The sequence below is a fragment of the Aneurinibacillus thermoaerophilus genome, from assembly GCF_019603355.1.
In the GTDB taxonomy this organism is placed as follows: Bacteria; Bacillota; Bacilli; order Aneurinibacillales; family Aneurinibacillaceae; genus Aneurinibacillus; species Aneurinibacillus thermoaerophilus.
The window spans coordinates 15,001-70,310 of sequence record NZ_CP080764.1; the positions used below are offsets into that span (position 1 = coordinate 15,001).

At 44.5% G+C, this 55,310-nt stretch carries 58 protein-coding genes, 2 tRNA genes, 1 other RNA gene, 5 pseudogenes, 1 riboswitch and 1 other annotated feature (1 of these 68 running past the window's edge); of the genes and pseudogenes, 43 read left to right on the forward strand and 23 right to left on the reverse strand.

Annotated elements, in window-relative coordinates:
- A protein-coding gene (locus K3F53_RS00055; protein WP_220559240.1) for a YaaC family protein crosses the window boundary here: on the reverse strand, positions 1-1,013 show its 5' portion. The gene continues 46 nt to the left of window position 1, outside the view; 1,013 of the gene's 1,059 nt are visible here — the first part of the coding sequence; it begins with the start codon at positions 1,011-1,013; the stop codon falls past the left edge of the window.
- 193 nt (positions 1,014-1,206) lie between these two features.
- On the opposite strand from K3F53_RS00055, the gene guaB reads away from it, so the two are divergent.
- From guaB to K3F53_RS00080, 5 genes are all read left to right on the forward strand, one after another.
- Complete coding sequence (guaB, locus tag K3F53_RS00060) at positions 1,207-2,670, forward strand: IMP dehydrogenase (RefSeq protein WP_057897214.1); 1,464 nt, start codon at positions 1,207-1,209, stop codon at positions 2,668-2,670.
- Between the two features lie 114 nt (positions 2,671-2,784).
- The gene (locus K3F53_RS00065) at positions 2,785-4,104 is read left to right on the forward strand and encodes a D-alanyl-D-alanine carboxypeptidase family protein (RefSeq protein ID WP_246615703.1); all 1,320 of its coding nucleotides are present in this window, start codon (positions 2,785-2,787) and stop codon (positions 4,102-4,104) included.
- Between the two features lie 102 nt (positions 4,105-4,206).
- Positions 4,207-4,424, forward strand: a binding site (T-box leader).
- 50 nt (positions 4,425-4,474) lie between these two features.
- Positions 4,475-5,761 carry a serine--tRNA ligase gene (serS, locus tag K3F53_RS00070; RefSeq protein WP_057897212.1) on the forward strand — a complete coding sequence of 429 codons (1,287 nt, stop codon included), beginning with the start codon at positions 4,475-4,477 and terminating at the stop codon, positions 5,759-5,761.
- Between the two features lie 177 nt (positions 5,762-5,938).
- The gene (gene ucpA / locus K3F53_RS00075) at positions 5,939-6,736 is read left to right on the forward strand and encodes an SDR family oxidoreductase UcpA (protein WP_057897211.1); all 798 of its coding nucleotides are present in this window, start codon (positions 5,939-5,941) and stop codon (positions 6,734-6,736) included.
- 224 nt (positions 6,737-6,960) lie between these two features.
- Positions 6,961-7,037 (forward strand) — tRNA-Arg (locus K3F53_RS00080).
- Positions 7,038-7,137: 100 nt separating this feature from the next.
- Here the strand turns inward: K3F53_RS00080 and K3F53_RS19740 are convergent.
- From K3F53_RS19740 to K3F53_RS00105, 5 genes and pseudogenes are all read right to left on the reverse strand, one after another.
- The gene (locus K3F53_RS19740; RefSeq protein WP_236781934.1) at positions 7,138-7,434 is read right to left on the reverse strand and encodes a tyrosine-type recombinase/integrase; all 297 of its coding nucleotides are present in this window, start codon (positions 7,432-7,434) and stop codon (positions 7,138-7,140) included.
- Positions 7,435-7,488: 54 nt separating this feature from the next.
- Positions 7,489-7,701, reverse strand: a pseudogene (locus tag K3F53_RS19835) (tyrosine-type recombinase/integrase); the annotation flags it as partial.
- A 24-nt stretch (positions 7,702-7,725) separates the two neighbouring features.
- Complete coding sequence (locus K3F53_RS00095; protein WP_156423975.1) at positions 7,726-7,893, reverse strand: hypothetical protein; 168 nt, start codon at positions 7,891-7,893, stop codon at positions 7,726-7,728.
- 9 nt (positions 7,894-7,902) lie between these two features.
- Positions 7,903-8,076 (reverse strand): tyrosine-type recombinase/integrase, encoded by a 174-nt coding sequence (locus tag K3F53_RS19840; RefSeq protein WP_082705820.1) that lies wholly within the window; start codon positions 8,074-8,076, stop codon positions 7,903-7,905.
- A 246-nt stretch (positions 8,077-8,322) separates the two neighbouring features.
- Positions 8,323-9,828, reverse strand: a complete 1,506-nt coding sequence (locus tag K3F53_RS00105) for a malate:quinone oxidoreductase (RefSeq protein ID WP_057897210.1) — start codon at positions 9,826-9,828, stop codon at positions 8,323-8,325.
- Between the two features lie 473 nt (positions 9,829-10,301).
- Here K3F53_RS00105 and K3F53_RS19845 point away from each other — a divergent pair, with 473 nt between their 5' ends.
- Positions 10,302-10,619 (forward strand): transposase, encoded by a 318-nt coding sequence (locus tag K3F53_RS19845; RefSeq protein ID WP_057897209.1) that lies wholly within the window; start codon positions 10,302-10,304, stop codon positions 10,617-10,619.
- An 849-nt stretch (positions 10,620-11,468) separates the two neighbouring features.
- Here the strand turns inward: K3F53_RS19845 and K3F53_RS00115 are convergent.
- Positions 11,469-11,756: a hypothetical protein gene (locus K3F53_RS00115; protein ID WP_057897208.1), complete on the reverse strand. Its 288-nt coding sequence runs from the start codon at positions 11,754-11,756 to the stop codon at positions 11,469-11,471.
- Complete coding sequence (locus K3F53_RS00120; protein WP_057897207.1) at positions 11,753-11,962, reverse strand: helix-turn-helix transcriptional regulator; 210 nt, start codon at positions 11,960-11,962, stop codon at positions 11,753-11,755. Before K3F53_RS00120 ends, K3F53_RS00115 begins: the two co-directional genes overlap by 4 nt.
- A gap of 384 nt (positions 11,963-12,346) precedes the next feature.
- Between K3F53_RS00120 and K3F53_RS00125 the strand changes: the two are divergent.
- Positions 12,347-12,731, forward strand: a pseudogene (locus tag K3F53_RS00125) (ArpU family phage packaging/lysis transcriptional regulator).
- A 7-nt stretch (positions 12,732-12,738) separates the two neighbouring features.
- Here the strand turns inward: K3F53_RS00125 and K3F53_RS00130 are convergent.
- Positions 12,739-13,107, reverse strand: coding sequence for an MmcQ/YjbR family DNA-binding protein (locus K3F53_RS00130; protein WP_057897206.1), 369 nt, complete (start codon positions 13,105-13,107; stop codon positions 12,739-12,741).
- 453 nt (positions 13,108-13,560) lie between these two features.
- Here K3F53_RS00130 and K3F53_RS00135 point away from each other — a divergent pair, with 453 nt between their 5' ends.
- Both K3F53_RS00135 and K3F53_RS19570 read left to right on the forward strand, forming a co-directional pair.
- Positions 13,561-14,370: a stalk domain-containing protein gene (locus tag K3F53_RS00135; protein ID WP_220559241.1), complete on the forward strand. Its 810-nt coding sequence runs from the start codon at positions 13,561-13,563 to the stop codon at positions 14,368-14,370.
- 159 nt (positions 14,371-14,529) lie between these two features.
- A complete protein-coding gene (locus K3F53_RS19570; RefSeq protein ID WP_257721582.1) occupies positions 14,530-14,664 on the forward strand; it encodes a hypothetical protein in 135 nt (44 codons plus the stop codon).
- Between the two features lie 246 nt (positions 14,665-14,910).
- Here the strand turns inward: K3F53_RS19570 and K3F53_RS00140 are convergent, their stop codons facing one another.
- Positions 14,911-15,642, reverse strand: coding sequence for a CsxC family protein (locus K3F53_RS00140; protein WP_057897203.1), 732 nt, complete (start codon positions 15,640-15,642; stop codon positions 14,911-14,913).
- Positions 15,643-15,854: 212 nt separating this feature from the next.
- On the opposite strand from K3F53_RS00140, the gene K3F53_RS00145 reads away from it, so the two are divergent.
- On the forward strand, positions 15,855-16,052 hold the full coding sequence (locus K3F53_RS00145; protein ID WP_057897202.1) for a hypothetical protein: 198 nt from the start codon (positions 15,855-15,857) through the stop codon (positions 16,050-16,052).
- Between the two features lie 180 nt (positions 16,053-16,232).
- Here K3F53_RS00145 and K3F53_RS00150 read toward each other — a convergent pair.
- Positions 16,233-16,439, reverse strand: a pseudogene (locus tag K3F53_RS00150) (tyrosine-type recombinase/integrase); the annotation flags it as partial.
- 318 nt (positions 16,440-16,757) lie between these two features.
- Between K3F53_RS00150 and K3F53_RS00155 the strand changes: the two are divergent.
- Together K3F53_RS00155 and K3F53_RS00160 are read left to right on the forward strand one after the other, a co-directional pair.
- Positions 16,758-16,970, forward strand: a pseudogene (locus K3F53_RS00155) (helix-turn-helix domain-containing protein); the annotation flags it as partial.
- Between the two features lie 90 nt (positions 16,971-17,060).
- Positions 17,061-17,168 (forward strand): annotated as a pseudogene (locus K3F53_RS00160) (ATP-binding protein); the annotation flags it as partial.
- 96 nt (positions 17,169-17,264) lie between these two features.
- Here K3F53_RS00160 and K3F53_RS00165 read toward each other — a convergent pair.
- The 4 genes from K3F53_RS00165 to K3F53_RS00180 all read right to left on the reverse strand — a co-directional run bounded on the left by K3F53_RS00165 (position 17,265) and on the right by K3F53_RS00180 (position 20,046).
- Complete coding sequence (locus K3F53_RS00165; protein ID WP_057897200.1) at positions 17,265-17,471, reverse strand: hypothetical protein; 207 nt, start codon at positions 17,469-17,471, stop codon at positions 17,265-17,267.
- Between the two features lie 1,064 nt (positions 17,472-18,535).
- Entirely contained in the window at positions 18,536-18,850 is a 315-nt protein-coding gene (locus K3F53_RS00170) for a hypothetical protein (protein WP_082705818.1), read from the reverse strand.
- A gap of 504 nt (positions 18,851-19,354) precedes the next feature.
- Positions 19,355-19,555, reverse strand: coding sequence for a helix-turn-helix domain-containing protein (locus K3F53_RS00175; RefSeq protein WP_057897199.1), 201 nt, complete (start codon positions 19,553-19,555; stop codon positions 19,355-19,357).
- A gap of 281 nt (positions 19,556-19,836) precedes the next feature.
- A complete protein-coding gene (locus K3F53_RS00180; protein ID WP_057897198.1) occupies positions 19,837-20,046 on the reverse strand; it encodes a hypothetical protein in 210 nt (69 codons plus the stop codon).
- Positions 20,047-20,357: 311 nt separating this feature from the next.
- On the opposite strand from K3F53_RS00180, the gene K3F53_RS00185 reads away from it, so the two are divergent.
- From K3F53_RS00185 to cobA, 16 genes are all read left to right on the forward strand, one after another.
- Positions 20,358-20,561 carry a CDGSH iron-sulfur domain-containing protein gene (locus K3F53_RS00185; RefSeq protein ID WP_091260646.1) on the forward strand — a complete coding sequence of 68 codons (204 nt, stop codon included), beginning with the start codon at positions 20,358-20,360 and terminating at the stop codon, positions 20,559-20,561.
- Positions 20,562-20,818: 257 nt separating this feature from the next.
- Positions 20,819-21,031: riboswitch (cobalamin riboswitch) on the forward strand.
- 199 nt (positions 21,032-21,230) lie between these two features.
- Positions 21,231-21,989 (forward strand): energy-coupling factor ABC transporter permease, encoded by a 759-nt coding sequence (locus K3F53_RS00190; protein WP_057897196.1) that lies wholly within the window; start codon positions 21,231-21,233, stop codon positions 21,987-21,989.
- A gap of 6 nt (positions 21,990-21,995) precedes the next feature.
- A complete protein-coding gene (locus tag K3F53_RS00195) occupies positions 21,996-22,307 on the forward strand; it encodes an energy-coupling factor ABC transporter substrate-binding protein (protein ID WP_220559242.1) in 312 nt (103 codons plus the stop codon).
- Positions 22,291-23,082 carry a cobalt ECF transporter T component CbiQ gene (gene cbiQ / locus K3F53_RS00200; RefSeq protein WP_220559243.1) on the forward strand — a complete coding sequence of 264 codons (792 nt, stop codon included), beginning with the start codon at positions 22,291-22,293 and terminating at the stop codon, positions 23,080-23,082. The genes K3F53_RS00195 and cbiQ overlap by 17 nt, the downstream gene beginning before the upstream one ends.
- A gap of 5 nt (positions 23,083-23,087) precedes the next feature.
- On the forward strand, positions 23,088-23,933 hold the full coding sequence (locus tag K3F53_RS00205) for an energy-coupling factor ABC transporter ATP-binding protein (protein WP_091260642.1): 846 nt from the start codon (positions 23,088-23,090) through the stop codon (positions 23,931-23,933).
- Positions 23,934-23,957: 24 nt separating this feature from the next.
- Positions 23,958-25,574: a precorrin-3B C(17)-methyltransferase gene (cobJ, locus tag K3F53_RS00210; RefSeq protein WP_220559244.1), complete on the forward strand. Its 1,617-nt coding sequence runs from the start codon at positions 23,958-23,960 to the stop codon at positions 25,572-25,574.
- Positions 25,575-25,594: 20 nt separating this feature from the next.
- The gene (locus tag K3F53_RS00215; RefSeq protein ID WP_091260639.1) at positions 25,595-26,515 is read left to right on the forward strand and encodes a sirohydrochlorin chelatase; all 921 of its coding nucleotides are present in this window, start codon (positions 25,595-25,597) and stop codon (positions 26,513-26,515) included.
- A gap of 1 nt (position 26,516) precedes the next feature.
- Positions 26,517-27,317: a precorrin-6A reductase gene (gene cobK, locus K3F53_RS00220; RefSeq protein WP_057897190.1), complete on the forward strand. Its 801-nt coding sequence runs from the start codon at positions 26,517-26,519 to the stop codon at positions 27,315-27,317.
- A complete protein-coding gene (locus tag K3F53_RS00225; RefSeq protein WP_057897189.1) occupies positions 27,295-27,945 on the forward strand; it encodes a precorrin-8X methylmutase in 651 nt (216 codons plus the stop codon). Before cobK ends, K3F53_RS00225 begins: the two co-directional genes overlap by 23 nt.
- A gap of 2 nt (positions 27,946-27,947) precedes the next feature.
- Positions 27,948-29,054 carry a cobalt-precorrin-5B (C(1))-methyltransferase gene (locus K3F53_RS00230; RefSeq protein ID WP_220559245.1) on the forward strand — a complete coding sequence of 369 codons (1,107 nt, stop codon included), beginning with the start codon at positions 27,948-27,950 and terminating at the stop codon, positions 29,052-29,054.
- Positions 29,033-30,241: a bifunctional cobalt-precorrin-7 (C(5))-methyltransferase/cobalt-precorrin-6B (C(15))-methyltransferase gene (locus K3F53_RS00235; protein ID WP_057897187.1), complete on the forward strand. Its 1,209-nt coding sequence runs from the start codon at positions 29,033-29,035 to the stop codon at positions 30,239-30,241. Before K3F53_RS00230 ends, K3F53_RS00235 begins: the two co-directional genes overlap by 22 nt.
- Positions 30,238-30,948: a precorrin-2 C(20)-methyltransferase gene (cobI, locus tag K3F53_RS00240; protein WP_057897186.1), complete on the forward strand. Its 711-nt coding sequence runs from the start codon at positions 30,238-30,240 to the stop codon at positions 30,946-30,948. Before K3F53_RS00235 ends, cobI begins: the two co-directional genes overlap by 4 nt.
- Positions 30,945-31,721: a precorrin-4 C(11)-methyltransferase gene (gene cobM / locus K3F53_RS00245; protein ID WP_057897185.1), complete on the forward strand. Its 777-nt coding sequence runs from the start codon at positions 30,945-30,947 to the stop codon at positions 31,719-31,721. Before cobI ends, cobM begins: the two co-directional genes overlap by 4 nt.
- On the forward strand, positions 31,718-32,863 hold the full coding sequence (locus K3F53_RS00250) for a cobalt-precorrin 5A hydrolase (protein WP_220559246.1): 1,146 nt from the start codon (positions 31,718-31,720) through the stop codon (positions 32,861-32,863). Before cobM ends, K3F53_RS00250 begins: the two co-directional genes overlap by 4 nt.
- 17 nt (positions 32,864-32,880) lie before the next feature.
- Entirely contained in the window at positions 32,881-34,293 is a 1,413-nt protein-coding gene (locus K3F53_RS00255; protein WP_057897184.1) for a cobyrinic acid a,c-diamide synthase CobB, read from the forward strand.
- On the forward strand, positions 34,290-35,765 hold the full coding sequence (gene cobA, locus K3F53_RS00260) for a uroporphyrinogen-III C-methyltransferase (protein ID WP_220559247.1): 1,476 nt from the start codon (positions 34,290-34,292) through the stop codon (positions 35,763-35,765). Before K3F53_RS00255 ends, cobA begins: the two co-directional genes overlap by 4 nt.
- Before the next feature lie 61 nt (positions 35,766-35,826).
- Here cobA and K3F53_RS00265 read toward each other — a convergent pair whose 3' ends face one another.
- Positions 35,827-36,048 carry a hypothetical protein gene (locus K3F53_RS00265; protein WP_057897182.1) on the reverse strand — a complete coding sequence of 74 codons (222 nt, stop codon included), beginning with the start codon at positions 36,046-36,048 and terminating at the stop codon, positions 35,827-35,829.
- Between the two features lie 37 nt (positions 36,049-36,085).
- On the opposite strand from K3F53_RS00265, the gene K3F53_RS19575 reads away from it, so the two are divergent.
- Complete coding sequence (locus tag K3F53_RS19575; protein WP_257721581.1) at positions 36,086-36,211, forward strand: hypothetical protein; 126 nt, start codon at positions 36,086-36,088, stop codon at positions 36,209-36,211.
- 159 nt (positions 36,212-36,370) lie between these two features.
- Positions 36,371-36,649, forward strand: coding sequence for an HU family DNA-binding protein (locus tag K3F53_RS00270; RefSeq protein WP_057897181.1), 279 nt, complete (start codon positions 36,371-36,373; stop codon positions 36,647-36,649).
- A 74-nt stretch (positions 36,650-36,723) separates the two neighbouring features.
- Here the strand turns inward: K3F53_RS00270 and K3F53_RS00275 are convergent, their stop codons facing one another.
- On the reverse strand, positions 36,724-37,386 hold the full coding sequence (locus tag K3F53_RS00275; protein WP_220559248.1) for a PspA/IM30 family protein: 663 nt from the start codon (positions 37,384-37,386) through the stop codon (positions 36,724-36,726).
- Positions 37,383-37,664 carry a hypothetical protein gene (locus tag K3F53_RS00280; RefSeq protein ID WP_057897179.1) on the reverse strand — a complete coding sequence of 94 codons (282 nt, stop codon included), beginning with the start codon at positions 37,662-37,664 and terminating at the stop codon, positions 37,383-37,385. The genes K3F53_RS00275 and K3F53_RS00280 overlap by 4 nt, the downstream gene beginning before the upstream one ends.
- A gap of 479 nt (positions 37,665-38,143) precedes the next feature.
- On the opposite strand from K3F53_RS00280, the gene K3F53_RS00285 reads away from it, so the two are divergent.
- The 9 genes from K3F53_RS00285 to tadA all read left to right on the forward strand — a co-directional run bounded on the left by K3F53_RS00285 (position 38,144) and on the right by tadA (position 47,439).
- Positions 38,144-38,857, forward strand: a complete 714-nt coding sequence (locus K3F53_RS00285; protein WP_057897178.1) for a serine/threonine-protein kinase — start codon at positions 38,144-38,146, stop codon at positions 38,855-38,857.
- A 397-nt stretch (positions 38,858-39,254) separates the two neighbouring features.
- Positions 39,255-40,631 (forward strand): sigma-54 interaction domain-containing protein, encoded by a 1,377-nt coding sequence (locus K3F53_RS00290; RefSeq protein ID WP_246615667.1) that lies wholly within the window; start codon positions 39,255-39,257, stop codon positions 40,629-40,631.
- 208 nt (positions 40,632-40,839) lie between these two features.
- A complete protein-coding gene (locus K3F53_RS00295) occupies positions 40,840-41,601 on the forward strand; it encodes an enoyl-CoA hydratase/isomerase family protein (protein ID WP_057897176.1) in 762 nt (253 codons plus the stop codon).
- A gap of 22 nt (positions 41,602-41,623) precedes the next feature.
- Positions 41,624-42,484 (forward strand): 3-hydroxybutyryl-CoA dehydrogenase, encoded by an 861-nt coding sequence (locus tag K3F53_RS00300; protein ID WP_057897175.1) that lies wholly within the window; start codon positions 41,624-41,626, stop codon positions 42,482-42,484.
- Positions 42,485-42,488: 4 nt separating this feature from the next.
- Positions 42,489-43,625, forward strand: coding sequence for an acyl-CoA dehydrogenase (locus tag K3F53_RS00305; RefSeq protein ID WP_057900184.1), 1,137 nt, complete (start codon positions 42,489-42,491; stop codon positions 43,623-43,625).
- A gap of 9 nt (positions 43,626-43,634) precedes the next feature.
- Positions 43,635-44,342 carry an alpha/beta fold hydrolase gene (locus tag K3F53_RS00310; protein WP_057897174.1) on the forward strand — a complete coding sequence of 236 codons (708 nt, stop codon included), beginning with the start codon at positions 43,635-43,637 and terminating at the stop codon, positions 44,340-44,342.
- Positions 44,343-44,607: 265 nt separating this feature from the next.
- Positions 44,608-46,161, forward strand: a complete 1,554-nt coding sequence (gene zwf / locus K3F53_RS00315) for a glucose-6-phosphate dehydrogenase (RefSeq protein ID WP_220559249.1) — start codon at positions 44,608-44,610, stop codon at positions 46,159-46,161.
- A 5-nt stretch (positions 46,162-46,166) separates the two neighbouring features.
- Complete coding sequence (locus K3F53_RS00320; protein WP_220559250.1) at positions 46,167-46,805, forward strand: cyclase family protein; 639 nt, start codon at positions 46,167-46,169, stop codon at positions 46,803-46,805.
- Positions 46,806-46,968: 163 nt separating this feature from the next.
- Positions 46,969-47,439 carry a tRNA adenosine(34) deaminase TadA gene (gene tadA, locus K3F53_RS00325; RefSeq protein ID WP_057897172.1) on the forward strand — a complete coding sequence of 157 codons (471 nt, stop codon included), beginning with the start codon at positions 46,969-46,971 and terminating at the stop codon, positions 47,437-47,439.
- A gap of 75 nt (positions 47,440-47,514) precedes the next feature.
- Here tadA and K3F53_RS00330 read toward each other — a convergent pair whose 3' ends face one another.
- Genes K3F53_RS00330 through K3F53_RS00340 form a run of 3 tightly spaced genes read right to left on the reverse strand, consistent with a single transcriptional unit; the run spans position 47,515 to position 50,705 of the window.
- On the reverse strand, positions 47,515-48,720 hold the full coding sequence (locus K3F53_RS00330) for an ABC transporter permease (RefSeq protein ID WP_057897171.1): 1,206 nt from the start codon (positions 48,718-48,720) through the stop codon (positions 47,515-47,517).
- A 2-nt stretch (positions 48,721-48,722) separates the two neighbouring features.
- Positions 48,723-50,081, reverse strand: coding sequence for an HlyD family secretion protein (locus tag K3F53_RS00335; protein ID WP_091260629.1), 1,359 nt, complete (start codon positions 50,079-50,081; stop codon positions 48,723-48,725).
- Positions 50,082-50,114: 33 nt separating this feature from the next.
- Complete coding sequence (locus tag K3F53_RS00340) at positions 50,115-50,705, reverse strand: TetR/AcrR family transcriptional regulator (protein ID WP_057897169.1); 591 nt, start codon at positions 50,703-50,705, stop codon at positions 50,115-50,117.
- A gap of 414 nt (positions 50,706-51,119) precedes the next feature.
- Between K3F53_RS00340 and K3F53_RS00345 the strand changes: the two genes are divergently transcribed.
- Positions 51,120-51,212 (forward strand) — tRNA-Ser (locus K3F53_RS00345).
- Between the two features lie 409 nt (positions 51,213-51,621).
- Entirely contained in the window at positions 51,622-52,104 is a 483-nt protein-coding gene (locus K3F53_RS00350) for a hypothetical protein (protein WP_057897168.1), read from the forward strand.
- A gap of 45 nt (positions 52,105-52,149) precedes the next feature.
- Here K3F53_RS00350 and K3F53_RS00355 read toward each other — a convergent pair whose 3' ends face one another.
- Positions 52,150-52,998, reverse strand: coding sequence for a family 1 encapsulin nanocompartment shell protein (locus K3F53_RS00355; RefSeq protein WP_220559251.1), 849 nt, complete (start codon positions 52,996-52,998; stop codon positions 52,150-52,152).
- 25 nt (positions 52,999-53,023) lie between these two features.
- Entirely contained in the window at positions 53,024-53,650 is a 627-nt protein-coding gene (locus K3F53_RS00360; protein ID WP_246615705.1) for an IMEF encapsulin system ferritin-like cargo protein, read from the reverse strand.
- A gap of 443 nt (positions 53,651-54,093) precedes the next feature.
- On the opposite strand from K3F53_RS00360, the gene K3F53_RS00365 reads away from it, so the two are divergent.
- Positions 54,094-54,816, forward strand: a complete 723-nt coding sequence (locus K3F53_RS00365; RefSeq protein WP_057897165.1) for a hypothetical protein — start codon at positions 54,094-54,096, stop codon at positions 54,814-54,816.
- A 131-nt stretch (positions 54,817-54,947) separates the two neighbouring features.
- Positions 54,948-55,211, forward strand: an RNA gene (gene ffs / locus K3F53_RS00370) — signal recognition particle sRNA large type.
- The last annotated feature ends 99 nt before the right edge of the window (positions 55,212-55,310 follow it).

A 55,310-nucleotide genomic window follows, 5' to 3' on the forward strand; every position in this document is an offset into this window, starting at 1 on the left:
ACTAGATTCGGAAATTTTCTCGCTGATAATGTTAAAAACTCCTGAATCATGTACATATCCTCTGACATGAATGAAAATACGATTTCACCCCAGCGTTCGGTCTCATATCGGCATAGCATCCCCAAAACGTACATGATCATGTAATGGTTTACGATTTCAGAAATATTGTAGTCTGTTTCCATTTTTATTTTGTAGAAAAAATTTCCTTTATAATCGTGTAAAAATAGTTTGTTTGCAAAACCGTCTCCGCTTTCGGTCACATGAATTTGATTGGGATGATGCCATTCCAAGCGGATAATCCCCTTCGGCACTTCTAACGAGGACGGTAAAAACACGCCCTGGCCTTCGTTGTAACGGTTTAAATAATGAATAAATCCGTTATACGTTAAATGAACTTTATCGAGCACAGATTCAGGGAGATAAAAAATCGTGCAGAGTTTTTCGTAATTCCGGTGAGAAGAGAGCGAAACTGGAATCAGAGAGGTTTGTTTGTATAATTTTTGGTAGGCGGGCTGTAATTCTGGTATTACCGCTAATAAACTTTGGATTCGGTACTTTTCCTTTAGGTTTTCTTTGCTTAGAAATGAATGAAGATAAGGAAGCAGACCTTCTTTTTGTACTTTTACTTCATCTTCAGCAAGCGAGTAGTAATTTTTTTTGATTTTGCGGCTAGTAACGCCGTGTTGAAGTACGCGTGTATTAGAAGGATAATCGGGGTCACGTGTCAGAATATAAGCTTTTAGTAGGCTTACCATCCCATAATATAGCAAAAGTGGTTGTACCAACAGATCACTATTGACTGCAGAAACGTAATATTGACGCGCTTGTTTGATATAATAAATAAACTTGGAAGCATTTTGAAAGGCGTATACATTCGCTTTGGGAATGTTTAGTTTTTCGTACGTTTGCTGTAGAAACGCTTTAGTTGTGGGCTCGCTTTCAAAATAAAGATAACTGTCCCACATTTTTTTTGTGGGATTTTCACACATTATAGTATGGACAACTTGGTACATTCCTTTCACCTTTTCTGTCTAATTATTCGTAAAAATGGAATATTAAGTGCTTAAAATTGCTATTTCTCATTTATTATTAACGGAAAAGCCGAACAATATTACAGAATTCTTGACATCAAAATAAGCTGTTTGTTACACTTTCGATAATATATAGAACACGACAAACAAACTGAGGAAAAGGAAGGTATTACTTGTGTGGGAAAATAAATTTGGTAAAGAAGGATTAACATTTGACGATGTTTTGCTTATCCCGGGAAAATCGGAAATTTTGCCGCGTGACGTTGATGTTTCCACACAGTTGAGCGAAAACGTAAAGCTTAATATTCCGCTTATCAGTGCAGGAATGGATACGGTAACGGAATCGGCTTTAGCGATTGCAATTGCCCGTCAGGGTGGTATGGGAATTATTCATAAAAATATGTCTATCGAACAGCAAGCGGAAGAAGTCGATCGCGTGAAACGTTCAGAGAGCGGCGTTATTACCAATCCTTTTTCACTTCAGCCACATCATTCGGTAGTGGAAGCGGAAAAGCTAATGGCAAAGTACCGCATCTCTGGTGTGCCGATTGTCGATGAAAGCAATAAACTGGTCGGCATTATCACTAACCGCGACCTACGCTTTGTACATGACTATTCAGTGAAAATTAGCGAAGTCATGACCAAAGAAGAACTCGTGACCGCTCCGGTTGGCACGACGCTGAAAGAGGCGGAAGAAATCTTGCAGCGCCACAAAATCGAGAAACTGCCACTTGTTGACGAGAACAATGAATTAAAAGGTCTTATTACGATTAAAGATATCGAAAAAGCGATTCAATTCCCACACGCCGCCAAGGATAGACAGGGACGATTGCTTTGTGGTGCCGCTGTCGGTGTATCCAAAGACACATTTGACCGCGCAGAAGCGCTTGTTAAAGCCGGTGTAGATTGTTTAGTTATTGATACAGCTCATGGTCATTCCAAGGGTGTGATTGACACTGTAAAAGAAATGCGGGCCAAGTATCCTGACTTAACAATTGTTGCAGGGAATGTGGCAACAGGTGAAGCAACGCGAGAGCTTATCGAGGCGGGTGCTTCCGCGGTTAAAGTTGGTATCGGACCAGGTTCCATTTGTACGACACGTGTCGTTGCAGGTATTGGGGTACCGCAGATTACAGCCATTTATGATTGCGCAACGGTGGCCAGAGAATATAATATCCCGATTATTGCAGATGGCGGTATCAAATATTCCGGCGACATTACGAAAGCGATTGGCGCCGGCGCGTCTGTTGTCATGATCGGAAGCCTGTTTGCTGGTTGTGAAGAAAGCCCGGGCGAATCTGAAATCTATCAAGGCCGCCGCTTTAAAGTGTACCGCGGTATGGGCTCTCTCGGTGCGATGAAGGACGGAAGTAAAGACCGTTACTTCCAAGAAAAAGAAGATGATAAAAAGCTTGTGCCGGAAGGGATTGAAGGCCGTGTCCCGTACAAAGGACCGCTGGCGGATACAGTGTATCAACTGGTTGGGGGCTTGCGGGCAGGCATGGGCTACTGCGGCACAAGAACGATCGAAGAACTGAAGAACAACTCGCGCTTTATTCGTATTACTAATGCTGGGTTGAGAGAAAGCCATCCGCATGATGTGCAAATTACGAAAGAGGCGCCGAACTATTCGCTGTAAAGGTTGTTGTTAAAAAATAGTTAGCAAGACAGGGCATAAACTCCCTGTCTTTTTTTATGTTGTATGGTAGAATCATATTGTTGTTTAAATAAAGTGGAGGTGCGAAAGTTGTCAATGTATATGAAACAGATAAAGAAACCGCTGGCTTTAGCATTGGCGTTGCTGATGTTCTTTTTGCCTATTTTTATGATAAATCCCGGACAGGCTCAGGCGGTTTCTCCAGCGTTGAATCTGGATGTCAAATCCGCCATTATGGTTGAGGCCACTACAGGGAAAATTCTTTATAAATACAATGAGAACCAAGCGCTTCCTCCGGCCAGTATGACTAAGATGATGACCGAATATTTAGTGTTGGATGCGATTAAAAAGAAAAAAATTACTTGGGACCAGAAAGTAACGGTTGACGATTACGGCGCGTTCTTAGGTAAATCGGGTAGTTCGGGTGTGTATCTTGCCAAGGGAGACGTACATACTGTAAAAGAGCTGTATGAAGCGATGGCGATTTACTCCGCCAATGATGCTACCGTTATGCTGGCCGAAACGGTGGCCGGTTCGGAAAACGAGTTTGTAAAGCTGATGAACCAAAAAGCGAAAGAATTTGGCATGACGCAGACATACTTCGCGAATTCAACCGGATTACCGCTTGCGGATTTGAAGGCATTCGCACCAGAATCCGCTGACAGGGATACTGTAATGTCCGCTCGTGACGCTGCTATTTTGGCAAAAGAGCTTATTACCCAGCATCCAGAAGTGTTGGAGACGACAAAAATTCCGCGGAAAATATTTCGTGAAGGTACGCCACAGGCTTTGAAAATGGATAACTGGAACTGGATGCTTCCGGGACTTGTAAAACAATACAAAGGTGTAGACGGTTTGAAAACGGGTCATACGAATGCGGCCGGTTTCTGCTTTACAGGTACGGCGGAACGGAACGGAGTGCGCCTGATTACAGTTGTTATGGGTACCAAATCATTTGTAAGTCGTTTTACAGAAACGAGCAAGCTGTTGGATTATGGGTTTAGTAACTATAAAATGCAGCCGTTGCTTGCCCAGGGCGCTCAAATTTCAGGTGGAGAGAATGCAAAAGTCAACAAAGGAACGGCAAAAGAAGTGGCCGCTGTGACCAGTAAGCAGGTGTTGTATCCGGTCAAAAAGGGAGAAGAAGGGGCTTATAAACCGAAGGCTGTATTGCAGGAAGTAACGGCGCCGGTAAAACAAGGACAAGCTGTAGGTTACGTAAAAGTTGTTGGGCCGAACGGCAAGTCGGATGAATTCCTGCGTCCGATCGACGAACAAAAGGCTGGCGGCACGTTGGTTGCCAAAGAAGAAGTGGAAGAAGCAGGCTGGCTTCGTCTTGCATTCCGTGCATTTTTCGGTTTCATTGGCGACATTTTTTCAAGCCTTGGGAACATGATTAAAGGCTGGTTCTCCTGATCATTGAACGTTTTTTCTTGATATTTATTTGCGAGATACATTTTGCATCTTGTTTCCGGATATAGTAGAGTATAGTTATATAGTTTTTTTCTAAACAAATAAGGAAAGGCTATGACGGGAACAAGTAAGCGGAAGCTGTGCGTCCAGAGAGTCGGTGGAAGGTGCGAACCGAACGGACAGGCCGCTGAAATCCATCTCTGAGCTAGCGGTGAAGAGCCGGATCATATTACATCCGTTATCATGTGTAAGAGGGCATACAGGCGCCATGCGAGCGCTGTATGCTGAATTAGGGTGGCAACACGGATCATCCCGTCCCTGAGTAGGGAGGGGATTTTTTATTTTCCAAGTAAGGATTCAGGAGGAGATATGCATGTTAGATGTTAAACGCCTTCGCAATGATTTTGCCGCTATTAAAAAAGCGCTGGAAACACGCGGCGAGAAATTGAATGAAATCGATAAATTCGAGGATCTGGATGTAAAGCGTCGCAGGCTGCTGGCGGAGAGCGAACAGTTGAAAAATAAACGTAATGTTGTATCGGATGAAATCGCGCGTTTGAAAAAAGAAAAGCAAAATGCGGATGATTTAATCGTGGAGATGAAAGAAGTATCCGCAAAAATCAAAGAATATGATGAACAGATCCGTGTGCTGGAAGAAGAAATTTCTCAGATTATGCTTGGGATTCCGAACGTGCCGCATGAAAGTGTGCCGGTCGGTTTGACGGAAGATGACAATGTGCCGGTGCGCCATTGGGGCGAGCTTCCGAAATTTACATTCGAGCCGAAGCCGCATTGGGATATTGCAGCTAGCCTTGGCATTCTTGATTTTGAAGCGGCGGCCAAAGTTACCGGAAGCCGTTTCGTGTTCTACAAAGGGCTTGGCGCGCGACTGGAGCGTGCATTGATTAACTTTATGCTCGATTTGCATACAACTGAACACGGCTATGAAGAGATTATGCCACCTTACATTGTGAATCGTGACAGTATGATTGGCACCGGTCAATTGCCAAAATTTGAAGAAGATGCCTTCAAAGTAGCGGATACTGATTATTTCCTCATACCGACAGCGGAAGTTCCGGTGACAAATTATCATCGTGAAGAAATTATTCCAGGAGATACGCTCCCGATCCGCTATGTGGCATACAGTGCTTGTTTCCGTTCTGAGGCTGGGTCTGCGGGGCGCGATACGCGTGGTCTTATTCGTCAACACCAATTCAATAAGGTCGAACTTGTCAAGTTCGTTAAACCAGAAACATCGTATGATGAGCTGGAAAGCCTCGTAAATAATGCGGAGAAGGTGCTACAGATTCTTGGGCTTCCGTATCGTGTAATGAGCATGTGCACAGGTGATTTGGGCTTTACAGCGGCGAAGAAATACGATATCGAGGTATGGTTGCCGAGCTATGATACGTATCGCGAGATTTCGAGCTGCAGTAACTTTGAAGACTTCCAGGCTCGCCGTGCGGGAATCCGTTTCCGGCGTGAAGCTAAATCGAAACCGGAATTCGTGCATACATTGAATGGTTCAGGCCTAGCAATTGGCCGTACGATGGCTGCGATCTTAGAGAATTATCAGCAGGAAGACGGTAGCGTTCTGATTCCAGAACCGCTTCGTCCGTATATGGGCGGTCTGGAAAAGCTTGTACCGAAAGCAAAGTAAGCATAGAGCAGAAAAGACGTACACAATAAGAACTGTGGTACGTCTTTTTGCTTTATATAACTTTTGAAGCACTGGCTAATTGTGAACAATTTGTAGAAAAAATGGTATTATTGTAGATATTTGTTCGTTTAATATTATAATTTAGGATAGATTAATTTCATTGATAGGAGAGAGAGAATGGGAAAGCTCAATAACAAAATTGCGGTTGTTACAGGAGCAGCAATGGGAAATGGGGAAGGTATTGCCAGAACTTTTGCAAAATACGGTGCTCATGTTGTACTGCTTGATATGTCTGAACGGGTATTTGAGGTTAAGCAACAACTCGAATCGCAAGGATATGCGGCTACAGCTTATCAGGTTGATGTGACAAACTTTACAGAAATTAAGCAATGCATCGATCAAGCCATTCAGGATTTTGGGAAAATTGATGTTCTTGTGAACAATGCAGGCGTTATTAGGCTTGCAAGCTTTTTGGATATGAGTGATGATACAAGAGATTTTCAATTTGATGTAAACATTAAGGGTGTATGGAACGTAACAAAAGCTGTTCTGCCAAACATGGTGGAAAATAAATACGGAAAGATTGTAAATATGTCCTCTGTGACCGGAACGATGGTAGCTGATGAAGGGGAAACGGCTTATGCGACGACAAAAGCGGCTATTTTAGGCTTTACTAAGGCATTAGCACGGGAAGTCGCGCGTTATAATATAACAGTGAATGCGATTTGTCCTGGATACATTCTGACACCGATGGCAGAGCAAATTGCGAAGGAATCGAATGCAACGAATCCTAATGCCGTCGTTGATGGAATTGCAAGCGGAGTACCGTTAGGAAGACTGGGACGCATTGAGGAAGTCGGAGAGCTGGCGGCTTTTTTGGCTTCTGATGAGTCAAGCTACATTACTGGAACGCATGTGGTGATTGATGGTGGAAGCACATTGCCGGAAACTGTTTCTGTAGGCGTGACATCGTAAGCAAAGGGGAGTAAGAGAGGGGCTTTTCATAAGAAAGTCCCTTTTTCTTTTTTGCGAAAAATGGTCGTTTAGTTTTGTTGTTTTGGAAGTGTTACCGGGCAATTTCCGGGAAAATCGGCGATATAATGGCGAGTGTGCAGTTGTGATTTGTATTAGATAGTAAGGTGAGAGTTTGAAAAAAGAAAGGCATATGTGTATAATAAATTAGGTATCGATTTTTACAAGGCTCCGTAGCTCAGCTGGATAGAGCGTCGGTTTCCTAAACCGTGCGTCGGAGGTTCGAGTCCTCTCGGGGCCGCCATACATAAAGTCAGGAATGACGCGGGTTTGCGCGATTTTGTGCATCCGCGTCTTTTTGTTTTTTTGGGTAAATTGCAACCCAATTGCAACCCTTTTGTTCGCTAAAGCGATTTTTCGACCTCTTTTTTGCCCCGGAAAAGGGTGTCAGCGAACTGTTTAGCAGCTGCCTCTTGCAGCCCTGGGAGGACGTGCGAATACGTATCCAACGTGATGTTGATATTTGAGTGACCTAACCGTTCGCTTACGATTTTTGGATGCACTCCTTGCTTCAACATAAGAGTAGCGTGTGTATGACGTAAATCTGGAAGCGAATCTTTGGAAGCCCCGATTTTTTCAGCAGGGAGTACCAGGCGCGGTCGAGATTTCGAGCAAGCAGCGGAGTGCCAATCGTGCTGCATACAACAAGGCCGTGGTCTTGGTAAAGTTCACCGGCACGCAGCGCCTCTATAGTTTCATCGGTAAGTGAAACCATGCGGAAGCCACTGCGGGACTTCGGCTCTTGAAGGGAGTAGCCTGTCTCTGCCTAATGCCTGCCGGATAGACAACCGCCCCATGTCTAAATCAATGTCTTCCCAACGTAGTCCAAGGATTCCTCCCTTCCACATACCGGTTGTGAGTACAAGCATAAACACGATGTAGTACCGGGTTTTTTTAGCCAGCTCTAGGAACTTTACTGCGCTTTCTGCATCCTATACTTTGATTTCTGCTTTTGTCGGCTGTGGTGGGTCTACCATATCCGCTACGTTTCGCTGTACCAATCCCCATTTCAAAGCCCTGTCCAAGGCTTCTTTAATGACAAGGTGAGCTTTAAGGACGGAGCGGGAGGATAGCGGTTTGTTCTCTGTTTGCAGGGACATATACATTTTCTATAGCTGTTGTGGCTTTAGATTTGTAATAGGAACATGGCCTAGGTACGGGAGAATGCGGCGGACAAGCCAGCGGTATGATTTCCATGTACTAGGCCGGACCTGTGTTTTTTTATCCTCTAGCCAATTCTCCAGGTAGATACCAAATGTTTCGTTAGACGGTTCTACGAACATACCGGTATTTAGTTCGTTAAAAAACTAAAGGAAGCATAAATTTGCCAAAACGGCAATTTATGCTTCCTTTCACATACGGGTTTTTCGGTTATTTCGGATTTGCCAATTTTACTGGTACGGCATTGCTGATTTGCCTTCCTATGGACATAGTGTTTCCGTAATAAATATAAGCATAAGGAAATGTCTGAACATACAGTAGAACCGTCCCTCTGTGTCCGGCATGGTCGTGACAAATAAGGACCGTCTTTATGCGTATGCGTACTGTTTTTTAACCGCTAAGCCAAGCGTCTGCGCTGTTGAAGTATGAATTTCTTGGAAAAGCTCTGGGTTTTCCGCTAGTGACACGCCATAAGAAGGAATCATTTCTTTTATTTTCGGTTCCCACTCTTTCATATGTTGTGGGAAGCATTTTTCTAATACCTCAAGCATAACGTGAACGGCAGTAGAAGCACCCGGAGAAGCGCCGAGCAATGCAGCTATCGAGCCATCAGCGGCACTAACAACTTCCGTACCAAATTGAAGTGTTCCTTTACCGCCGGCCTCAGTATCTTTGATAACTTGCACACGTTGGCCCGCTACCACTATATCCCAATCCTCGCTTTTGGCGTTCGGAATAAACTCGCGTAATTCTTCCATGCGTTTTTCTTTCGATAACATAACTTGCTGGATCAGGTATTTTGTCAATGGAATGTTTTTTGCGCCTGCTGCCAACATAGTTAAGACATTATTCGGTTTTATGGAACCTAACAAATCAAACATTGAACCGTTTTTTAAAAACTTTGGTGAGAAGCCGGCAAACGGTCCAAAGAGCAACAATTTTTTATTGTCGATAAATCTTGTGTCAAGATGCGGAACAGACATTGGAGGAGCACCAACCTTAGCTTTACCGTATACTTTTGCATGATGCTGCGCTACAACATCTGGATTATTACACACCATAAATAGTCCGCTTACCGGGAATCCTCCAATACGTTTTCCTTCAGGAATACCGGATTTTTGCAGTAAAGGCAGGCTTCCTCCACCGGCGCCGATAAAGACGAATTTTGCAGTATGGCGTTCGACGGTACCGCTATCGACATTCCGCACTTTCAATTCCCACGAGCCGTCGCTAGTACGTTTAATATCATCAACATTATGTTTGAATTTTATATCAACGTTTTTACTCTTTAAGTGGTCAAATAACATGCGTGTTAAAGCGCCAAAGTTGACATCAGTTCCAGAGTCGATTTTTGTTGCCGCTATAGGTTCATTCGATTTACGGTCTTTCATAATAAGCGGAATCCATTCCATCAGTTTTCGAGGATCATCGGAAAATTCCATCCCTTGAAACAGGGGATTTTTAGACAGCGCTTCAAAACGTTTTTTTAAAAACGTTACATTTTTTTCCCCTTGTACTAAACTTAAATGAGGCAATGGCATGATAAAGTCCTTCGGATTACGTATCAGATTGCTGTTTACAAGATAAGACCAAAACTGTCTTGAAAGCTGAAACTGTTCATTAATTTTTATAGCTTTGCTAATATCTATGGATCCGTCCGGTTTTTCGACGGTGTAGTTAAGCTCGCATAGTGCCGAATGCCCCGTTCCCGCATTATTCCATTCGTTAGAACTTTCCTCTCCTGCGTTTGCGAGCCTCTCAAACACTGTAATTTTCCAGTCCGGCACTAATTCTTTCAGCAGTGTTCCCAAAGTCGCACTCATAATTCCGGCACCAATTAAGATAACGTCTGTTCTAGTTTGTCTGTTACTCATTTTTACCGTCCCTTATACCCTAAGATTTGCAGAAAGGATGTAGGCGCTCCTGCTTAGGCGCTATAGCAAGCCAGGCGCGACCTAGTCACACACCTTTTCTGGATCAATTATAATCCTATCCTATCATAGTGTATCACTATTATTTATAGATTAAAAATATTTTTTACTATTATATCATAGAGGGCGTTGCAAACACACTCTATGAATAATTGGCAATAAAAAAACCACCTGTTTGGGAAGAATGGTGAGTACCACACAAACCATTAACCAACGAGATGGATACTCTTATGATGCCCAAATTTTTAACAGATAATGCAAGGACCCTGTTTTACAACATGTTCTGACGTTTATAGACTGCTAGATATTCCTTAAACGAAATATGTAACAGGAAGACTTGGCATTTCAAGAAAAGTTATGTTGACCCTTTAAATAAAAGAAAATGTGGGAGGAGAAAAGATGCATTTGCCCGTGTTATGCTTACTTTCCTAAAGACGACCTTTGGTCGTGCTTTATTCCAGCGTCGTTCAGAAATTGAACGTGTCTTCTCCTTTTTGAAAAATAAACAGGGAATGGAGCAACCACGCTGGCACGGTAAAAATCGCTATCACTTTCATTGTCAGCCGTGTGTTTTTATTCATAATATTGGATTTTTATGCTGGTTTTGCAACATCATCTGTAATAAATATAGAAATTATAGAATGAGAGGTAAATTCTATATTTGCATTATAGATGTTTATTTCGGAGGCGATCCTTTTTTTATGAAATGGAACAAAAAGGAAGTGTACAAATGAACAAACGTTGCCTCTCCCGCATAGACAAAACAGGGGCTATCCTCTTACCCGAAGACCTTCAGAAGCTTGTCCATGCAGGCAAACGGGAAGTCCATACAGAAAACGGCTAGCTTGTCCTAAAGAACTCTAAACCTGATTACGCATTTACATGGATGCCAGAACAAAAATAGCTCGGTGCAAAGTCCGAGATTTTTTATTATGGAAACTGCAAACCAAATTGCAAACGAACTGTTTACAAAAGGGTAAAATCAAATAAAATGCAACGGGATAACAATCCAGAAGAATTGTTTTGTGCATCCGCGTCCTTTTATGTTTTTGGGTAAATTGCAGCCCAATTGCAACCCTTTTTTTCGCTAAAGCGATTTTTTGGCATCTTTTTTGCCCCGGAAAAGGGTGTCAGCGAACTGTTTAGGGCTGCCTCTTGCAGTCTTGGGAGGACGTGCGAATACGTATCCAACGTGATGTTGATATTTGAGCGACCTAACCGTTCGCTTACGATTTTTGGATGCACTCCTTGCTTCAACATAAGAGTAGCATGTGTATAGCGTAGGTAGGTCATGGAATCAAATACGAGGTACATTGGCCTTTTTCATAAGTCGAAACCAAGTGCGATCTAAGTTGCGCGAGAGTACTGTTGTTCCTATAAATGTTGCCACAATCCTGATATAAGCTCCCGGCTTTTAATTTTTCCTTGAGGAAGGAAATATAAAGTACCAATGCGAGAGTTGCAAAAAATAGCAAACGAGTTAACACACCGTTACTAGGGAAAGTAGCTTTTCTTATACTTTCATTCTATACAGTTTTGGCGAACCGAGACTTTCCAAAGTAAAAAAGCATCCCTAAGGATGCCTAGCAAGTCTTGCGTTTCCAAAAGATATATACTGCACCAACGATATTGAGGGAAACGTAGAAAAATAGAAGCAAATTCAGCATCTGCTCTGACGTGAAAACATTCTTGCTAGAAAGAAAGAACGAGATGACAACGGCCCAAGACAGAAACGAATACAAGAAAGACGAGGTTTTGACTTGGATATATTTACCACGCTCGTCATTTCCTTCAGGACTGACCTGAAACTTCATAATAAAGAGTTGGGCTACGATCGCTGTAATTATAAACAAAATGCCAAGAATCTTCATAATTCATTTTCCTCCTGGTAACCAAATATTTCAGTCAAGGATTTTTCAAAAGACAAAGCAATCTTAAATGCAAGAATCAACGAGGGGTTATACTTGTTCTTTTCAATCGACGCAATCGTTTGTCGACTCACGCCTACGCGCTTAGCAAGTTCTTGTTGTGTCCATCCCTTTTCAGCACGGCATACTGCGATGCGATTCCACAGCAATAATGTCACCTCCTGTTTTTATTGTAAAATATATAAGACAAAATGTAAATAATATACGACAAAATGTTAAAAATTAACTTTCGTTTTAGCTACTTACAGTTAACATTACTTGTGAGAAGGAGCGAACGGGATGCAGAAGATAACAATTGTTTTCAGCAGTAGCGCAATTCAAGAATTTGTGGTTGAAAGCTTATCGCTTATCAGGAACGGATTTGGGCATTAGATAACGTGGACGGCATTTTCACAGAAGAACTGCCGAAAGAGCAAGTTTAACACAATATTTTGGAAGTAAAAAACAAAAGTCCCCTCCCGGCCACCAACCGGAGAGGGGTTCCCTGCTCTTACTCGACAAGAATATTTTACCATGAGCAGGGGGAGTCGAAAATGGTTGCTGAGCAATTATCCTCTTTATCAGCAGTTAATTGAGAAAGAAGTACGCAAGGTTGTTGTTAAAGAACTGAAAAAGTACAAGGCTCTCCGGGTAGCTGTGCAGAACCGGAAAGAGCAAGAAGAACAAGGTGTGAGAGGGCTGTTTCCTGCGTTGTACGAATCAGATAAGCAGAAAGAAATGAAAGTGCGTCAGATTGAACGCGCCTTACAATACACATTGGACGAAATAGAACGTCGTATCATCGAAGAAAAGTACTTGGGGACGACGCGAGTAAAGGATATTACGCTTTATCTGGATATGGGACTGACAAAGGAGCAGTACTATATGAAAAAGAAGGAGGCGATCTTCCAAATCGCCACGGCGCTCGGAATCATATGAGCGCTTTTTATTTTATTCTTAACGAGTTGGTAATTAGCTCTCTTTCAGCCTTTTTCAACCCTTTAAAAACTAACTGATAGGAACGGTCAATCATACCGAAAATCTCCTCGATTGGAATACTGCCGTCGGCTTCGATAGTGTTCCAGTGTCGTTTATTTAGATGATAACCAGGCTTAATTGCAGGGTACTGTTCGCGTAAAATCTCACAGATTTCTGGTTCACATTTTAGACTGATGTGTAGGCTCCCATTTCGATTCGAAAGAAGAGCAAACATTTTTCCGCATATCTTGAACACATGTATATCCTTACCAAACGGAAAATCTTCGATGGCTCCTTTTTTCTCCAAGCAATAGGTACGAACAGTATGTAAATCCATAATTCGATTCCTGCCTCTCTCATTAGTTTATTATCCTGATATTTACTATTGAGCATTTCAGATTTCATTGCAACTATATTTTGTCGACAAAACACCGAGCATAAAAGACCGCATCAAGGCTGCTGAACAGCTTGGTAAGCGCTATGGAATGAGGAAAAATATTATTACAACAAATGACGGATTCAAACACCATCGTATTACATTTTAGGGAGGTGACAACAATCCTTGTTGTGGCTGGCAGCAAGGTTGGTGAGCGCATCGCACGGGATGCGAAAAGTAAAGTGATTTATGTACCGTCTGACATGACGTATGAGCAATGGAGAAAAGTAATATCTATAACAAAAATTATAAATAAGTCTAAATACATGTATAATTAGTCCTGGTTAATAACGATATATCAGTAAGAATGTTATAAATGTTTATAATTGAATTATTGACTAGGAGGAAAGTTCTGTGAGCAAGGCGAAAAACATCAAGCTTCTTTCTGCTGGTTTCTTAGCAGGAACAATTTTCTGCTCAGGAGTAGTCTATGCTGCTAGTTCTATCAAGGTAGACTTTTTACCATTAAAGTATTATTTCGATGGAGAACAAAAAACAACATCTAAACCTGGTTTTATTTATAACGGAACCGTATATGTACCTTTACGATTTTTCTCTGAATCACTTAGTAAAGAAGTCGAATGGGATCAAAAGACGCTATCTATTTATGTGGGAAAAAAACCTGCTTTAACCAAAAAAGTGGATGAAGATGGGGATGGACTTAATAGCCAAGATGAGATAGAAAAATATCATACTGATCCTACACTAAAAGATACAGATGGCGATGGGATAGATGATGGTATAGAAATAGAAATGAATTTAAATCCCAACAACAAAGACAGTGATAATAATGGTATAGAGGATGGCGAAGAAATAGGTGTTCATGAGTTAAAATTGAGTAACTCCTCTAATGTTAAAGGGAGTTTTTATATTAAAAATAAATATATAAATCATTCAGTAGTGTTAAGGGAAGATATGCAGTACTTAAATGATGTCAAATCTTTAGGTGCGATATCTAATCCTATAACCGTAGAAATCAGAGGACCTTATGAAAAATTTCAACTAGAATTTAAAGGATATTCAGATGCAAAAGTATATCAATTCGATACGATAAATAAAACGAAAGAATTAGTTCCTAACCAACAATATGATAGTAATGGGGATAAAATCGTGTTTGAGATAGAGAATCCATCGGATAAATATACTTTCTTTCTTGTTAAATAATGAAAAGCCAGCCTTTTTTGGTAAAGGTCCAAAACTGTAGACAATAAGAAAAAACTAGCTGCATTTTAAGGTAGCCTTTTTATTGCCCCATACCATACGGCATAAAACCGGGCGAATATGACTTGTAGGCTCGTACTGCAAGGCAAGGAGGAATGAACAATGAACCTTGAAAAAATCAAAAAGTTTTTAGAAGAAAACAAAGAAAATGCAGATGTACAAGCGTTTCTAAAGGGACTTGTGACGGCTGATGCCAGGTTACTGTCGAGTATCAAGGTTCAATTTCTCAGTTTGTAGCTTACCTATGAGGGATAGAAACAATCGTATAAATTGGCTTGACAAATCATCGCTGCAACCATCTCACTAAAAAAGCTGAAGTTTTGTAACCAGAATTCAAAAAAATGGTAAAAGATACCCCGCTATCCGGTCGTCCGGATGGCGGGGTGTTTTTATTTGTTGCGAACCATGCTGACCAAATCAAAGTCGATATTCCTTTGTGCCAGCGGCTGCTTCTTCATACGTCTTTAAAATATTCTGGAGATATTAAAGGCTGTCAACGCGTACTTGCTGGTTCTGTAAGACTTTGACCGTAATATCGAGCACCATCTTCTCTACAATGTTTCTGAACGTTCCTTCTTCGAATGGACCATTTTTTAACGGCTTGCGATCGGTTGCTTCATCCCATTGCGTAATATCAGCGCGAACCAGTTCGCAGAAGACCTGTTCGTTGAAAAATTCAACGCTTTGTTGATGAAACTGGGATAAATCTGTGGACATGAGGCGGTCTTTGGACGGGAAGCCAACGGGTAGCGGCTGCTCTACCAGAAAATCAAATTCTTCGCGCACATTGAAGAACGGGCCAACCGGCTGCGTGAGGAATTCGGTGATTTCCGCCACACAATCGAACGGGACATCAACCGTTAGCGAATGAATCACAGAGCGTACCTCATTCTCATCACTATGGCATGTAGGTGTTGCATACTGAATATTTTTGCGCACAAAACCGCTCAGGAACAGTTTGGCGCGCGGTTCCTCGCCCGACAGGATACGCGGTTGGAGCAAACGGCATTGCGTTAATTTTACGCGCTTTTTAATTTTCTTGATTTCAAGCACATCTTCTGGAAAAGTAATACGCGCTCTTAGCGGCAGCTGCACCGACACTTCCTGAAGTAGTACTGGAATTTTGATAATAGGGTTGCCTCCTGTTAGGGTAGGTTGGACCGCGCGCGCATCACATTCATTTACATTAGCTGTTTCATCAAAATTAATTGACATTTACAAATTTCCTCCTTCCAAATTTGACATACTACATACTATGAAGGAAAACGGATTGTGTATGGATGTATCACATAGGACAAATGTACATTGTTTGTATTTAAAAATGAAAAGCTGACTTGTGAGCCGTTTTTCAACACTATTTTGGTTGCCCAAAAACATTCCCCATATCTTCTTTTTGTTGTGATATAGAACAAAAAGGAAGTGTGCAAATGAACAAACGCTATTTCTCCCGTGTAGACAAAACAGGGGCTATCCTGTTACTTGAAGACCTTCAGAAGCTTGTCCACGCAGGCAAACGGGAAGTACATACAGAAAACGGCCAGCTTGCACTAAAGAACCCGAAACCTGACTACGCATTTACAGGATGTCAGAACAAAAATAACTCGGCACAAGGCCGGGGTTTTTAATGGTCATAGGTGGTCACCAAAATGGTCACGAAATTATGATAATAAACCACGATAAAGTCAGTAATTACGCGGGTTTGCGCGATTTTATGCACCCGCGTCTTTTTGTGTTTTGAGGCTATTTGCAAACATTTTGCAAACTTTTATTTTGCTAAAGTGCATTTTTACCTTTTTTTTGGCTCCGAAAAGCGATTTTCCAAACTCTTTTGCAGCCGCTTCTTGCAGTCCTGGGAAGACATGCGAATACGTATCTAACGTGATGTTGATATTTGAGTGACCTAACCGTTCGCTTACGATTTTTGGATGTACTCCTTGTTTCAACATAAGAGTAGCGTGTCTATGACGTAAATCGTGGAAGCGAATCTTTGGAAGACCCGATTTTTTCAGCAGGGAGTACTAGGCGCGGTCGAAATTCCGAGCAAGCAGCGGAGTGCCAATCGTGCTGCATACAACAAGGCCGTTCCATCTGGGTTTTTAATTCAATAATCTAGAATTGATTCTAGGGGCAATTCTGTGCCTTTGGTAATGTTTTGGTAGCGGGTAAATGCTAGAAAAGGGAACAAGGAAAGAAGACGATGTCTTTTTCACTGTGATTAGTTGGTAAAGGGAATCTAGTACATTGACATAGGTTAATGACCTTCTAGGAGTAGTTACATATTGATACTATTTTCAATAAGAACCATAGATATCTGAGAGGAGCTATGGTTCATGATTACGAGAGGGGAATTTTTTATGATTAAGGAGTTATACCGGAAAGGAATGTCTATCTTTGACATTGCCCGGCAGTTTGGGATTGATCGAAAAACAGTTCGTAAGTATCTTTGGGAAAACTCCCTGCCTTTGAAAAAGAAACGAACGAGCCGAGGAAGTAAACCAGACCGCTATAAAGACTATTTGCATAAACGTATGATAGAAGCAGGAGCTAACTCAACTCTCAGTTACGAAAAGCAGACCAAGAAGGAAAGTTGGAGAAAAAGCTTCGTACATTCGTAAAGCCAAGTTTACTTATTTAACAAGTCATTTGGTGAATGGGGAAAAGTATTGGGAGAGCCAGTTCTTGCGACAGCGATGTTGGATCGACTTCTGCATCATTCTCGTATCTTTAATATGAAAGATTAAAGTTACAGATTATAGGAAAAGAAGGTTGCATTTCAGCTTGTAGACCTGCCTGGAAGTTAGACTTTGTCTACAAGCTGAAAGATTAGCGTAAATTAGCTAATCTTTTTTGTTAGTAATAAAATATCCCAGTTTAGATAATAAATAAAAAGTAAAAATAAATATTAAGGTTCTGGATATTACATAACCATCAATGGCTAATTCATATCCGTTAGGTATTAAGGCTTTGGGGTTAATTAAAAAATAAATTGATATTGCGAGAGGTAAAAGAATTAGAGTATAAGCTAAAATAGATTTATTTTGCATAAGAATTTCACCTTATATTGTTTATGTAACAAATAGTATCACTTTTTCGGAAAGAAAAAAATAAAATCATCGTAATTAAAAATAGCGAAAGAATTTATATCCATTCCCCAAGTTTTTAAAATTTATTTCACAGAATTTCTAATATAAAGAACTGGTTGACTGAAGCGCAATCAGTTCTTTGTTGATTTAGAAAGAGGGGTACAACCAATATTTCGGAAAAATTGTACGCTAAATCTAAAAATATTGGTATATAAGGATAGTTATGGAAATGAACAGTTAAAATCCATCGTCTACCGCAAGGATTCTCATTATGTATGTTTTCATGTAAAATGAGTTTGTAGCTTACCTATGAGGGATAGAAACAACCTTATAGCTGGCTTGCAAAATCATATTTGCAACTATCTCACTAAAAAAGCTGAAATTTTGCAATAAAAATTTAATGAAATGGTAAAAGATACCCCGTTATCCATATGGATGGCGGGGATTTTTTGCTGTTACTTTAATCTAAGTCAGCCTACTTAATGAACGTTATCAGACGTAAAATCTCAAGAAAGATATTTCTAGTAGGTACATGCCGCTTCAAGGACAACTTTCAGAAAATAGAATAATAAATACCTATACACAACGAATGAGAGATGAAAATAATGAGCAATTTTCACAGATGCATACAGGGTAATGCTGTGATTTCATGTCCCACTGGAGCAACGGGAACCAATACCGTAGGAAGAAAAATACAACGCAGATTAAATGCAAATGATAGACTATCCATTAGGCTCGAATTCACAACTGGAATTAATCCAATTGGAAATAATCTGACATCCTATACACTTCCTTCACTTATGGGAACAAAAATTGCACCATAAAAACGTGATGGAGAATAGTAAGTAAGTTACATTTGTTTGCTTACGTCCGATAATCTCTTTATGCATAACAGATTATGCATAACAGAGCTTATCGGACGTTGAGCATCAAGCTGTAGATTTACAATTCTTTTGTACATTAACGATTTAAGAACCCTAAATGAGGATTTTTCCTATATTAGGTTTTTTAAGGTCTTGGATTGATTAAAATCCACCTTCATAAGGAGTAAAAGGTATTTGCAGCCTATTCTCAACTACACGTAGACGTTGATTTAACCGATTTAGCCTTCTTGTATGACGTTCCACCGTATTTTGCAGCTGATTTACTTGCAAGGTTAGTTCATTTACACGCCTTTCAAGTTGATTAACTCTCCCAAATAGTTGTGGTTGTCTCTCAAGGTCAGGATAAACGTAGTAATCATATTGTTGTATGTCCGGACTATACTGCTGCACATAATTTGGATCATGATACCAGTACATCGAGTATACCTCCTTTATATTTCGAGTGTTAGCGCTCATCATAAATTATGTTTATATATAGGTTTATGACATAGACAAAAACCTATATTCAATGTGAATTCGTCACCTACGCTTCGCTTGGAGATGGGGGCTTCTAAGGTAATCATACCTAACAGTACGAAATTTACTTAGCTATCGAGCCTGTTCCATGCTCTATTTATAGTTATGTTAACAGTCGCAATCCTTCATTTTTGACATTGGTAGCAGCATTCTAGTCCCTGTTTGCCACAAAACCACATTCACAGCGAAAGGTGAGCTCAGACAGAGATAGAGATTCCTTTACTTGGCCGCAACAGGAAACGGCAATATCCCCTTACCCGAAGACCTTCAGAAGCTTATCGATACAGGCAAACGGGAAGTACATACAGAAAACGGTCAGCTTGTCCTAAAGAATTCGAAACCTGACTACGTATTCACATGGATGCCAGAACAAAAATAACTCGGTGTAGACGGGTCTTATTTTTAATCATATGGTCTGTATTTCTTCCTTAACTCTTCAAGCTCTTACTTTTTTTTCTCTACATCGATTTTTAGGAACAGACTATCCCGTTGCAGTTTTTTGATGGGGATAAGTTTGCCGTTCTTAATTAACTGGCTTAGACGTGCACGACTAATCCCTAGGTATTCAATAGCTTCAGCCGAGCTCAAGACTTCCTTTGCGATAAACTGTTTTAACTCTTTTGTACTGTTAAAGGTATAGTTCATTTTTCAATCCTTTCTTTATATAAGTGTAATACGAAATTCCAGATGACAAGAGCTGATAAGATACATGCCAAAGTAATGGATATCTTATCAAGTGTAGAAGGATTTTTGTAATTAATGGTACTTAGCACATAGACCACTAAAGCAATTATCCATACTTGTGATTTCGAAAATTTCTTAAGCATATTTTTAACTTAGATAGGGAAGGGTCAGTTCCCTTTCTTCGTTTGAAAAATTTCAGGTGTTATTTACGTGAGCGGCGCCTTTTTCTAAGGCGTCTCAGACTAGTGACAAATGCCCAGTACTTCTGCAGCTTTTACCGTAGAAAAACCTTCAAGAATCAGTCGAACGGCCGTCACACGCTGCCGGAAAAAAGCATCAGAAATCGCACGCTCTTCCTTTCGTAATGCTTCATTCGTAAGTTTGTAATCAGTGATTTTTTCATAACATAATCCGCTCCTTATCATTGTGATGATAAGAGCCAGTATTGCCAAATAACCGTTTGTTAACCCCTTAATCGGTAGCTATATATTTGCCAAATGAGACGGCTTCGACCATGGAAATTTGAAAAAGAATTCCCTGCTTTAGAATCAAATAATGTGCAAAATTACCAATGTTGTGTTTGCAAAAAGATAAAATCAAATAAGTTCCATGTTCCGCTTCTTCTTGTTTCTACGATTGATTAAATAACGGATGAATATTTCCGTCTCGTATTAGGAAAAAATGGAATTGGTAAATCGACCCTTTTTCTCATCACAATACGAACGTTGAAAGAGCAAAAAAGATGGATATAGGAGGAATGGAGATGGCTATGTATGATAGGAAGCAACCCTATGTAATACAAGAGAAACCCGGAAAAAAAGCTTATTGTGCTTGTGGTTTGACTGGGAACCCTCCGTATTGTGATGGCTCTCACAAAGGGACAGGAAAACAGCCGTTCATTGTGAATATTGAAGAACCGAAAACAGTCGCGATTTGCGGGTGCGGAAAATCCGGGAATTTACCGTAATGTGATGGTACCCATACCAAACTTTAATCGCCTTAAATAGTTGAATTTCGCCCCTGTCTGCCAAAAGGCAGGGTTTCTTATTTCTTTTGATTCGATCTACATGAAAGTAATAGTAAGCCTGAGTCTTATAAATTAGGTTGGCGCTGTTACTAGTATTCTGATTTCTTTCCTGTACTAAAGTCTATAATTTTTCAAAAAATAAGTGTTTACCAGTAGAATTATTTTCAAATTCATGTTATCATGGGCTCACTTACAACTGTATATGTAAACTTTACGGTGTTCAAAGTTCCACCAGATGCTGGAATGGAGAACTTAAAAGGGAAGTTCGGTGCAAATCCGACGCGGTCCCGCCACTGTGAAGGGAAGAACACTGCTGATATTAAACCCACTATTTCTGCCTGTGAAATGGGAAGGGGGCGGTTGTTCGTCAGACCCGAAGCCAGGAGACCTGCCGTGAAGAGAAACACTGCAAAACCACGAGGATGGTGAGGTGTTCAAAGGGGCATATAACACAGGCACGTAGATTGATTTTGCGCTTTTGTTTACCGAAGCATCTTTTCTGTGGGAAAAGATGCTTTTTTATTTTCATTATTAAAGGATGAGAGCGCAACTTGCTAGATTTTCTTATTGCTGATAGAAATTGCATGTATGAAAGGGAGGAAGAAGTGAATGAAAAGAAAACGTATGCTCTCGTTTGCTGCAGTTGTTGCGGGGTTCGCGCTTTATTTTTCGCTTAACGAACCTAACACTGCTTATGCGATGCACATTATGGAAGGCTTTTTGCCAGTAGGTTGGGCCGTTTTTTGGTGGGTGCTGTTTTTACCTTTTTTCCTGATGGGACTTCGTTCTCTTAAGCGATTAACAAAAGAGCAACCGGAGACGAAATTGCTTCTCGGGTTGGCGGGCGCATTTGCATTCGTTTTGTCAGCGCTGAAAATTCCATCCGTGACAGGAAGCAGTTCTCATCCGACCGGGACGGGATTGGGGGCGGTATTGTTTGGCCCGCTGGCGATGACAGTGTTAGGAAGCTTTGTGCTTTTGTTTCAGGCCGTACTCTTGGCACATGGTGGACTAACCACATTGGGTGCAAATGCGTTTTCCATGGCCGTGGTTGGGCCGTTCGTAGCATATAGTGTGTACCGATTGACTGTTCGTTCAACGGGAAAGCAACGTTTGGCCGTTTTTCTGGCGGCGGCATTAGCCGATATGGCGACTTATGTTGTTACTTCTTTACAGTTGGCGCTGGCATTTCCGGCGGCAAGTGGCGGAGTGCTGGCTTCTTTCGCAAAGTTTGCTGGAATTTTCGCGGTTACTCAGATTCCGCTCGCGATTAGCGAAGGGTTGCTGACGGTGCTGGTATGGAACTGGCTTATGGTGTATAACAGACAAGAATTAAACACGCTGCAATCTATTAAACGGGGAGCGTAATTCTTTATGAAAAATTCGGTTTGGAAAATGAATGTGTTGATTATTTTGGTAGTAGCTGCGTTGATGGTGATTCCGCTTGTCATGATTAAAGATTCGGATTTTGGCGGAGCGGACGGCGCGGCTGAACAGGCGGTGACAGAAATGGCACCAGAATACAAACCGTGGTTCAAGCCGCTTTTTGAACCGCCGGGAAGTGAGACGGAAAGCCTTCTATTCGCGCTTCAGGCGGCCTTTGGCGCCGGTATTATAGGGTATGGCATCGGTTATTATAAGGGTCGGGCTACAAAGCGGGAATGTTCGGATGAAGATTCAGCTTGATACGCTTGCTTATACGAATCGCCTGCGCCATGTATCTCCGATTCAGAAACTGGTAATTGGCATTACTATGCTTTGTTTTGTTATGGTGGCGCACGCGCCTACTCACATAGCAGTTTTTGTATGGATGAGTGTCTGGATTGTGGGCTATGCCGGCATTCCTTGGCGTATTTATTTGCGGCTATTGGGGGCAATTTCTTTATTTCTTGCGCTTAGCTTGCCGCCAATTATGCTGGAAATTACGGCGCGGTCAATAGCGGAGATAACAGAGCAGACGGTATTTATTTATTCTTTCGGAGTTTTTCATGTATATATTGGCGTGGCCGGTATGAAGAAAGCGAGCGCGTTATTGCTTCGTTCGCTTTCTTCCGTTTCTTGTTTGTATTTTATTTTGTTGACGGTTCCATTTACGGAAATTTTAGCCGTGCTGCGGCGGATTGGTGTCCCTTGTATGGTGACAGATTTGTTGCTTGTTATGTATCGGTTTGTTTTCGTGTTTTTAGAAACGGTGGAACAGCTTTGGATTGCCTATAAAGCAAGGGGAGCCCGACATGGATTCTCGCGCAAGATGCGGGATGCCGGCGGATTGGTTGCGCGATTATTTGCCCGGACAGTACAGCGTTATCAGCAGCTTTCGATTGGACTTGCGGCGCGCGGATTTGATGGAGACTTGAGGGTAGTAGCTTCTTCACATGCTTTTGTTTCGAGAAGATACGCGGCCGAGGCGGCAGCAGTTTTTTTGCTGTTGGTTGCGCTTGAATGGTGGACGGGAAGGTGAGAAGAATGGACTGGCTTTTGGAAATCGAGGATGTGTGCTACACATACCCGGGAAGTGAAACTCCTGCTTTGAATGGTCTAACAATGCGGGTGCCCAGAGGCAAGCGCTGCGTACTACTCGGACATAACGGCTGCGGAAAATCGACATTGTTTTTGCATATGAACGGAATTTATGCACCAGAACGCGGGGTCGTGAAGTGGAAAGGGGAAGCATTCTCTTATCGGCGTACGTTTCTCAGCCAAATCAGGCAGAAAGTCGGACTGGTCTTTCAAGATCCGGAACAGCAACTTATCGCCAGCACAGTGGCTGAAGATATTTCATACGGCTTATGCAGCGCAGGTCTTTCGGATGATGAAGCGAAGCGGAAGGTGGAACAGGCGCTCGTTCGTTTCGGCCTGGAACATTTCCGCGAGCGTCCGGTGCATCACTTAAGCCTTGGCCAGAAGAAAAGAGTAGCACTGGCCGGAGTAATGGTACTGGAACCGGAGCTTTTACTTCTAGATGAACCAACAGCATATCTCGATCGCCTGCATACGCGTCTTTTGATGAAAGAGTTAGAAAGAATTCACAGAGAAGAAGGGACAACCATTGTGATGGCGACGCACGATATCGATCTAGCTTATGAGTGGGCGGATTGGGTGTTTGTTATCGAAGATGGACGGCTTGCATTGGAAGGTGCACCGAATGAGGTGTTTGCGCGGCGCGATGTGCTGGAAGGGCTACAGTTGGGTGTTCCTCTTTTGTTTGATGTATGGGAAGCACTCGTACCTTCGTTTTTCCCTGAGACAGAAGCGAGGCCACGTAATGTTGCGGATTTGAAAGAACGGTTAGCGAGATGTTTGGTTGATTAATAAAACGGTAACGGGGTGAGATATATGGATGGAAAACGCGGAAAATTACTAATTATCGGATTTGGACCTGGAAGCTTTGAGCACATTACGCAGCGAGCCCGCGAAGCAATTGAAGAATGCGAAGTGATTCTTGGCTATACCACGTATGTGGAACTTGTTCGCGGGTTGTTGCGGGAAGACCAGATCGTGGTTCAGACCGGTATGACGGAGGAAGTAGGACGCGCTCAGGAGGCAGTGCGTCAGGCGGAACAAGGCAAAGTAGTCGGCGTTATTTCGAGTGGTGATGCTGGTGTATATGGCATGGCCGGATTGGTATATGAAGTGCTTATGGAAAAGGGATGGACGGAGAAAGAAGGGTTTGCGGTCGAAGTTATACCTGGAATTTCAGCCATTAATTCGTGTGCTTCCTTGCTTGGTGCTCCGATTATGCACGATGCCTGCACCATTAGCCTGAGCGATCATTTGACTCCGTGGGAACTGATTGCAAAGCGGCTGGAGGCGGCCGGACAGGCTGATTTTGTTATTGCTTTATACAATCCGAAAAGCGGGCGCCGGACGCGCCAAATCGAAGAGGCTCAGCGTATATTGTTGAAATACCGTTCGCCGGACACGCCGGTTGGACTTGTCAAGAGCGCGTATCGGGAGCGACAGTCAATCGTCATTACGGATTTGGCCCATATGCTGGACCATGAAATCGGCATGTTGACCACTGTTATTATTGGAAACAATTCGACTCGGCTTTATGATGGAAAAATGATTACGCCGCGCGGTTATCAGCGCAAATATACGTTAAATGCGGACAAGCAGGCGCTGGCTCCACATCAGCGTTTACGTCCAGAAAACGAACCGTGGGCGCTTCACAGTGTGTTTGCGGGTGAGCAGGAACAACAGGCCGAAAAATCATACACCCGTGCGCTTGCAGAAGAAGCGCTTGGCAAGTTGTATGGTACGGCGCCTGAATCAAATCCCCTGGAGACAGCCGGATTTGTGCAGGAGTCTATCTTTGAATTTGCTGTATCTCCGGGTGTTGCTAACAAAAAAATTACGGCTCAGCAAATGCTGGTGCTGGCGGAGATTGTTGGCGAAAAAGGAACGATGGAATATACGCCACATCACCAGATTCGGGTCAGTGTTCCAACGGTAAAGCCAGAGGAGATTACCGCTAAATTGCGGGCGGCTGGTCTGCTTGTGCAGCCGGTCGGTGATGTAGTGACGCTGAAGGCGTGCGATTTCTGCGACGGGGAGAAAAGGGACGCAATTCCATATGCCGAGCAAATCGATGAATTGTTCGGCGGCATGCAGGTACCGAAGGAGCTTAAGATTGGCTTTAACGGCTGTGGAATGGCCTGCTATGGTGCGGTAACGGAAGATATTGGGCTTGTTTTCAGAAAAGGAAAGTTCGACTTATTCCTTGGTGCAAAGACGACGGGTCGTAACGCTCATGTGGGCCAGCCGGTAGCGGAAGGAATTGAACCGGAAGAGGTTGTCGGCCTGATTGAACGGATTTTGCGCAAGTACAAGGAAGAAGGACATCCAAATGAACGGTTCCACAAGTTCTTTAAGCGCGTAAAAGAGATCGAGGGCTTTAAACATGAAGACGCTCCAGTGCGGGTGCTGGTAGAAGCGGTCTGTGGGGATTAAACGGGGAAAGGAGGAATACCATGCAAGCGGTGTTATTTGTGGGACACGGGAGCCGAGATCCGCAGGGGAATGAAGAAATTCTACGGTTCGTCGATGGGATAAAACAGGAGATTCCCGTTCCAGTAGTGGAGACTTGTTTTCTTGAATTTGCTGAGCCGGATGTTATGCAGGGACTTGATGCGTGCGTGGTGCGGGGAGCGACCTATGTCGCTGTTGTTCCGATGATGTTATTTCCGGCAGGACATTCGAAAATTCATATTCCTGCTGCGCTGGATATAGCGCGTGAAAAATATCCGCATGTCCGGTTTATTTATGGGCGTCCAATTGGTATTCATAACGAAGTGCTGAACGTTTTGCAGTCGCGTCTTACAGAGGCGGGATTTGACGTGGAAGAAGAAGCGGAAGATACGGCAATTTTGATTATTGGGCGCGGCAGCAGCGATCCTGACGCCAATAGCGATGTATTTAAACTTTCGCGGCTTTTATGGGAACGTCTGCATGTGCGTTGGGTAGAAACATGTTTTATCGGCGTTACCCGCCCTTCGGTTGAAGAAGGAATTGACCGCTGTCTTAAACTCGGCGCGAAAAAAGTGGTACTCATTCCATACCTTTTATTTACCGGCATTCTCATGAAGCGGATGGAAGACAAACTGGAGCACTTCCGGTCTCAATATTCTGACCGTGAATTTTTAATGACGGAATACATTGGCTTTCATCCGGGCTTACGCTATATTTTCTGTGAGCGGGCTGAGGAAGCGTTGCAAGATGAGGTTAAGATGAACTGCGATACGTGCCAGTATCGCTTGTTTGCGTTAGAGCATATGGATTTGCATCATGACCACGATCATGATCATGGTAACCATCATCACCACCATCATCATGGGCATGCTCACCATGCTCATCATCATGAAGCTCACGAAAAGGAAAAGGAGAAGGCTTAATATGATTCTTATGCTTGCAGGAACGAGCGACGCGAGGGAGCTGGCGTTTCGCATTCAGGGAGAAGGGTATCCACTGTTGACAACGGTTGTCACGGAGAACGCTGCCAAAAGCATGACAGAAGCCGGACTCCCTGTGCGTGTTGGTAGAATGAACGCGGATGAAATTTGTGAGTTGATTCGTGCAGAAGGAGTTTTCGCGGTCGTTGACGCAAGCCATCCGTTTGCGGAAGAAGCTTCGCGCAACGCGCTTGAAGGCGCGAAACGGGCGGATGTGCCGTATATTCGCTACGAACGCGCATCCATTGAAAGGAAGTCGCACCCTTTGATTACAGTGGTGCGCGATTACGTAGAGGCAGCTGAACTGGCCGCACGTCACAAAGGCGTGATTATGCTGACTACCGGAAGCAAAACATTGCACATTTTCGCGGAAAAGCTGGTGGGGTTGCCTGATGTTACACTGGTGGCCCGCATGTTGCCGCGCAAAGACAACATGGAAAAGTGCGAACAGCTTGGCATTGAACAGAAAAATATTGTAGCTATGCAAGGCCCGTTTTCCAAAGAGCTAAATGCTGCACTTTATAAGCAGTACGATGTGACGCTTATGATTACGAAAGAGAGTGGAAAAGTCGGCTCTGTGGACGAAAAGCTGGAAGCGGCGCTGGAGATGGGGATTCCGACAATTATGATCGCTCGTCCGAAAATCGAGTATGGAACTGTGTTTTCTGAGTTTGATGAAGTGATTAAGACACTGAAAGAAAAATTGAAGGAGGCAGCAAACGATGGATTTTCATACCGAGTTTAAACCGTTAACCGTACAGCCGCAGGAGATTGAAGGGAAAAGTTTTGAAATCATTACAGAAGAGTTGGGAGAGCATCCATTTACTGAGGAGCAATATCCAATTGTGCAACGTGTGATTCACGCGTCGGCCGATTTTGAACTTGGAAGGAGTATGGTGTTTCACCCGGACGCTGTTGAAGCAGGGATTCGCGCAATCCGTGAAGGACGGAAGATTGTTGCTGATGTTCAGATGGTACAGGTAGGCATCAGCAAACCTCGCATTGAGAAGTTCGGGGGAAGTGTTCATGTATACATCTCTGATCCGGATGTGATTGAGGAAGCGAAACGCCTGAATACAACGCGGGCTATCGTGGCAACCCGGAAAGCGGTGAAGGAAGCAGACGGCGGTATTTTTGCTATCGGAAATGCGCCAACTGCGCTCTTAGAACTGATTCGACTCGTGAAGGAGGGCGTAGCCCGTCCGGGACTTATTATCGGCATGCCGGTCGGATTCGTGTCTGCAGCCGAATCGAAAGAGGAGTTAGCGAAGCTGGATATTCCTTTTATTACAAACGTCGGACGCAAAGGCGGAAGTACAATTGTGGTTGCAGCAGTCAACGCGTTATCCATCATGGCTGAAAAGCGGGGATAAAGATGGCGGACGAAGAAAAAACATTGCGTCATGGCTATACGACGGGATCAAATGCGACGGCGGCCACAAAAGCCGCCCTTTTGTCCCTTATCCGGCAGGAAGCTGTGACGGAAGCCGAAATTCTTCTTCCGATTGGCGAGCGGGTGACTTTTCATATGCAAAATGTAGAATTTGGGGAGGAAAACGCGACGGCAGGGGTTATTAAAGACGCTGGCGATGACCCTGACGCAACGCATAAGGCTCTTATTGTATCAACTGTAAGCTGGAAGGAAAATCCAGGTATTACATTGGACGGTGGCGTCGGCGTCGGAAGAGTGACCAAACCGGGCCTTCCTGTACCTGTAGGGGAAGCTGCGATTAATCCGGTACCACGCCGCATGATTATGGAGACGGCGCAGGAAGTATTGGATCAATATGGTATGGAACGGGGGGTACATATTGTCATTTCCGTTCCGGATGGAGAGGAAATTGCGAAGAAGACGTTGAATGCCCGTCTGGGGATCATTGGTGGCATCTCCATCCTTGGAACGAGAGGGACAGTTGTTCCGTTTTCGACCGCCGCGTTTAAAGCAAGTATTGCCCAGGCCATTCAGGTTGCTGTGGAATGCGGGTGCGAACATGTAATTGCCACTACCGGGGGACGCAGCGAAAAATTCGCCATGCAGCTGTATGAAGACTATCCAGAAGAGGCGTTTATCGAAATGGGCGATTTCGTCGGTTTTACGCTAAAGATGTGCAAGAAGTACGGCGTGAAGCGCGTGACGCTTGTCGGCATGATGGGCAAGTTCTCCAAAGTTGCCCAAGGGGTTATGATGGTGCATTCCAAAAGCGCACCGGTCGATTTCGGCTTTCTGGCCCGGGTTGCGGAAGAAGCGGGCGTGCCGGAACCGCTTGTGAAGCAGATCCGGGAAGCGAATACTGCTTCCCAGGTAGGCGATCTGATGCGGGAGCAAGGCTGTGATGAATTTTTCCGGCTTTTGTGCCGCTATGTATGTGAATCTGGCTTGAAAGAAATGGACGGTGACGCAGAAATAGAAACGGTGATTATTACTATGAAAAACGAGATATTGGGAAGGGAGAGAGTCGATTGCAGAGCCCGGTCAAAGTGATAGGCATCGGAGATAACGGAGCGGAAAGCCTGCTGCCCGTATACCGGCAGTGGATTGAAGAAAGCGAACTTTTGGTTGGTGGCGAACGGCATTTGGGTTTTTTCCCGGAATACCATGGGGAGAAACTTACGGTAAAAGGCGGTCTTTCGGCTATCGTGTCCAAAATTGCGGAATCGGGCAAGAAGACGGTTGTACTTGCCTCTGGCGACCCGCTGTTTTATGGCATTGGTTCGTATTTGGCTAAGAAGCTACCGGTGGAAATTTACCCCGGCATAAGCTCCATTCAGCAGGCGTTTGCGAAAATGCAGGAAAGCTGGCAGGATTGTGAATTTTTGAGCGTACATGGTCGCAGCATGAAAGGGCTTGTCCAGAAAATTGACGGCTTGGACAAAGTATGTTTGCTGACTGATGAAGCGAATAATCCGGCCGCGATTGCACGTTATTTGCTTTCGTTCGGCGTCAACGAGTACCGGGCGTTTGTGGCTGAAAATCTTGGTGGAGTAGAGGAAAGAACGCGCTGGATGACCATGGAGGAAATGGCGGAGGCGGAATGTGCGCCATTGAATCTTGTAGTTTTGAAACGCGAGGCTCCGGCCCCGCATTGGCCGCTAGGGATCGCGGATGAAGAGTTTGCACAGCGTAAGCCGGATAAAGGACTGATTACGAAGCGGGAGGTTCGTGTGCTCAGTCTGGCCGCCCTGGAATTGAAACCGAACAGCATCGTCTGGGATATCGGCACATGCACAGGTTCGATGGCGATTGAAGCGGCCCGCATCTGTCGCAAGGGAGAAGTATTCGCTATTGAAAAGAATGAGGCCGATTTGGAAAACTGCAGGGAGAACATGCGGAAGTTCCGCACCGATTTTACCGTTGTACATGGGCGTGCTCCCGCAGGATTGGAAGAGTTTGCAGATCCGGATGCGGTATTTATTGGCGGTACGGGCGGTGAGATGAAGGAGTTGCTGCATGTTTGCTGTTCGCGTTTAAAACCGGGCGGACGCATTGTATTGAATGCGGCTACGATTGAAACATTGTACGAAGCAATGCAGGCGTTTGCAGCGGAAGGCTTCGAGACTTCGGTGACGCTTGCTCAAATTTCACGCAGCAAACCGATTTTACATATGAACCGATTCGAAGGACTGAATCCGATCTATATCGTCACGGCGAAACGAAAGGAGGAGAAATGATGGCGAAAGGAACATTATATGGAGTAGGCGTAGGTCCGGGAGATCCGGAGCTTTTGACTGTGAAAGCCTACCGGGTTATGAAAGAATCGCCAGTTATTGCCTATCCGCGCAAACGAAAAGGCAGCAAAAGTTACGCGTACGCGATTGCCGAGCAGTATATCGACCAGAGAGAGAAGGAAATGCTGGGCCTTGTGTTTCCTATGACGAAAGATAAGGACATTCTGGAGCGGGAATGGAACAACACAGTGGATGAGGTGTATGAGCGGCTATCTCAGGGGAAAGATGTGGCGTTTATTACGGAAGGGGACCCGATGTTGTATAGCACGTTCATCCATATGATGCGGTTGATGCAGGAGAAGTATCCGGAGGTTAAAGTTGTCTCAATACCAGGCATTTCTTCTATTAATGGGGTTGCTTCCCGGCTTGGTTTGCCGTTGGCGGATGGGGATGAACACGTGGCGGTAGTGCCTGCGACGGAAGATCGCGAAAAAATGAAACAGGCGCTGTTAACCCACGATTGCGTCGTGTTTTTGAAAGTGGCCAAGGTTATCGATATGATGGTTGATTTGTTAGCGGAATTGGATTTGCTCTCCAAAGCTTCTGTTGTCACGAAAGTAACCTCAGGTGAAGAAGTTATTTGGCCGAACGTGGCGGAGCTGAAAGGGTTGGAGCTTGAATATTTAACGCTGATGGTGGTGAGAAAGTGAAAGTTTACATTATCGGAGCAGGCCCGGGCGATCCGGATTTGATTACAGTTAAAGGTCTCAAGTTGCTGCAGCAGGCCGATGTTGTACTATGGACTGATTCGCTTGTGAATGAAGATCTTATCGCGCGGGCGAAACCGGAAGCGGAAGTGATAAAGACAGCGGGAATGACGCTTGAGGAGATGGTCAATATTATGGTGGACCGCGCGCGGCAGGGCAAACAGGTGGTTCGCGTTCACACGGGCGATCCGGCTGTATACGGTGCGATTCTTGAACAGATGGTGCTTTTGAAAAAGAACGGGATAGCGTACGAAATTGTGCCGGGTGTTAGCTCCGTCTTTGCCTCCGCCGCGGCGGTTGGCGCTGAACTGACGGTTCCAGATTTAACGCAAACGGTGATTTTGACGCGCGCTGAAGGACGGACGCCGGTTCCGGAGCGGGAGAAGTTGCGCGATCTGGCTTCTCACCACTGCACGGTCGCGCTGTTTTTAAGCGCTACTCTTGTAAAAAAAGTAGTCGAAGAGTTTTTGGCGGCGGGCTGGGCCAAAGAAACGCCGGTTGCTGTAGTGTACCGCGCAAGCTGGCCAGATCAAATCATTGTCCACTCTACGCTGGAGAATTTGGCTGAGGATATGCGTGCCAAGGGGATTCGCTCACATGCGATGATATTAGCCGGCTGGGCTCTTGATCCGGATATTACGAACCATGAAGAATTTCGTTCCAAACTATACGATAAAGAATTTACGCACCGTTACCGTAAGGGGGTTCCGTCATGAGCCGCACAGAAACGGCCATTATTGAACTTATGGAAGGTGTTGTGCCGAAAATTAAACAAACGGGAAAATACGCGATGGTCGCGATTACGAAGCACGGGGTTGAGATGGCGCGTTCGCTTAAGAAAAAGTTTCCCGAAGCTGACTTATACTACATGAGCAAATTTGCGCACGGCGATGAGGAAGCGGCGGGTATTCAGCTATTCAACGGCTCTGTGCGGCTGCTGTTTCCGGCGCTTTTCCCGGCATATGAAGGCCTTATTTTGTTTATTTCACTCGGTGCGGTTGTGCGGATGATTGCGCCGGTGCTGAAAGATAAAAAGACAGATCCTGGTGTCGTAGTGGTTGATGATAGAGGACAGCACGCTATCAGCGTATTGTCCGGGCATTTAGGTGGAGCAAACGAATTGACGCGGGAGGTGGCGGCTTTACTTGGCGCACAGCCGGTTATTACCACCGCTTCTGATGTGCAAAAGACGATTCCGGTCGACTTATTCGGGCGCCGTTTTGGCTGGCGTTGGGACCCGGATTCTGAGAAGAAGCTAACACCGGTTAGCGCTTCCGTAGTTAATGAGGAACATGTAGCGATTATTCAGGAGTCAGGCGAGACAGATTGGTGGATGCATGATACGCCGATGCCTCCGTCTCTTAAAATCTATGATTCGATTGAGGCGGCGATAGAGGCAAGTCCAGATGCGGCACTTGTGATTACACACCGCATACTTCGTCCGGAGGAGATGCCGATTCTGGAAAATGGTGTTCTGTATCGTCCGAAAGTAATCGCACTTGGCATCGGATGTAACCGCGGGACTGCGGCGGAAGAAATAGAGAGCGTCATCAAAGATACGTTGAATGAACTTAGATTCTCCATTTGGAGTGTAAAAGCGATCTGCACTATTGATCTGAAAAAGGATGAGGCAGGATTGCTTTCCGTTTGTGATAAATACGGCTGGGAGTTTGTCTATTATACGCCGCAGGAATTGAATGAGATGAACATTGAAGAGCCCTCTGAGACAGTGTTTAAATTCACGGGCGCATACGGCGTAAGCGAGCCGGCTTGCAAGCGGTATAGCGGAAACGAAAAACTTGTGTTAACTAAGAAGAAATCCGGGAATGTAACGATTTCGGTCGGTATACTTGCGTAGCAGAGAGGAGGGAGAGTATGGGGAACAGGCGTATAATTATTGCCGGGACCGGAAGTGGGGCCGGAAAAACAACGGTTACGCTTGGCTTAATGGCTGCACTGAAACAGAGAGGTTTAACCGTACAGGGATTTAAGTGCGGACCGGATTATATCGATCCGGCATATCATACCGCTATTACAGGCCGTCCGTCACGCAATCTGGATAGCTGGATGCTCAAAGAGGACGTTATGCGCGGCGTGCTTGCCCGTGCCAGCAGAGACGCTGATATCTCTATCATTGAAGGTGTTATGGGTCTTTATGATGGGAAGAGTCCAACGGAAGATATCGGAAGCACGGCGGAGATCAGCATTCTTACACAAACCCCGGTTGTGCTTGTATTGAACGTTCAAAGCATGGCGCGTAGTGCGGCGGCGGTTGTCAAAGGATTTCAGATGCTTAACCCTAAGGTTTCCATTGTTGGCGTGATTGCCAACCACGCCGGAAGCGAAGGGCACGGTAAACTGATCCGGGAGGCGGTGGAAAAAGAATGCGGCATCCCATTGCTTGGAACACTTACGCGTACGCCAGAAGTGCGCATTCCGGAACGCCACCTTGGCCTGCTTCCGGCGGTAGAGCGCGGAGAACTGGAGCCGTTGTTTGTCCGCCTTGGGGAAATGATTGCGCAACATATCGATGTAGACCGTCTGCTTCAATTGGCTGATATTCCACCGCTTCCGCAGGCTAATGCTGAAGCTGATAGCATTGTTTTGGACAAAGCACCTATCGTGCGTATTGCTGTTGCAAAAGATGCGGCATTTAACTTTTACTATCAGGAAAACATCGAAATGTTGGAAGCTGCGGGAGCGGAGTGTGTATTTTTCAGTCCTCTGGCCGGAGAGACGGTGCCTGAAGATGTGAACGGCTTATATATCGGAGGAGGGTTTCCTGAAGAATTTGCACCAGAATTGGCCCGCGAAGCGAGCGTACGCACTTCAATACGGCGCGCCATCGAGAGAGGAGTGCCTACGTTCGCTGAGTGTGGTGGCTTTATGTATCTGACCGAGGAAATTGTGACAACTGATGGTGAAAGCTATCATATGGTCGGAGTGATTCCGGGCCGGACGAGAATGCATACAAAGCGTGCCGCGCTTGGGTACCGGGAAGTGACCGGGATGAAAGGAAATTTCCTGCTTTCTGAAGGGGAAATAGCGCGCGGACATGAGTTCCACTATTCGACGTTTGAACCAGGAGCGGATTTTCAGCCGGCGTATGAAACACGCAGCCGATTCGGCAGTAAGCGGGAAGGCGTCATTCTGAAAAATCTTGTGGCGGGATATACCCACCTTCATTTTGCTTCTCAGCCTTCTCTTGTCAAACGGTGGATTTCCGCCTGTTTGAAATATAAGGAGAACTGTTCGCAACAGGCCTTTGATAGGGAGATGAAGCCATGAGAACCGGGAAAGTTTATCTGGTGGGGGCAGGCCCCGGAGACGAAAAATTGATTACTGTCCGCGGACTTGAATGCCTTAAAAATGCTGATGTCATTGTGTATGACCGTTTGGCCAATCCGCGTTTTTTACGTTTTGCGAGGCCGGACGCGGAATTTATCTACTGCGGCAAGTTCCCGAAGCATCATACATTGCGCCAGGAAGCGATTAATGAGCTCCTTGTCCAAAAAGCGCAGGAAGGCAAACGAGTTGTACGCTTAAAAGGTGGCGACCCTTCCGTATTCGGCCGGGTAGGGGAAGAAGCGGAAGAGTTGGCCAAGCACGGTGTGGAATACGAGATTGTACCAGGAATTACTGCGGGGATTGCGGCACCTGCGTATGCAGGTATTCCCGTGACGCACCGGGACTACGGCACAAGCTTTGCCATTGTGACCGGGCATGCGAAAACGGCGGACGGAAAGCCGGTGGTCGATTGGGCATCGCTTTCTGGAATCCATACGATTGCTTTTTATATGGGTGTAAAGAACTTGCCACATATTTGTAAGAATTTGATGAAGCACGGGCGCAAGCCTCAAACGCCGGTCGTGCTTATTAGCTGGGGAACGCTGGGGCGGCAGAAAACTGTACAGGGCACGCTGGAAACGATTGTGCGCGAAGTTAACGCAGCCGATTTAAAAAACCCTGCTATTACGCTAGTGGGAGACATTGTAAGCATACGTGACAAGATTCAATGGTTCGAGCGCAAACCGCTGTTCGGAAGACGGATTCTTGTAGCGCGTACCGGCGGAGAAAAAGGAAACCTAGCGGAAGCGTTGACGGAACAGGGAGCCGATGTTATAGAATACCCCTATTTTGCTGTCTGTGAACGGGATGATGAGACGGTGCAGCAAACAATCGAGCGAAGCGGGGAATATGAACACATTTTGTTTACTTCCCCGGAGAGCGTTGATTTCTTTTTTGCGGCATATCGTCGTAGCAACCGGGATATCCGTTTGCTGAAAGCACGGTTTTATACGCTTTCTCAGCGCACAGAGCGCAAGCTTCGTGAAATGGGTTTACATTCTGAGCGACCGTCTTCACTGGCAGATAGGGAAAAAGTGCTTGTCGTAGGCGATGTTTCGGTGGTGGAGCGAACGGAAAGCTACGAAGCGGAATGGGGCGAATGTGACGTACTGGCTGTATATGAAAAAAAAGAGTGCATGGAATATAATGTGAATATGGTGCGTTTGTTGAAAGATGCAGGAGTGGATGCGATTGTATTTCCGAGTGCAGCTTCCGTGCCTATACTTATCGATGCACTGGAACGCAGGGAGATCGACCCGCTCCCTTTCCTCTCTTCCAAAATGCTTGTCTGTATGGGAGAAAAAACAGCAGATGCTGTCCGCTCGGTTGGTTGTGGCACGGTTCATGTTGCCGCCGCTCCTTCGATTGAGGACTTGATGGCTTGTCTTATGCAAGAAACGATCGTTAACTAAATACGATAAAGAAACCCGGCATAAAACGCAGGCCTTGTCTTGTTTGTATGCCGGGTTTTCTTTATTTGTAGGCTTTTCCTTTCGTTAAAATGCAGGGTACTCCATAGCCGATGGCACCTGGCTGCGACATTTTTTCAATATATGTCAGACCACGTTCGCATTGTTGTTTACAGACGATGCATTTGTCTGAGGTGACAATTTTCATCGTAAATTTATAACGTTCTTCTGGCGGGATTTGTCCGTACTTATGTTTAGTGGCCGACTTTTTTCCTGCTTTCACCATATCATTTCCCCCCTTTTCTACAAGATTTTTTGATTTTATGGCAGTGTATGAAGAAAGAGCTTATCCTGACATTGCAAAGCAATCATTCGCTATCTTTGAATTCGAAAATATTATTGTCATTCTGCTTATTGGCAAGTATGATGATAGAAGAGCAGGAGAATGATATTGTCAGAGAATTGGAAGATTTGGGTATCAAGTATGCTAAAAACAGCAAAAAAATTGGCTTTATCTTCTAAATCATGTTTAAAATTGCTTGTATTTTGAAAGAATGAGTATATAATAAAAGATTCCATCAAAACTTTTATTATAAAGGAGGATATGTATGAACAAGACAGAGCTGATTGAGAAAGTGGCAGAATCTACAGAGATGACGAAAAAACAAGCATCTCAGGCGGTTGATGCGATCCTGACATCTATTGCGGAAGCACTGAAAGCTGGCGAAAAGGTGCAATTAATTGGTTTTGGAAACTTTGAAAGCCGCCATCGCGCAGCTCGTAAAGGCCGCAATCCGCAAACAGGGGAAGAGATCGAAATCCCGGCGACAAAAGTACCGGCATTCTCTCCTGGTAAAGCATTAAAAGACGCGGTTAACGGACGATAAAAATAAAGACTGCCACAGGGACATTCCCTCGGCAGTCTTTATATTGCATCTTCTTTCCATCCTATTAAACCCGATTATGCTTTACTTTGAAGAAGTTTGTTCAATTCTTCTTCCACTTTGGCGTTGAGGATAGCTTGGCGTTCCTGCTCTTCGAGCGAGAGGTGGGCAGCGCGTATGTGTTGTCCGGCTTCCGCTTCCACCTCCATCATCATGACACGCTCTTCGATTCTTTCAAATCCTTTGGTCACGTTTTCTGTGTCAATAGAGTAAAGGGCGGCGTTCATTCGCTTGGTTGTTCGCGCAGCGTTAGCTCGTGCAATAAGCGCAGCTTTCTTGTTGCGCATTTCATAGAATTTATCTTTCAATTCCTGTAGTTGTCCGCGCAGAACATTGGTTTGCCCACGGACGGTTTCGTATTGCTTGCGGTACTCTTCTGCTTTGCTTTCGCAGATTAATTTGTCTTCCAGCGCACGGCGGGCAATGGCTTCGTCTCCGGCTTCTACTGCCAGTTTAGCCTGACGACTGCGTTTTTCGATGCGTGCTTCCGTTTCATCGAGCATCATTTTCCATTTTTTCTCAATAGCTACTTGGCGGGCGATCGCGAGTTCTGCTTGCGAGATTTCACTTTCCATATCCCGTATGTATTGATTTAGCATCGCCACTGGATCTTCTACATGATCCAATACTTGATTCATAGTTGCCATTGTAATATTACGCATACGTTTTAAAATACTCATGAATTTGTTCCTCCTTGGTTTATTTTTTGTTCCCATAAATCTAATTCATCGACCTGTTTGGTTTCATAGGGATGGCGTGGCATCATATCGTATAACGGATTGGTTGTAGTAACCGCTGCTTTTCCCCGGGCTTTTTTGATAAGATTCCAGCCGGTATAGATGAAAAATCCGGCGATGAATAGTGGAATTAGAAACCCGAGATTGAGGATGCCAAGTAGCATAATGGCACCAAATCCCATTAATCCCATCCCGAAAAGATAGGAGCCTTTCTTTTTCATTCCCTTTCCTCCTTCATTTTTTGTTTCATGTTCCGTTTCTTGAGTTTATCTTAACCTGACAAGCACTTTTACTATAACAGGCGTCCGTTTGATTTTTTCTACGTCCTGGGACGGAGGAGCGAGTCAGCCTTAAGCCGAAAATGGAAGAATGTGCTAGATCATTTTTTTACCTTATAAGCAATAGGATAGTGTGATATAATAATTATCGAACCACAAAATGTTGTTAAGGCATGACATGTAATGTATATGAGTGTGATTGGAGTTAGACATAAATCTGACTCCAATTAGGGGAGTAGCTACCGGATACAATCCGGTCGGCATATCGTCAATACAGCGATGCAATCGCTCGGTATGCCGAGCCCTTTTTGAACCATTGGGTATGCAAGACCTTCACACATTGCCCGGGCGTTTCTTGGCGGTGTGCGGAGGTCTTTTTTGTTACAGAAATACAAACAACAGCGAAGGAAAGGTTGTTGCGTATGATGTGGGAACCGATCGTTCCGTTGATCGAGCAAATTAAAATTGTCCCGGTTGATGGGAATGAACTTGTGCATATTGCGTATGTGCCGAAAGAGATGGAGTGCGTGGGACGCGGGACGGATGCGGCTGTGTTTGTGTACTGGAAACACAGAAGATATGCATTTAAAGTGTACGCGGCGGGCCGGGAAGAAAAATTGGCGAATGAGATAGAAGCGTACCGCCGCTTGGGAGAAACCTCATATTTTCCTCGCTTTTACGGCAGAGGCGATAACTTTATTGTGATAAGCTACGAACAAGGTTTCAATTTGTATGACTGTCTCTTAAGAGGAATTTATATTGCCCCTTGGGTTATTGAAGAAGTGGACGCAGCGATACGCTATGCGCGCAGTGTAGGGTTAAATCCACGGGACATTCATCTAAAAAATATTATTTTGCAGAAGTCGGGTGTGAAATTAATTGACGTTTCCGAGTATGTAAAAGAGGACAGCGACCAACGCTGGGAGCATTTGAAAGAAGGATATCGTTTATTTTACCGTTTTATTGCCCGGCAGAGAATTCCAAAGTCGGTCATCGAGTTTGTAAAAAAAAGATATGAAAGTCAGAAAGACACAGATTTTTCAGTCAAATCGTTTGGAGCTTCGTTGTTCCGCCTGTTTTTTTATGATAAAGAAAAAACGCTCCGTTTTAAGAACGGAGAGGAAACGATAGGGTGAAGGATATGGAAGGAATAAGAAATAAGGTGGCCTCTTTTGGAGAGAACCACCTTATTTTGTATAATGTAAGCAAGGAAAGTTAAATGTATGAAATGCCAAGACAAATAAGAACATATACTGAAACAATAAGTGACATGGTCATGAATAGTGTAAGCGCCGACTTTAATCGTTCCATCTGAATTCCCTGCCTTATTTAATCATTACACTATATCTCATTATAATTTAATCAAACAAGATGTCCATAAGGAACTTTCAAGAAATTCATAGTTTTTTTATTTGGAATTTTCATTATTTGTTACTTTCTCCCTGTATGTGTATATAAATAATGATCATCTTCATCTACCAGCGTACAAATGCTGAAAAATTCAAGATGATATATCATAGAAAAAAAGGGGGGATGAGGACAGTGAAGCTGGAGAATCATCTGCTTTCCATACTTGAGTCAATGCATGACGCAGTACTAGTTATCAGTAAAGATAGCACCATCGTATACGTTAATACCGCTTATTCGGTACAGTTCGGTGTACCTGTGCACAAAATTATCGGCAAAAAACTTAGCAAAGTCGAACCGAAAGCGCGGATTCTGGAAGTTCTTAAAACGGGACAGCCGTTGATTAATGATTATAGCTATCTGGATTCGCTTAATATTCATATTTTTGCTAATATGACTCCGCTAATTGAAAAAGGGGAGTTGATCGGAGCGGTCGCGATCATGAAGGATATTAGCGAATTCTACGCTTTGCAGGAGGAATTGCAGCGGTATAAAACATATTCTACACAGCTTGAGAAACAGCTAAACCAAAAAATTTTTTCGTTGCTAGAAAGTCATGCGCCCGGCATGCGGCAGGCAGTTGAAATGGCGAAAAAGGTGGCTGATTCGGAAGCGACAGTACTGTTGTTCGGGGAAACCGGTGTAGGGAAAGAAGTGTTTGCCCGTGCGATTCATGAGGCGAGCCCGCGCGGTGATAAACCGTTTGTCGCAATTAATATGGCCTCGCTTCCGGAATCATTATTTGAAAGCGAACTGTTCGGATTTGAGGAGGGCGCGTTTACTGGGTCCCGCAAAGGTGGAAAGCGCGGGTTATTTGAGCTGGCGAACGGCGGAACTTTGTTTCTTGACGAAATCGGCGAGCTTTCGCTTTTTCTTCAGGCCAAGCTCCTTCGAGTATTGCAAGAAAGAGCGTTTATCAAAGTAGGTGGCACGACGATATATCCGCTTGACATACGCATCATTGCAGCCACGAACCGCGATTTGCAGAAATTAATGCGGGAAGGGAAATTCCGTCAAGATTTGTATTATAGATTGAATATTGTGCCGATCCATATTCCCCCGGTACGGGAGAGAAAACAGGATTTGCCTATTTTGATGAATAATATTTTAAGTGAATTAAAATCGAAGTATCGCAAGCAAGTTACCGTAACCCAAGAAGTATACGAAATTTTTGAACGATATGATTGGCCGGGAAATGTCCGTGAGCTAAGTAACGTGCTGGAGCGTATGATTGCTGTATGCTCCAAGTCTTACTTTGTGCCGGAAGATGTCCCGCCATTTGTGCGGGAAGGAAGCGTATTGAGCGAATCTCCCATAGAGCCATCGAGACAGTATGCGTCCGGCACCAATGCTTTAAATCTTCCAGCTCTGATTGAAAAAACAGAGAAAGAAATGCTGGAAGAAGTGCTTAGGACAAGCCGGACTCGCACGGAGGCAATTCGAAGGCTAGGTATTAGTCGCAAAACTTTCTATCAAAGGTTAAAAAAGTACAACATACAATAAGCAATGGCTTTAAATCTGTATCTTTAAGGAATTGATAATCCAAAAAGGAAACAAATTCGTTTCTTAATGAAACAAATTTTTTGTTTCCTTTTTATATAAATTACTATTTTTCTAGGGGCGATAAATTTTTAAAATTGGCACCATTATTGCTTTTGAATCATAAATGCTGAACCAAGATAAGTAATAGACGTTATGGAGGTGCGGAAAATTGAAAGTAACTTGGGAAGTAGATAACCGGCTTGGTCTAATTACGATTGATGCTCCCCCGGTAAACGCATTAAACAAAGCCTTTTTCAAACAGATGGACGAAATTTTACATACTATCGGCGATAGCTGCGATGTGGTGGTGATTTGTGGTGCGGGCGACAAAGCATTTGTAGCCGGTGCGGATATTAAAGAGTTTCCGGAATTGAAGAAGGAAGATGGCATCGAACTTTGCCGGCGAGGACAGCGAATTTTTCAGCGCATTGCGGAATTGAAGCAGCCGGTAATTGCAGCGATTGATGGTTTTGCGCTGGGCGGTGGTCTTGAACTGGCGCTGGCCTGCGACTTTCGCGTGGCGAGCCGCAAGTCCCAGCTTGGTCTTCCTGAAGTAAAGCTTGGCATCATTCCCGGCTATGGCGGAACGCAGCGTCTTGCACGCTTAGTTGGGCCAGGCAAAGCAAAACAGTTGATTTTCTCCGGTGAATTTATCTCTGCTGAAGAAGCGTATCGTATAGGTCTAGTAGAGATCCTAGTGGAAGAAAACGCGCTTGAAGAAGCGAAGCGCTGGGCGGGTATCATTATGAAGCGCGGACCGCTTGCCGTTCGTGCGGCAAAGCGGGTGATTGATGACGGACTGAGAGCATCGTTAAGTGAAGGATTGGAGATGGAAGCGCAGGCATTCGGTGAGATTTGTCTAACGGAAGACAAGAACGAAGGGGTCGCTGCTTTCTTTGAACGCAGGGAGCCTAGGTTCCAGAATAAATAATAAAAACAGGGGGAGAAACAATATGGCAAAAAAAATCGGGATTATCGGTTTCGGCACAATGGGCTCAGGTATTGCGCAGGCGGCAGTGGAAGCCGGCTTTACGGTAGTGGCTGTAGAACAGAAAGAAGAGTTTTTTGACCGTGGACTATCGGGCATTCAGAAAAACTGGAACCGTAGCATTGAAAAGGGACGCCTCACGGAAGAGCGGAAAAAAGAACTGGAAAGCGTGTTGACAACGACAGTAGATTGGAACAGCCTTAAAGACGCTGATTTCATTATTGAAGCTGTCAGCGAAAATATGGAATTGAAAAAAGAAGTGTTCAAGAAATTGGATGAGATTGTACGCGAAGATGTTATTCTCGCGACGAACACTTCAGGTTTGAGCGTAACGGAAATCGCCAGCGTAACGAATCGGCCGGAAAAAGTCATCGGCGTTCATTTCTTCAATCCGGTGCCAGTCATGAAGCTGGTAGAGCTTATTCGTGGCCAGAGCACAACAGAGCAGACATACCAGGAAGCTAAGGCTCTTGTGGAAGAGATGGGCAAAGAAACAATCGATGTTAAAGAAGCGCCGCTGTTTGCGGTAAATCGTATTCTCGTTCCAATGATTAACGAAGCGATTTTCGTGTTGATGGAAGGGACGGCAAGCGCCGAGGACATCGACAAGGGCATGAAGCTTGGCGCGAACCATCCGATCGGGCCGCTGGCGCTGGCTGATCTTATCGGTCTCGATACGCTGCTGTATGTGCAAGACTCTCTGTATGAAGAAACACAAGACTCGAAGTATCGCAGCGCGCCACTGCTGCGCAAACTGGTACGCGCGGGTCACCTTGGACGCAAGACCGGAAAAGGATTCTATGATTACACGAGGGGAACGAAGTAAGATGATGAATTTCGCATTAACGGAAGAGCAGAAGGAAATTCAGCGGGAAATTCATAAGCTGGCACAAGAAAAAATCAAGCCGCGTGCGGCGGAAATCGACGAGCAAGGCGAATATCCGTTTGATATTAAGGATTTGCTGAGCGAGTATGGATACATCGGTGCTAATCTGCCGGAAGAATATGGCGGAGCCGGGCTTGATTTGTTGAGTTATTGCTTGATTGTCGAGGAAGTGGCGCGTGTGTGCGCCTCTTCTTCCCAGATCATCACTGTGCAGGAACTGGGTTCCCTTCCAGTATTGCTGAGCGGAAACGAGGAACAGAAGCGGAGGGTTCTTCCTGATTTGGCGACCGGGAAGAAGCTTGCCTGCTTCGGACTGACCGAGCCGAGCGCTGGTTCTGACGTAAAAAGTATGAAAACGAGGGCAGAAAAAGACGGGAAATACTACCGGCTAAACGGTCAAAAATGCTTTATCACAAACGGCAACATCGCCGATATATATACGGTTTTTGCGAAGACGGATAAAGGTATTACTGCTTTTTTGATCGAAAAAGGAACACCTGGATTAAGCATAGGAAAGATCGAAAAGAAGATGGGAATTAAAGGATCGCCGACAGCGGAATTATTCTTCGAAGATTGTCGTGTACCGGAGGAAAATGTTATTGGAGAGGAAGGCCAGGGATTTCTTGTGGCGATGAAAACGCTGGATAAGACCCGGCCAGGTATCGGTGCGCAAGCGCTCGGCATCGCACAGGGGGCGCTGGACGTCTGCCTTGAATATGTCAAAGAGCGCGAACAATTTGGACGCCCGATCGGCTCATTCCAGGGGATTCAGTTTATGTTGGCGGACATGGCGACACAGATAGAAGCGGCGCGGGGGCTTGTCTACCGGGCAGCCAGCGCGCTTGATAATCTCGAAAGCACGGGGAAAGAACCGGCGTTGATGCGCCTGGCTTCTATGGCGAAAGTATTTGCTTCCGATGTCGCGATGAAGGTTACGACAGATGCGGTGCAAATTCTGGGCGGATACGGCTATATTCAGGATTTTCCGGTAGAGCGCATGATGCGTGACGCGAAGATTACCCAGATTTACGAAGGCACGAACCAGATTCAGCGCGTAGTTATTTCAAAATCATTGTTATAGGGGGAAAACATGAGCCAATCCGGAAAGCTTCCTTTTGTATTGATTCACGGTGCGGGCGGAACGAAAGCAAAATTTCGCGGACTCGTAGAAAGAATGGACGGAGTTTCCTGCATTGCGCTTGATTTGCCCGGTCATGGTGAAAATACGAACATGCGCTGCAAAAGCATTGAAGAGTACGCCGATTGGGTAAGCGGGCAGATTGGCGGACAGGATGTGATTGTAGTCGGCCATTCGATGGGTGGTATGATCGGAATTGAAATGGCATCCCGCAATCCAAATGTGAAAGGGCTTGTGCTTGACGCAAGTCATTATGAGATGCCGGTTCATCCGAAAATCCTTGAAGAACTTGTGGCCGGTAGTTTCCCAGAATTTTTATTTAAAGCTTCTTATGGAAAAGAGACGCCCATTGAATTGTGGGAAGAAGAGCGAGAGCAGCTCAGCTGGGTAGAAACCTCTATTGTGCATGATGATTTTTTTGCTTGCAATCAATACAAAGGGGAAGACACGTTTAAACAACTGAACATTCCGATTTTAGCGGTATATGGATCTGAAGATAAATTGCTGCCGAAAGGCGCGTTGGAAAAAGCGGTCGCAGCAAATACGAATGTACAGACTAGAGTCATTGAAGGAGCAGGGCATTATATCATGCTGGAGAAGATAGAGCCATTCGCACAGGCACTACTTGAGTTTCGTCGGTTTGTATTGGCGGGCATATGAAGGCGAACAGGAAACATACAAGGAAGCGGAGAAAAACGAGACATCCCAATAAGCTTGGGGTCTCGTTTTTTTATTGTATACTTTCTCTCCATCAATTATCTCCCTTCTTGAGGTACACAGATGTTTCGCTGGTTCGACCAATAGGGTGAATGGCTGAAATAAGTTCAACATGGTAAAATAATTGTAATTCTCGTAATAAGAAAACAGGATATAATATACGATGAATATTTTTGAGGAAAAATTTCCGAAGTGAGGAGTGCGGTCGTTGTCTACGCAACAGGAAACAATCCCTTCCTTTATTTTCACCATTTTTGGTGCTACAGGAGACCTGGCAAAGCGTAAATTGTTTCCAGCTTTATATAGCTTATACCGTGAGAAACAACTGCGGTGCAATTTTGCGGTAATTGGTGTTGGACGTAAAAATATAGATAGCTTTGAATTCCGTACTTGGGTAAAGAATTCGATTGCAGAATTCAGCAGACTTTCATTGTGTGCAGGCGAAGAATGGGAACAGTTTGCCGCTCGATTTTCTTACATATCGTTCGATGTCAAAGATACTGCAAAATATGCTGCTTTACGATCGTTGGTAGAAGCGAAAGAGCAAGAGAACAAATTGTCGGGCAATCGCATGTTTTATCTGGCGATCGCGCCACAGCTATTTGGTACGGTGGCAACTAATTTGAAAGAAAGTGGTCTGACGAACACAAAAGGCTGGAAGCGTTTGATCATTGAGAAACCGTTCGGTCACGACTATACGTCCGCCGAAGCATTAAATGAAGAAATTAAACGATCGTTTGCGGAAGAAGAAATATACCGCATTGATCATTATTTAGGGAAAGAAATGGTGCAAAACATTCAGGTTATCCGTTTTGCCAATTCCATGTTTGAACCGCTCTGGAATAACCGTCACATTGATAATATTCAAATTACGGCCAGCGAAACGGTGGGAGTAGAAGATCGCGCATCATACTACGATCGTGCGGGTGCGCTCCGCGATATGGTGCAGAATCATATGCTGCAAATGGTCATGATGGTTTGCATGGAACCGCCGAGCCGCTTGAAAACAGAGGCGATCCGGGATGAGAAAGTAAAGGTTATGCGTGCGCTGCGTAGATTTTCGGAGGAAGAGGTAGACAGGCACATTGTACGGGGACAGTATATTGCCGGAACAATAGGTGGAAAGTCATTTTTGGGTTACAGGGAAGAGCCGGATGTGAATCCGGCCTCCACAACCGAAACGTTCGTAGCGGCTAAACTTTATATTGATAATTTCAGGTGGGCGGATGTTCCGATTTATATCCGCACAGGCAAACGAATGCCGGAGAAATTAACGGAAATTGTGATTCAGTTTAAAGAGTTGCCGAAACGGTTGTACTTTAATAAAAATAACGATTTAATGCCGAATCTGCTTATTTTTCGTATTCAACCGAACGAAGGGATTACTTTGTTGTTAAATGCGAAAAAGCAGGGCACAGACAGTCAAATTATTCCGATTGGGATGGAGTATTGTAACGATTGCGAAGCCGCTTCACCAGAAGCTTATGAAAGTCTTCTTCATGATGCGATTTTGGGAGATTCTACATTTTTCACGCGCTGGGACGAAGTAGCGCTCGCCTGGAAGTTTATCGATCCGATCCGTTGCGCCTGGGATAAAGACCCGTGTTCGCTTGCGGAATACGAAGTGGGTACATGGGGACCAGTGGAAGCACATGAGTTGTTGCAGAAAGACGGGAAACGCTGGTGGACAGGAAGCGATCATCGCGAACGTAAAACAATCAGAGCGGTGGAACGACCGAAATATCAAAGAGAAGAGGAATAATGGCGATGTACAAAATATATGACATATCAATGCCGATTTATCATGGTATGCCAGTGTATAAGAATAAAGAAGAAAAGCAGCCCCATATCCGGGTAGTTCAGGATTTTAATAGGTCTTCTGCCCGGGAATCACGGATTGACATGGACATGCATACAGGAACGCATGTCGATTCTCCGCTGCATATGTTGCCTGATGGCGGTACGATGGCGGATATTCCGGTAGAGCGTCTGTCGGGTTTTTGCCGCGTGCTTGACGTGACGGAAGTAAATGGCGGCATTACGCGCGCAGATCTTGAGAAATTTCAATTGCAAAAAGACGAGTTTGTTTTGTTGAAAACATACAACTCATTAACAGATAATTTTACGGTCGATTTTGTTTATCTCGCGGAAGATGGAGCCCGTTACCTGGCGGATTTTGGGGTGCGTGGCGTAGGAATTGACGCGCTTGGTATCGAGCGCGATCAGCCAGGCCATCCCACACATAAAACATTGTTCGAAGCCGGTGTTATTATTCTTGAAGGATTGCGTCTTGGCGAGGTGCCGGAGGGAGAATATTTTATGGTAGCGGCACCGCTGAAAGTGCTTGAGACGGAAGCAGCTCCGGCGCGTGTTTTACTTTTTGCAGGATTGACAATCAAAAAATAGTGATATGCGCTAGGCCTCTCATTTAGTTGGGAGGTCGTTTTTCGTGGTAGGGGTAAATCCCCTTATGTTGCTTTAAAGCTTAATAGCAGTATAAAAATTGACAGGAGACTAGAGAAATTGCGAAAATAAAGCGGAATGAAAAGAAAATACGATGGTGAGATAGATGAGTGACGAATACTATATGGGTCTCGCGATTGAAGAGGCGAAAAAAGCGGAAGCGCTTGGCGAGGTACCGATTGGTGCCGTCATTGTGCGAGACGGTAAAGTGGTGGGCCGGGGATACAATCTGCGGGAAACTGCAAAAGACCCGATTGCGCACGCCGAACTTATCGCCATAAAGGAAGCGAGCGAAACGCTAGGCGGCTGGCGTTTGCTTGGAACAACGCTGTATGTCACATTGGAGCCATGTCCAATGTGTGCGGGTGCGATTGTGCAGGCGCGTATCCCCCGCGTTGTGTACGGTGCGATGGACCCGAAAGCAGGTTGCGCCGGCAGTTTGATGAATTTGCTTCAGGAAGAACGTTTTAATCACCAGGTAGAAGTGGTGCAGGGAATTTGTGAAGCGGAGTGTAGCGCATTGCTGAAAGATTTTTTTCGCGCTTTGCGGGAAAAACGAAAAAAGAAAACAGAATAAGCTGATCAAAAAAGCGCGAAAGCCTTATTGCTGGCCTTTCGCGCTTTTCAGTATTAGGCAACGTCTTTACCGTAATCAAGCAGGGAAAAAGGGCTGGCGCACTTCTTCTTGCTTTTCAGCTTGATTTTCCGCCTTCACAAAAAGCGGAGTAATCACGAAAGCGATAAAGTACGTAACGGCCCCCATAAGTCCGAGCGTCACGCAATCCCGCCATATCGCTTCGAAACCATGTCCTTTGATAAATATTTCGCGTACCCCATCCAGAAAATATGTGAGCGGAAGCAGGTGCCCCAATACGTTCAAGGAGTGCGGCATTGCTTCAAACGGCCATGTAAAGCCGGATAAAAGGAAGGATGGTACCGCGATAAGCATCGTAATCTGGGTCGATCCTACTTGATTCCCGGAGAAGAGGCTCGCCAAATATCCGATGCCGAGCAGAGCGAACACAAAGCTGATTGCTAATGCAAATGCAGGCAGGAATAAACCCCGGAAAGGCAGGTGGAACACGTACAGCGCAAGTGCAAATGCACTGACGTTGTTCACAAGTCCGATAAGGAAGTACGGAGCGGTCTTCGCGTACGCGATTCTCCAGGGTAAGCCGCGCCATACTGCGAAACGGTTCCAGATGCCTTTTTCTTTATCCCGTGTCACAGTCAGTGCTACGCCAAGCAGAAGCACCTGCTGAAGGATAGCACCAATAAGGCCGTATACAAGAAACTCGTTATAATTAAACAGCGGGTTATACAGAACGCGGGAACGGAACGGAATCTGCGCGAAAGTCGCCGCAATTTGTTCGTCCTGCAATCCTTGTTGTTTAAGTTTAACAGAAGACACCCCGTAGCTGAACGTCGTAACTACCTGGTTGGCCGCACGGGTAGCGGAGTTGGAGAAGAGCATATTGCTGCCGTCCACCAAGGTTAATACCGGTACGTTTTCTCCGTGCTTTAAGCGCGTGGAGAAATCATTTGGAATGATAATTCCAACGCGTGCTTGCCCGCTTTCTATCGTTTGTTGCACTTCGTTTTCCGATAACGTGTGCTTGATAATATGAAATGCCTCGGTTTGCTCGAAAGCTTGAACGATTTGCCGGCTCAACTGACTATTGTCGCCATCGAAGACGACCGTTGGAATGTCAACGAGACGCTGGGTGCTGTACAAGTAGCCGAATAGCGCTGTATAAAGCAGTGGTACCAGAAATAGAATGGCAAAGAGACGGCGGTCGCGAAGAATGTTGAGCCACTCTTCGCGGATAATGTCTCCCACTTTGAGCGGAGATTGCATTGTTACTTCGCCCCTTTACCTTGCCATTGCAGCGTCATACCCGTGGCTACGGTATCCGGCAAATTGATTAACGTAACTTTTACGCCGAACGAGCGTATATCCGTATCCCCCATTTTTTGGCTTGGTTTTTGAATCGCAAAATCGGCGGCTGGTTCGATGACGGTAACTTTCCCTTTAACCATTTTTCCAGTTGAAATCAGTTTCATATTCACAATATCGCCGACTTTAAGGGTGCTGAGCTCGGTTTCTGGGAAGTAGAATTTGGCCCAGCGATCTTGTGTTGTTTCGATTGTAAATACCGGGAAACCGGCTCCTACCAGTTCACCGATTTGTGCTGATTGAGAGGTAATGATCCCATCACTCGGCGCACGGAGTTCCGTATAGCTAAGGTATGTTTTCGCTTCCGCCAGCGCCGCTCGTGCCTGTTCAACGCTGGCATTTGCCTCGTTCACAGTCGCTTGCGCCTTGGTAACGTTGGCTTGAGCTGAAGAAACGGAAGACGACGCCTGAGAAATACCTGCTTCTGCCGCTTGCACATCACTTTCGCGTAGTTTAACTTCTCCTTTGCTTGCTTCCGCCAGTGCCGCTGCGGCTTTCGCCTGTTCAAGCTGCGCTTCAGCGGCTTTGATTTCTTCTGGACGCGGACCGTTTTGTACCATTTCCAATTGCTTTTGCGCTGCTTCGTATTCCGCTTTTGCTTTCTCATAGTTCAATTTTGCTTCATCCACTTTCGCTTGCGGTACGGCGCCTTGTTGAAATAGAGTTTTCATACGGTTATAGTTATCTTCTGCGATACGGAACGCTTCTTTCGCAGCACTAGCTTTAATTTTTGCCTGTTCGCGTTCTTCTTTACGGGCCCCATTTTTTAGTGCGTCCAGTTGCGCTTGCGCAGCTTTTACGGCCGCCTGTGCTTGCGCGACTTTGCGTTCGGCTGTCTGGGCGGTTACGTTAACCGCGTTTTGGCCCTGCGTCTTTTTCGCCTCAGCTGCCGATACACCTGCTTGCGCTTGTTTAACGCCGGCGTTTGCTGCCTCTAGAGCGGCTTGTGCCTGTTCAACGCCGGCGTTTGCCTTGTTTAGAGTCGCTTGCGCCTGCGCCGCCTTATCCTGTAGCTCTTTGCTTTCTAGACGGGCCAGAAGCTGCCCTTTTTTTACGTGGTCGCCCTCTTTAACATAAATTTCGCTGATGCGTCCGCTCATCTTAAAGCTTACATTCATGTTGGTCGCTTCCACATATGAGATTGGCTGGCTGACAGAAGCCGCTTTGATGCGGCCTGTTTCCCCGTAAGAAGACAGAGCATACGCACCGCTTCCGATCAGCAGTACCATGATGCTGAACATAATGATACGGATAGCTTTCATTTCTCTCCCACCTCTGTTTATTTATCTTTACAATTAATCTTCTTCGAAAATGCCCAACATATGGAGGGCCAAGTTTTGTAGGCTATAGCGCAGTCCCGGATTGTCGAGCGTTCCTTCGTGAATGATGGTGCGCATAGCCGTAAAACCAATCATGCCGAAGAAACTGCTGGCGACGGCGTTCACTTCAATATTTGACGGCAACTTACCTTTTTCTTTCGCAGTTTGCAGTTCTTGTTCCAGAAGCACGAAGTATTCCTGCAGCACGTAGCGGATGGTATGGTGGCGTTCCTGTGTGCCCCAACTTCGGCTGAGCAGCAAACGACAGAAGTCCTGTTCGTTCTGAAAAAAGTCCAAATGAGCCTCGATTAACCGAATGACACGTTGTCGGAAGTCGTTTTTGTTCACTACGTCCACATAATCATGAATCATGCCTATAAAATTCTGGACGCCGGATTCCATAACGAATATATACAGGTCTTCTTTCGTCTTAAAGTTGTAGTAGAGCGTGCCTTTGGCCACGCCGCAAATTTCGGCGATTTGTTCCATTGTCGTTTCGTTAAAGCCTTTTTCTGCGAACGCTTTAAGCGCTCCTTGGAAAATTAGCTCTTTCGTTTTTGCGCGCATTATTTTTTTGTCCACCTCATTTTATACTGACTAGTCAGTTCAAATTCATTTTTTATTATAAAAGGGAAGAAGAGGAAAATCAATACTTATAGATTTAGGTATAAAAAGTACTTTCTTTATGCAAGAGGGCATAAATTTATATTTTTTATACTTCTTTGGAAGTTTGGAACGGGATCACTATTGCTGGATGAATATGATAGCCAGTACGCCGAAAGCCAAACAGGTCGGTCTGTAATCTCTGAATAATTAAGGTAATCGTTCGTATCAGACTTGGAAATGTCGTTGTTTATTGTAACGACAATGTTACAAATTATGTATATGTATCGTTATTTTGTGGCAAAGGAAAGTGGAGGGTTGATTCTTCCGAAGAGATTATGCTAGCATAATTTCTAGACTCCATGTTTTAGTTTTTGCGGAGATGTACCCAAGTCCGGCTGAAGGGGACTGACTCGAAATCAGTTAGGCGTCGCAAGGCGCGCGGGGGTTCAAATCCCTCCATCTCCGCCATACATATCATATGCAAAGCTTGATAAATCAACATTTTTGAACGCTAGTGTATTCAGGAAGCGATACGTTGATATAGTTGAAATCGAGGCGACTGATTCATCCGAAAATTAGCAAGGTGAATGAGCGAGAACTATTTTTCTACAGTTACATATATGTTATGAATATGCCTCCTAACATGGATAAACATGGAAGGAGGTTTTTTGTTGAAAAAATGAATGTACGTGACAACCGTATTGGGCGTAAGAAGCATACGTGGTTTGTTAGTTGAACCAATATGTTATTTTTGACTTCTACGGATTGGAAGGGACGAGAATGATTCTTACTATTGACAAAAGTCCTGTCCTTTAGTAGTATGAAACTGAGAATCAATATCAACAAAAGCGCTTACGAGTAATAGAGGGGGACAGCAATGGGGTATCAAGTAAAAGGTTTGATGGATATCCACACTGTTTTGTCTAATGAGAGAAAACTGGGCGGAGTTATTGAGGTAGAATACCTTCGCTTGCGCAGTGGAGAACAATTCCCGAATGCCGTGATCACGAGTATTGAAATGGCTGGTAACGCCATTTATTCTGTAGGTTTTATTACAGAGCAAGGAAAGCAATTTATTGCTCATGTCGATGAAATCAGCATTATTTTAGAACCGGTTCATAAGCGCATTTGTGAAATGTCAAATGAATCTTATAGACAGATCAAAACGGTTGAAAAGCTAAAATACTTAAAAAAGTTACTTCAAGCAAATGCAGGAAGCTGTACCCCAACGTTCAGAAAAGAAGTGGAACAATTGGTAGATGATATTGGAGTGAATGTAGCTGCCAATGAGGTTGATCTCTCCTTTATGGAACCAAGGAGAGAAGACAAAAAAAGGGGAAATCGGATAAGAATAGCATAAAAAAAGATAAGAGGCACCTGTGAAGGTGCCTCTTTTGATTTTGTTTTAACTGTCAGAATCCTCCAGAGTGCAAATTGCACTGGGGCGTTTGATACGGAGAACAATTGCTTCGTGTACCCGGAACAAATGATTCATATTCTCGGTATCAAGGTAAGCGGTGTGAAAGTCTTCGGCAATGGCCAGATCTAAATTATGTTGGCCCGTATTTACAATCACGCCAGCCTTTCCTTTAATTTCTGGTGATTGGAATACACCGTCCGTTACGAGTTCGCGCATGTGTTCAATTTCTAAGACATTGGTTCCAGGGTGAACGCGGTGAAGAAGGGAGTAGAGTTTAGGAGATAAGACCATAGCATAAGGGCCGGTGTATCCCATTTGCTGTAGTTTGCTAATCGCTTCAACCACATCTTCGAAAGCCTGTCCTGACTTCATCCACTCACCACGGATGTGGGTAAGACGACCCGGGACGTTCATGAGTCCAGAAAGTTCAAATTGAGGAGAACCGTTAAAAATAAGATTATCCTCCAAACGGGCGCATTGGACGGCGGCGTTCGCAGCAGGGCTCATATCAATAGGGATTCCTAACGTTTTTGCTTGTTCTAGGTCACGCCAGTAAAGAATAAAGTCTTTATATAACATAGGGATAGACAAATTGACCCGACGAGTAGGCTGGGACAGCTCTAAAGATTCTCCGCGTAGGCTGATTCCTCCATCTTGAGGCTCCTCAAAGATATCGTTATTTACAGTTTGAATTCCCTCTCCCAATGGCCCGTAAATATCAATGAAACGGCGACCAATAAGCTGTCTTCTGGCTGCCTCTATTACGATTTCTTCCATTATATTCCAATTATGTTCGGTCAGAGGAGAATCAGGGAACTTTCTTAGTTTGTCCATAATGTTGAAACCTCCTGGTTTGATGTTAACGTAACGTTTTAAGACTTCCTACGGTTAATCCTTTCTTGTGGCGTACAGAAAGGCTTGGTTTAGGAAATGCTGAATTTACCGCAGGGACTGAAAGATGAGCCTCTTTTTTTTCTTTCGCTTCATGTTCATGATCATGGGCTGCTGTTAATACATTATGCTTTTCTGATTCCTTGACGGATACGGAATTATTAGAAGGAAAATTCCCGTTCATGAGAGAAAGAATTTTTTTTACCCATAAATAATCCGCTTTTGTTTGCTCTAACATGGAATGTAGCATTTGGTTATGTTCCTCGTCTTTAAAGTGGTACATCGCTAAATCCAGATGCTCCAAAAAGTTGTGCAGACCGAATTTTTCCAGGTTTATATCTTGGAGAAGATGAATGAACTCTTGATTTGTGATGCGAATCGTCTGCTCGTTATTTAAAAAGCGGGACAATTTAGGCATAAGTTCATCAAGCCGTTCTAGCCGTTGTTCTTCTTCTTCGTAAATGTGATGAAAATAAAGGCGCTCATGTTCGTCTTGAGCTTGAGCAATCACGGGAGAGAGCATGTCCATAAAGATACGGATTCTATCCCGATTGCGATTGAATACATGGGAAAGTTCTAATAAATGTTCAATCATGATCACATTTCGCCTCTTTACAGGGTTTTATAAAATACAATTGATGATAACTACAATTCCATTAGGTAGGATTTCCAATTGCTAAAACATTATAGCTAGGAAAAGTAATGTAAACATGACGTCCTTTTAAGTTTCACTGAGGAAGGAATTCCATATAAATTTCAGTATATCAACGACTTTATTCAGTTTATGGATCAAAGGCAATATGCTGACATATGAACAAATCTGCCGAAAAATTTGTTGGATCGGCTTAGCGGAAGGCATGGCTTATTAGAAGACATACAGAATGGTTAGGAGAGCCTCCAAGAAATTTGCCTCGTCGGGAACTTTATTGACTTATTAAAGAGAAAAAATTTCTGGACTAAAATGCGGAAACATGTAAGAATTTCTTTAGAGGAAGAATGGCTTTTCCTTTTTGAGAAAGGCGAAAGAGGAGAATCTACATGAGAAAGAGAAGCATTGTTTTATCCTTGATTGTTGCAACATCCGTTATTAGTGTCGGAATTTTTATCGTGTCGTCTATTATGCAGAATGTGCAGGCGGACGATGAAAACATTACAGATATTGGCTCTATAAACGAGCCGCCTTATCAAGTCAACATCGACGAGAATGCTACACCTTCCGAATTTGAAGCAGAAATGCGCAAAAGCCTTGTGTATCAAAAAGTGGAAAAGCCCAAAATTCCGGTTTCGGATCCTCGTTTGGAAAAAATACAAGATACCTTTTCCATTATCGAACAGCCTTTTGAAAAACCTGCGGAACAGCCGCGCAAAGGACGCCCTGATAAAATGTCCATTGATCCATTTACCGGAGATGCGAAATATACGAACGGAATTGTAATTAACCGTGAAGGGCGTGCTACCAAAATACCTGAGGGCGCCTCTCCTTTTCGTGGGCAAATTGCTCCTATTGTGCGTGTCATGACCGAAGAAATTGCGGAGATGACAAAACGGCCGTATTCAACAGAATTGGCGTTTGATATTATGAAACGGACAACTGAACTGCAAAAATATATGGATATGCTCGAACTTCCGGAAGTCACCGGGCTGCTTATCGAGATAAATACATATATTACGAATGGGAAAGGGTCATTTGATAAAGCTGCGGCGATGATTCAGGAAATTAATAAATTGGTTAACTTCGACAAACTTGAACAAGAAAAGTAAACAAGACAAGATATTTTTGCTGTGCCATAACTTACAGGAGCAAGTCGCTTGGGTATGGCTTGCGCGGTCTTTTCTTTTTTGATAAGATAATTAGGCAGCGATGCTGCAACTAAACATTGTGTATAAGTTTGCCGTACTAGACGGGGAGGTAGCGGTGCCCTGCACCCGCAATCCGCTATAGCGGGGTTGAATTCCTGCCCGAGGTGCGTTTCATGTGGGGTCAGGTCTGTGAAAGTGGTGTTGAGAACCGGGTCCTGCGCAACGGAAACCCATGAACCTGGTCAGGTCCGGAAGGAAGCAGCCATAAGTGGATCATTTCGTGTGCCGTAGGGGAGCCTGGTTTGAGCTAACTACATGGATTCGCCCGGATGAGCGTATCGACGGCAGGTGTGCGGCTTTAGTTTTATAAAAACTCCTAGCGTATAAAAGCGCTAGGAGTTTTTCTCATAAATAAAGCCAAGCCCCAAAAAAGGAGTTTGTAGAAATAAACAGAA

What these genes read in the sequence shown, in the direction of transcription:
- K3F53_RS00065 (WP_246615703.1), top strand. Translation starts at nt 2,785, where the DNA reads ATGTATATGAAACAGATAAAGAAACCGCTGGCTTTAGCATTGGCGTTG.
- serS (WP_057897212.1), top strand. Translation starts at nt 4,475, where the DNA reads ATGTTAGATGTTAAACGCCTTCGCAATGATTTTGCCGCTATTAAAAAA.
- ucpA (WP_057897211.1), top strand. Translation starts at nt 5,939, where the DNA reads ATGGGAAAGCTCAATAACAAAATTGCGGTTGTTACAGGAGCAGCAATG.
- K3F53_RS19740 (WP_236781934.1), bottom strand. Translation starts at nt 7,434, where the DNA reads ATGCAGCACGATTGGCACTCCGCTGCTTGCTCGAAATCTCGACCGCGC.
- K3F53_RS00095 (WP_156423975.1), bottom strand. Translation starts at nt 7,893, where the DNA reads ATGTCCCTGCAAACAGAGAACAAACCGCTATCCTCCCGCTCCGTCCTT.
- K3F53_RS19840 (WP_082705820.1), bottom strand. Translation starts at nt 8,076, where the DNA reads ATGTTCGTAGAACCGTCTAACGAAACATTTGGTATCTACCTGGAGAAT.
- K3F53_RS00105 (WP_057897210.1), bottom strand. Translation starts at nt 9,828, where the DNA reads ATGAGTAACAGACAAACTAGAACAGACGTTATCTTAATTGGTGCCGGA.
- K3F53_RS19845 (WP_057897209.1), top strand. Translation starts at nt 10,302, where the DNA reads ATGCTTACTTTCCTAAAGACGACCTTTGGTCGTGCTTTATTCCAGCGT.
- K3F53_RS00115 (WP_057897208.1), bottom strand. Translation starts at nt 11,756, where the DNA reads ATGAAGATTCTTGGCATTTTGTTTATAATTACAGCGATCGTAGCCCAA.
- K3F53_RS00130 (WP_057897206.1), bottom strand. Translation starts at nt 13,107, where the DNA reads ATGGATTTACATACTGTTCGTACCTATTGCTTGGAGAAAAAAGGAGCC.
- K3F53_RS19570 (WP_257721582.1), top strand. Translation starts at nt 14,530, where the DNA reads ATGAACCTTGAAAAAATCAAAAAGTTTTTAGAAGAAAACAAAGAAAAT.
- K3F53_RS00140 (WP_057897203.1), bottom strand. Translation starts at nt 15,642, where the DNA reads ATGTCAATTAATTTTGATGAAACAGCTAATGTAAATGAATGTGATGCG.
- K3F53_RS00145 (WP_057897202.1), top strand. Translation starts at nt 15,855, where the DNA reads ATGAACAAACGCTATTTCTCCCGTGTAGACAAAACAGGGGCTATCCTG.
- K3F53_RS00165 (WP_057897200.1), bottom strand. Translation starts at nt 17,471, where the DNA reads ATGCAAAATAAATCTATTTTAGCTTATACTCTAATTCTTTTACCTCTC.
- K3F53_RS00170 (WP_082705818.1), bottom strand. Translation starts at nt 18,850, where the DNA reads ATGAGCGCTAACACTCGAAATATAAAGGAGGTATACTCGATGTACTGG.
- K3F53_RS00175 (WP_057897199.1), bottom strand. Translation starts at nt 19,555, where the DNA reads ATGAACTATACCTTTAACAGTACAAAAGAGTTAAAACAGTTTATCGCA.
- K3F53_RS00185 (WP_091260646.1), top strand. Translation starts at nt 20,358, where the DNA reads ATGGCTATGTATGATAGGAAGCAACCCTATGTAATACAAGAGAAACCC.
- K3F53_RS00190 (WP_057897196.1), top strand. Translation starts at nt 21,231, where the DNA reads ATGAAAAGAAAACGTATGCTCTCGTTTGCTGCAGTTGTTGCGGGGTTC.
- K3F53_RS00195 (WP_220559242.1), top strand. Translation starts at nt 21,996, where the DNA reads ATGAAAAATTCGGTTTGGAAAATGAATGTGTTGATTATTTTGGTAGTA.
- cbiQ (WP_220559243.1), top strand. Translation starts at nt 22,291, where the DNA reads ATGAAGATTCAGCTTGATACGCTTGCTTATACGAATCGCCTGCGCCAT.
- K3F53_RS00205 (WP_091260642.1), top strand. Translation starts at nt 23,088, where the DNA reads ATGGACTGGCTTTTGGAAATCGAGGATGTGTGCTACACATACCCGGGA.
- cobJ (WP_220559244.1), top strand. Translation starts at nt 23,958, where the DNA reads ATGGATGGAAAACGCGGAAAATTACTAATTATCGGATTTGGACCTGGA.
- K3F53_RS00215 (WP_091260639.1), top strand. Translation starts at nt 25,595, where the DNA reads ATGCAAGCGGTGTTATTTGTGGGACACGGGAGCCGAGATCCGCAGGGG.
- cobK (WP_057897190.1), top strand. Translation starts at nt 26,517, where the DNA reads ATGATTCTTATGCTTGCAGGAACGAGCGACGCGAGGGAGCTGGCGTTT.
- K3F53_RS00225 (WP_057897189.1), top strand. Translation starts at nt 27,295, where the DNA reads ATGGATTTTCATACCGAGTTTAAACCGTTAACCGTACAGCCGCAGGAG.
- K3F53_RS00230 (WP_220559245.1), top strand. Translation starts at nt 27,948, where the DNA reads ATGGCGGACGAAGAAAAAACATTGCGTCATGGCTATACGACGGGATCA.
- cobI (WP_057897186.1), top strand. Translation starts at nt 30,238, where the DNA reads ATGATGGCGAAAGGAACATTATATGGAGTAGGCGTAGGTCCGGGAGAT.
- K3F53_RS00250 (WP_220559246.1), top strand. Translation starts at nt 31,718, where the DNA reads ATGAGCCGCACAGAAACGGCCATTATTGAACTTATGGAAGGTGTTGTG.
- K3F53_RS00255 (WP_057897184.1), top strand. Translation starts at nt 32,881, where the DNA reads ATGGGGAACAGGCGTATAATTATTGCCGGGACCGGAAGTGGGGCCGGA.
- cobA (WP_220559247.1), top strand. Translation starts at nt 34,290, where the DNA reads ATGAGAACCGGGAAAGTTTATCTGGTGGGGGCAGGCCCCGGAGACGAA.
- K3F53_RS00265 (WP_057897182.1), bottom strand. Translation starts at nt 36,048, where the DNA reads ATGGTGAAAGCAGGAAAAAAGTCGGCCACTAAACATAAGTACGGACAA.
- K3F53_RS19575 (WP_257721581.1), top strand. Translation starts at nt 36,086, where the DNA reads ATGGCAGTGTATGAAGAAAGAGCTTATCCTGACATTGCAAAGCAATCA.
- K3F53_RS00270 (WP_057897181.1), top strand. Translation starts at nt 36,371, where the DNA reads ATGAACAAGACAGAGCTGATTGAGAAAGTGGCAGAATCTACAGAGATG.
- K3F53_RS00275 (WP_220559248.1), bottom strand. Translation starts at nt 37,386, where the DNA reads ATGAGTATTTTAAAACGTATGCGTAATATTACAATGGCAACTATGAAT.
- K3F53_RS00280 (WP_057897179.1), bottom strand. Translation starts at nt 37,664, where the DNA reads ATGAAAAAGAAAGGCTCCTATCTTTTCGGGATGGGATTAATGGGATTT.
- K3F53_RS00285 (WP_057897178.1), top strand. Translation starts at nt 38,144, where the DNA reads ATGATGTGGGAACCGATCGTTCCGTTGATCGAGCAAATTAAAATTGTC.
- K3F53_RS00290 (WP_246615667.1), top strand. Translation starts at nt 39,255, where the DNA reads ATGAGGACAGTGAAGCTGGAGAATCATCTGCTTTCCATACTTGAGTCA.
- K3F53_RS00300 (WP_057897175.1), top strand. Translation starts at nt 41,624, where the DNA reads ATGGCAAAAAAAATCGGGATTATCGGTTTCGGCACAATGGGCTCAGGT.
- K3F53_RS00305 (WP_057900184.1), top strand. Translation starts at nt 42,489, where the DNA reads ATGAATTTCGCATTAACGGAAGAGCAGAAGGAAATTCAGCGGGAAATT.
- K3F53_RS00310 (WP_057897174.1), top strand. Translation starts at nt 43,635, where the DNA reads ATGAGCCAATCCGGAAAGCTTCCTTTTGTATTGATTCACGGTGCGGGC.
- K3F53_RS00320 (WP_220559250.1), top strand. Translation starts at nt 46,167, where the DNA reads ATGTACAAAATATATGACATATCAATGCCGATTTATCATGGTATGCCA.
- tadA (WP_057897172.1), top strand. Translation starts at nt 46,969, where the DNA reads ATGAGTGACGAATACTATATGGGTCTCGCGATTGAAGAGGCGAAAAAA.
- K3F53_RS00330 (WP_057897171.1), bottom strand. Translation starts at nt 48,720, where the DNA reads ATGCAATCTCCGCTCAAAGTGGGAGACATTATCCGCGAAGAGTGGCTC.
- K3F53_RS00335 (WP_091260629.1), bottom strand. Translation starts at nt 50,081, where the DNA reads ATGAAAGCTATCCGTATCATTATGTTCAGCATCATGGTACTGCTGATC.
- K3F53_RS00340 (WP_057897169.1), bottom strand. Translation starts at nt 50,705, where the DNA reads ATGCGCGCAAAAACGAAAGAGCTAATTTTCCAAGGAGCGCTTAAAGCG.
- K3F53_RS00350 (WP_057897168.1), top strand. Translation starts at nt 51,622, where the DNA reads ATGGGGTATCAAGTAAAAGGTTTGATGGATATCCACACTGTTTTGTCT.
- K3F53_RS00355 (WP_220559251.1), bottom strand. Translation starts at nt 52,998, where the DNA reads ATGGACAAACTAAGAAAGTTCCCTGATTCTCCTCTGACCGAACATAAT.
- K3F53_RS00360 (WP_246615705.1), bottom strand. Translation starts at nt 53,650, where the DNA reads ATGATTGAACATTTATTAGAACTTTCCCATGTATTCAATCGCAATCGG.
- K3F53_RS00365 (WP_057897165.1), top strand. Translation starts at nt 54,094, where the DNA reads ATGAGAAAGAGAAGCATTGTTTTATCCTTGATTGTTGCAACATCCGTT.